The organism is Kosakonia oryzae (assembly GCF_001658025.2).
GTDB classification, from domain to species: Bacteria; Pseudomonadota; Gammaproteobacteria; order Enterobacterales; family Enterobacteriaceae; genus Kosakonia; species Kosakonia oryzae.
This window is the reverse complement of sequence record NZ_CP014007.2, coordinates 115,344-173,014: the sequence shown is the minus strand read 5'-3', so window position 1 is coordinate 173,014 and position 57,671 is coordinate 115,344. Positions and strand designations below refer to the sequence as shown.

Annotated in this window: 52 protein-coding genes (2 of these 52 cut by a window edge); 28 read left to right on the top strand and 24 right to left on the bottom strand. The window is 54.0% G+C overall.

The genetic code is table 11. The annotated features are described in order from the left end of the window. On the bottom strand, positions 1-92 hold the 5' portion of the coding sequence (locus tag AWR26_RS00820; protein WP_064562865.1) for a DUF3053 domain-containing protein. Its footprint begins 622 nt before the window's first position; the window shows 92 of its 714 coding nt (coding positions 1-92); its start codon is at positions 90-92; its stop codon lies beyond the left edge, outside the window. 392 nt (positions 93-484) lie between these two features. On the opposite strand from AWR26_RS00820, the gene AWR26_RS00815 reads away from it, so the two are divergent. Beyond that, positions 485-778 (top strand): HTH-type transcriptional regulator, encoded by a 294-nt coding sequence (locus AWR26_RS00815; protein ID WP_043956133.1) that lies wholly within the window; start codon positions 485-487, stop codon positions 776-778. A gap of 39 nt (positions 779-817) precedes the next feature. On the opposite strand, the gene AWR26_RS00810 is transcribed toward AWR26_RS00815, so the two are convergent. Both AWR26_RS00810 and AWR26_RS00805 read right to left on the bottom strand, forming a co-directional pair. Next, positions 818-1,405 carry a hypothetical protein gene (locus AWR26_RS00810; RefSeq protein WP_064562862.1) on the bottom strand — a complete coding sequence of 196 codons (588 nt, stop codon included), beginning with the start codon at positions 1,403-1,405 and terminating at the stop codon, positions 818-820. Continuing rightward, positions 1,405-2,259, bottom strand: a complete 855-nt coding sequence (locus tag AWR26_RS00805) for a hypothetical protein (RefSeq protein WP_244256223.1) — start codon at positions 2,257-2,259, stop codon at positions 1,405-1,407. Before AWR26_RS00805 ends, AWR26_RS00810 begins: the two co-directional genes overlap by 1 nt. A gap of 604 nt (positions 2,260-2,863) precedes the next feature. On the opposite strand from AWR26_RS00805, the gene AWR26_RS00800 reads away from it, so the two are divergent. The 3 genes from AWR26_RS00800 to AWR26_RS00790 are packed head-to-tail and all read left to right on the top strand — an operon-like array spanning position 2,864 to position 4,829. Beyond that, a complete protein-coding gene (locus tag AWR26_RS00800) occupies positions 2,864-3,235 on the top strand; it encodes a response regulator (protein WP_064562859.1) in 372 nt (123 codons plus the stop codon). Further along, a complete protein-coding gene (locus AWR26_RS00795) occupies positions 3,232-3,870 on the top strand; it encodes a chemotaxis protein CheC (protein ID WP_043956131.1) in 639 nt (212 codons plus the stop codon). The genes AWR26_RS00800 and AWR26_RS00795 overlap by 4 nt, the downstream gene beginning before the upstream one ends. 2 nt (positions 3,871-3,872) lie before the next feature. After that, on the top strand, positions 3,873-4,829 hold the full coding sequence (locus tag AWR26_RS00790; RefSeq protein ID WP_064562856.1) for a GGDEF domain-containing protein: 957 nt from the start codon (positions 3,873-3,875) through the stop codon (positions 4,827-4,829). Positions 4,830-5,054: 225 nt separating this feature from the next. Here the strand turns inward: AWR26_RS00790 and AWR26_RS00785 are convergent, their stop codons facing one another. Next, positions 5,055-5,765 carry a hypothetical protein gene (locus AWR26_RS00785; RefSeq protein ID WP_139227964.1) on the bottom strand — a complete coding sequence of 237 codons (711 nt, stop codon included), beginning with the start codon at positions 5,763-5,765 and terminating at the stop codon, positions 5,055-5,057. A 635-nt stretch (positions 5,766-6,400) separates the two neighbouring features. On the opposite strand from AWR26_RS00785, the gene AWR26_RS00780 reads away from it, so the two are divergent. From AWR26_RS00780 to AWR26_RS00770, 3 genes are all read left to right on the top strand, one after another. Further along, the gene (locus AWR26_RS00780; RefSeq protein WP_064562850.1) at positions 6,401-6,601 is read left to right on the top strand and encodes a hypothetical protein; all 201 of its coding nucleotides are present in this window, start codon (positions 6,401-6,403) and stop codon (positions 6,599-6,601) included. Between the two features lie 262 nt (positions 6,602-6,863). Next, the gene (locus AWR26_RS00775) at positions 6,864-8,138 is read left to right on the top strand and encodes an HlyD family secretion protein (RefSeq protein ID WP_064562847.1); all 1,275 of its coding nucleotides are present in this window, start codon (positions 6,864-6,866) and stop codon (positions 8,136-8,138) included. Continuing rightward, a complete protein-coding gene (locus AWR26_RS00770) occupies positions 8,125-10,242 on the top strand; it encodes a peptidase domain-containing ABC transporter (protein WP_407658769.1) in 2,118 nt (705 codons plus the stop codon). The genes AWR26_RS00775 and AWR26_RS00770 overlap by 14 nt, the downstream gene beginning before the upstream one ends. A gap of 69 nt (positions 10,243-10,311) precedes the next feature. Here the strand turns inward: AWR26_RS00770 and glyS are convergent, their stop codons facing one another. From glyS to AWR26_RS00755, 3 genes are all read right to left on the bottom strand, one after another. Continuing rightward, positions 10,312-12,381 (bottom strand): glycine--tRNA ligase subunit beta, encoded by a 2,070-nt coding sequence (gene glyS / locus AWR26_RS00765; protein ID WP_064562841.1) that lies wholly within the window; start codon positions 12,379-12,381, stop codon positions 10,312-10,314. 9 nt (positions 12,382-12,390) lie between these two features. Then, complete coding sequence (gene glyQ, locus AWR26_RS00760) at positions 12,391-13,302, bottom strand: glycine--tRNA ligase subunit alpha (protein ID WP_035886762.1); 912 nt, start codon at positions 13,300-13,302, stop codon at positions 12,391-12,393. Between the two features lie 136 nt (positions 13,303-13,438). Continuing rightward, positions 13,439-13,738 (bottom strand): YsaB family lipoprotein, encoded by a 300-nt coding sequence (locus AWR26_RS00755; protein WP_064562838.1) that lies wholly within the window; start codon positions 13,736-13,738, stop codon positions 13,439-13,441. A 168-nt stretch (positions 13,739-13,906) separates the two neighbouring features. Here AWR26_RS00755 and AWR26_RS00750 point away from each other — a divergent pair, with 168 nt between their 5' ends. Continuing rightward, a complete protein-coding gene (locus AWR26_RS00750; protein WP_064562836.1) occupies positions 13,907-14,902 on the top strand; it encodes an acyltransferase in 996 nt (331 codons plus the stop codon). Here AWR26_RS00750 and AWR26_RS00745 read toward each other — a convergent pair. The 4 genes from AWR26_RS00745 to xylA form a co-directional block, all read right to left on the bottom strand. Continuing rightward, a complete protein-coding gene (locus tag AWR26_RS00745) occupies positions 14,895-15,815 on the bottom strand; it encodes a GlxA family transcriptional regulator (protein WP_064562833.1) in 921 nt (306 codons plus the stop codon). The two genes, AWR26_RS00750 and AWR26_RS00745, sit on opposite strands and share 8 nt — an antisense overlap. Beyond that, on the bottom strand, positions 15,815-16,351 hold the full coding sequence (locus AWR26_RS00740; protein WP_064562830.1) for an isochorismatase family protein: 537 nt from the start codon (positions 16,349-16,351) through the stop codon (positions 15,815-15,817). Before AWR26_RS00740 ends, AWR26_RS00745 begins: the two co-directional genes overlap by 1 nt. Before the next feature lie 121 nt (positions 16,352-16,472). Next, entirely contained in the window at positions 16,473-17,927 is a 1,455-nt protein-coding gene (gene xylB / locus AWR26_RS00735) for a xylulokinase (RefSeq protein ID WP_064562827.1), read from the bottom strand. Positions 17,928-17,977: 50 nt separating this feature from the next. After that, the gene (xylA, locus tag AWR26_RS00730; protein ID WP_043956120.1) at positions 17,978-19,300 is read right to left on the bottom strand and encodes a xylose isomerase; all 1,323 of its coding nucleotides are present in this window, start codon (positions 19,298-19,300) and stop codon (positions 17,978-17,980) included. 349 nt (positions 19,301-19,649) lie between these two features. On the opposite strand from xylA, the gene xylF reads away from it, so the two are divergent. From xylF to xylR, 4 genes are all read left to right on the top strand, one after another. Further along, entirely contained in the window at positions 19,650-20,642 is a 993-nt protein-coding gene (xylF, locus tag AWR26_RS00725) for a D-xylose ABC transporter substrate-binding protein (RefSeq protein WP_064562825.1), read from the top strand. Positions 20,643-20,728: 86 nt separating this feature from the next. Next, entirely contained in the window at positions 20,729-22,270 is a 1,542-nt protein-coding gene (locus AWR26_RS00720; protein ID WP_064562822.1) for a xylose ABC transporter ATP-binding protein, read from the top strand. Further along, on the top strand, positions 22,248-23,429 hold the full coding sequence (gene xylH / locus AWR26_RS00715) for a xylose ABC transporter permease XylH (RefSeq protein WP_035886766.1): 1,182 nt from the start codon (positions 22,248-22,250) through the stop codon (positions 23,427-23,429). Before AWR26_RS00720 ends, xylH begins: the two co-directional genes overlap by 23 nt. Positions 23,430-23,531: 102 nt before the next feature. Next, a complete protein-coding gene (gene xylR, locus AWR26_RS00710) occupies positions 23,532-24,710 on the top strand; it encodes a D-xylose utilization transcriptional activator XylR (protein ID WP_064562820.1) in 1,179 nt (392 codons plus the stop codon). Positions 24,711-24,762: 52 nt separating this feature from the next. Here xylR and AWR26_RS00705 read toward each other — a convergent pair whose 3' ends face one another. Further along, complete coding sequence (locus AWR26_RS00705) at positions 24,763-25,590, bottom strand: protein bax (protein ID WP_035886767.1); 828 nt, start codon at positions 25,588-25,590, stop codon at positions 24,763-24,765. Positions 25,591-25,905: 315 nt separating this feature from the next. Here AWR26_RS00705 and AWR26_RS00700 point away from each other — a divergent pair, with 315 nt between their 5' ends. Both AWR26_RS00700 and avtA read left to right on the top strand, forming a co-directional pair. Continuing rightward, on the top strand, positions 25,906-27,942 hold the full coding sequence (locus tag AWR26_RS00700) for an alpha-amylase (protein WP_064562817.1): 2,037 nt from the start codon (positions 25,906-25,908) through the stop codon (positions 27,940-27,942). A 149-nt stretch (positions 27,943-28,091) separates the two neighbouring features. Further along, on the top strand, positions 28,092-29,348 hold the full coding sequence (gene avtA / locus AWR26_RS00695) for a valine--pyruvate transaminase (RefSeq protein WP_064562814.1): 1,257 nt from the start codon (positions 28,092-28,094) through the stop codon (positions 29,346-29,348). Positions 29,349-30,120: 772 nt separating this feature from the next. Here avtA and AWR26_RS00690 read toward each other — a convergent pair. From AWR26_RS00690 to AWR26_RS00675, 4 genes are all read right to left on the bottom strand, one after another. Next, positions 30,121-30,594 carry a 4Fe-4S dicluster domain-containing protein gene (locus AWR26_RS00690; RefSeq protein WP_064562811.1) on the bottom strand — a complete coding sequence of 158 codons (474 nt, stop codon included), beginning with the start codon at positions 30,592-30,594 and terminating at the stop codon, positions 30,121-30,123. A 126-nt stretch (positions 30,595-30,720) separates the two neighbouring features. Beyond that, the gene (selB, locus tag AWR26_RS00685; protein ID WP_064562809.1) at positions 30,721-32,565 is read right to left on the bottom strand and encodes a selenocysteine-specific translation elongation factor; all 1,845 of its coding nucleotides are present in this window, start codon (positions 32,563-32,565) and stop codon (positions 30,721-30,723) included. Then, the gene (selA, locus tag AWR26_RS00680) at positions 32,562-33,938 is read right to left on the bottom strand and encodes an L-seryl-tRNA(Sec) selenium transferase (RefSeq protein WP_064562806.1); all 1,377 of its coding nucleotides are present in this window, start codon (positions 33,936-33,938) and stop codon (positions 32,562-32,564) included. The genes selB and selA overlap by 4 nt, the downstream gene beginning before the upstream one ends. Before the next feature lie 92 nt (positions 33,939-34,030). Then, positions 34,031-34,639 (bottom strand): glutathione S-transferase, encoded by a 609-nt coding sequence (locus AWR26_RS00675; RefSeq protein ID WP_064562803.1) that lies wholly within the window; start codon positions 34,637-34,639, stop codon positions 34,031-34,033. Between the two features lie 515 nt (positions 34,640-35,154). Here AWR26_RS00675 and AWR26_RS00670 point away from each other — a divergent pair. From AWR26_RS00670 to trmL, 8 genes are all read left to right on the top strand, one after another. Next, positions 35,155-37,065 (top strand): PTS mannitol transporter subunit IICBA, encoded by a 1,911-nt coding sequence (locus tag AWR26_RS00670; protein WP_064562800.1) that lies wholly within the window; start codon positions 35,155-35,157, stop codon positions 37,063-37,065. 134 nt (positions 37,066-37,199) lie between these two features. Then, the gene (gene mtlD, locus AWR26_RS00665; RefSeq protein WP_139227963.1) at positions 37,200-38,348 is read left to right on the top strand and encodes a mannitol-1-phosphate 5-dehydrogenase; all 1,149 of its coding nucleotides are present in this window, start codon (positions 37,200-37,202) and stop codon (positions 38,346-38,348) included. Further along, on the top strand, positions 38,348-38,935 hold the full coding sequence (mtlR, locus tag AWR26_RS00660) for a mannitol operon repressor MtlR (protein WP_090397976.1): 588 nt from the start codon (positions 38,348-38,350) through the stop codon (positions 38,933-38,935). Before mtlD ends, mtlR begins: the two co-directional genes overlap by 1 nt. A gap of 53 nt (positions 38,936-38,988) precedes the next feature. Beyond that, entirely contained in the window at positions 38,989-39,351 is a 363-nt protein-coding gene (locus AWR26_RS00655) for a YibL family ribosome-associated protein (protein ID WP_064562797.1), read from the top strand. 262 nt (positions 39,352-39,613) lie between these two features. Beyond that, complete coding sequence (gene lldP / locus AWR26_RS00650) at positions 39,614-41,269, top strand: L-lactate permease (protein WP_064562794.1); 1,656 nt, start codon at positions 39,614-39,616, stop codon at positions 41,267-41,269. Continuing rightward, positions 41,266-42,042 (top strand): transcriptional regulator LldR, encoded by a 777-nt coding sequence (gene lldR, locus AWR26_RS00645; protein ID WP_064562791.1) that lies wholly within the window; start codon positions 41,266-41,268, stop codon positions 42,040-42,042. The genes lldP and lldR overlap by 4 nt, the downstream gene beginning before the upstream one ends. Then, entirely contained in the window at positions 42,039-43,226 is a 1,188-nt protein-coding gene (gene lldD, locus AWR26_RS00640) for an FMN-dependent L-lactate dehydrogenase LldD (protein WP_064562788.1), read from the top strand. The genes lldR and lldD overlap by 4 nt, the downstream gene beginning before the upstream one ends. A 36-nt stretch (positions 43,227-43,262) precedes the next feature. Beyond that, complete coding sequence (gene trmL / locus AWR26_RS00635; RefSeq protein WP_064562785.1) at positions 43,263-43,736, top strand: tRNA (uridine(34)/cytosine(34)/5-carboxymethylaminomethyluridine(34)-2'-O)-methyltransferase TrmL; 474 nt, start codon at positions 43,263-43,265, stop codon at positions 43,734-43,736. A gap of 186 nt (positions 43,737-43,922) precedes the next feature. Here trmL and cysE read toward each other — a convergent pair whose 3' ends face one another. The 5 genes from cysE to AWR26_RS00610 all read right to left on the bottom strand — a co-directional run bounded on the left by cysE (position 43,923) and on the right by AWR26_RS00610 (position 47,144). Continuing rightward, the gene (gene cysE, locus AWR26_RS00630; RefSeq protein WP_007369520.1) at positions 43,923-44,744 is read right to left on the bottom strand and encodes a serine O-acetyltransferase; all 822 of its coding nucleotides are present in this window, start codon (positions 44,742-44,744) and stop codon (positions 43,923-43,925) included. A gap of 142 nt (positions 44,745-44,886) precedes the next feature. Beyond that, positions 44,887-45,906 carry an NAD(P)H-dependent glycerol-3-phosphate dehydrogenase gene (gene gpsA / locus AWR26_RS00625; RefSeq protein ID WP_007369519.1) on the bottom strand — a complete coding sequence of 340 codons (1,020 nt, stop codon included), beginning with the start codon at positions 45,904-45,906 and terminating at the stop codon, positions 44,887-44,889. Next, complete coding sequence (secB, locus tag AWR26_RS00620; protein ID WP_007369518.1) at positions 45,906-46,373, bottom strand: protein-export chaperone SecB; 468 nt, start codon at positions 46,371-46,373, stop codon at positions 45,906-45,908. The genes gpsA and secB overlap by 1 nt, the downstream gene beginning before the upstream one ends. A 39-nt stretch (positions 46,374-46,412) precedes the next feature. Beyond that, positions 46,413-46,664 carry a glutaredoxin 3 gene (grxC, locus tag AWR26_RS00615; RefSeq protein WP_007369517.1) on the bottom strand — a complete coding sequence of 84 codons (252 nt, stop codon included), beginning with the start codon at positions 46,662-46,664 and terminating at the stop codon, positions 46,413-46,415. A gap of 48 nt (positions 46,665-46,712) precedes the next feature. Continuing rightward, positions 46,713-47,144, bottom strand: a complete 432-nt coding sequence (locus AWR26_RS00610) for a rhodanese-like domain-containing protein (RefSeq protein WP_064562782.1) — start codon at positions 47,142-47,144, stop codon at positions 46,713-46,715. Positions 47,145-47,394: 250 nt separating this feature from the next. Between AWR26_RS00610 and gpmM the strand changes: the two genes are divergently transcribed. From gpmM to AWR26_RS00585, 5 genes are all read left to right on the top strand, one after another. Then, complete coding sequence (gene gpmM / locus AWR26_RS00605) at positions 47,395-48,939, top strand: 2,3-bisphosphoglycerate-independent phosphoglycerate mutase (protein ID WP_064562779.1); 1,545 nt, start codon at positions 47,395-47,397, stop codon at positions 48,937-48,939. Between the two features lie 9 nt (positions 48,940-48,948). After that, entirely contained in the window at positions 48,949-50,214 is a 1,266-nt protein-coding gene (gene envC / locus AWR26_RS00600) for a murein hydrolase activator EnvC (protein WP_043956100.1), read from the top strand. Positions 50,215-50,217: 3 nt separating this feature from the next. Beyond that, positions 50,218-51,156: a divergent polysaccharide deacetylase family protein gene (locus AWR26_RS00595; RefSeq protein ID WP_064562776.1), complete on the top strand. Its 939-nt coding sequence runs from the start codon at positions 50,218-50,220 to the stop codon at positions 51,154-51,156. Between the two features lie 82 nt (positions 51,157-51,238). Next, a complete protein-coding gene (locus AWR26_RS00590) occupies positions 51,239-52,468 on the top strand; it encodes a glycosyltransferase (RefSeq protein ID WP_064562773.1) in 1,230 nt (409 codons plus the stop codon). Further along, positions 52,461-53,375, top strand: a complete 915-nt coding sequence (locus AWR26_RS00585) for a hypothetical protein (protein ID WP_064562770.1) — start codon at positions 52,461-52,463, stop codon at positions 53,373-53,375. Before AWR26_RS00590 ends, AWR26_RS00585 begins: the two co-directional genes overlap by 8 nt. Before the next feature lie 64 nt (positions 53,376-53,439). Here AWR26_RS00585 and AWR26_RS00580 read toward each other — a convergent pair whose 3' ends face one another. From AWR26_RS00580 to kbl, 3 genes are all read right to left on the bottom strand, one after another. Next, complete coding sequence (locus AWR26_RS00580; protein ID WP_064562767.1) at positions 53,440-54,237, bottom strand: glycosyltransferase family 2 protein; 798 nt, start codon at positions 54,235-54,237, stop codon at positions 53,440-53,442. A gap of 150 nt (positions 54,238-54,387) precedes the next feature. Next, on the bottom strand, positions 54,388-55,413 hold the full coding sequence (tdh, locus tag AWR26_RS00575; RefSeq protein ID WP_007369509.1) for an L-threonine 3-dehydrogenase: 1,026 nt from the start codon (positions 55,411-55,413) through the stop codon (positions 54,388-54,390). Between the two features lie 9 nt (positions 55,414-55,422). Next, positions 55,423-56,619, bottom strand: a complete 1,197-nt coding sequence (gene kbl / locus AWR26_RS00570; RefSeq protein ID WP_064562763.1) for a glycine C-acetyltransferase — start codon at positions 56,617-56,619, stop codon at positions 55,423-55,425. Positions 56,620-56,835: 216 nt separating this feature from the next. Here kbl and rfaD point away from each other — a divergent pair, with 216 nt between their 5' ends. Continuing rightward, positions 56,836-57,671: the 5' portion of an ADP-glyceromanno-heptose 6-epimerase gene (gene rfaD / locus AWR26_RS00565; protein ID WP_064562760.1), read on the top strand. Its footprint extends 97 nt past the window's final position; only the first 836 of its 933 coding nucleotides appear in the window; the start codon lies at positions 56,836-56,838; its stop codon lies off the right edge, out of view.

The window sequence follows — 57,671 nt, the reverse complement described above, 5'->3', positions numbered from 1 at the left end:
CCTTCTTTATCGAAACACCCACTCAGGCTAACTACCATTAATAACGCCGCAAGAGGCGCAAACCAGCGAGAGCAGGACTTTCCTGTCGCCATTTTCTTACTCCTTTCACCCATAAAAGCGCACACCGGCACACGCGTGCCTGACGGCTTACAAGGATAGTCCAGGTCCGCCTCGCAAGATACCCTTTACTTACATTCTTAATACGATGAATTTGACCTGGCATGAAAATTTCCGGGAAGGCGTGCAGATAATTCTTAATCCAAATTAAACGAAAGGTTTTACAAAAAAATACTGAGCGCCGGGAGATGCAGATTAATCAAACAATTAAGCGGTAGAAAGCCCGCTTAAGATGCATCTGAAGCGCATGAAAAGTCAGTTACCGTTTAATTAATCACAGGCAAAACCACACACCAGGAATTTTCACGACTATTCTTAATAAGCTGTATCACGATCCCGCTGTGTGATTTTTTAAGAGGAGTGCTCAATGGAATATAAAGATCCTATGTTTGAACTGCTGAGCAGTCTGGAACAGATTGTTTTGAAAAATGAAGTAACGCAGCCGGTAACTCTGAGCAAAAAGCCGAATTCCTTTAGTGACTTTGAACAATTGCGACGCGGAACCGGGCTGAAAATTGATGACTTCGCTCGTGTAATGGGAGTCTCGGTATCAATGGTGCATGAGTGGGAATCACAACGAATAAAACCCACCGCGACTGAAATGAAACTGATGCGTCTGATTCATGCTAACCCGACGCTCAGCAAACAGCTTATTGATTGAATGTTTTGCCACCAGAGCCCCCGCTGAGCCGGGGGTTTGCTATTTCTGCCTCAGCCGAATCCCCCTGGCGACTGACGTGATACGCCGCGTACGGCAATAAAGCACAAAGAGCACAAATCCCCGGCCATTCACTACGATACGCGCACCAGCCAGCAAGGCGCAGGCTAGTAGCAAAGCTCCGGACGAGCCGCCCCCGATAATCAACCCGACAATCAGTTGACCAACCGTGAGTAACAACAACGCGCCCAACAACCAGAAAAATCCCGCCAGTCCCGCATTGAAACCGCGCGCGAGCAAAAAACTGGAAACCATGAGAATCATAATCATGGCGAGGGAAGGTGCAAAGAAACTCAGCGCGTGCACAGGTGGTGCCACATTCGGCATCGATTGCAACAGCGTGAGTAAGTTGAGGGCGAAAGCCACCAGCAGCAGCAGCAACAAGATCGCTACCGGGAAAGCATTCTGTCGGGGAAGCGCTGTTGGGAGTTTATCAAAATAACGCTCTAGTTCCGGTGTTGTATGTGCCAGCAGACTCGCGTCCTTACGCGCAATCAGCCGTTCTGTTTCACGGCCGTGCTGCAACAAATCACAGAATACACGGCCAAGCAACCAACTTAAAAGTGACATCAAAACACCGCCAAAGACTGAATTGTGCCAACCAGATAGCGCCCAGTACGTGGGATATTACCTGGCGCGGCAACAACACCACTGACTGCACTACCCGCCAGTGCCGCTGCACTGGTTACCACCTGTCCGAGTTGTCGGGCCAGTTCTAACTGTACAGGCTCAATGGGAAAACGTTTCGGATAAAGACCGGCACGGATCGCGGCCTTGATTTCTTTATTACTGATACCTGGATTCTGTGCTCGAATAATCAATTCAGTGAGCCGTGTACGATCCTGTCGCGGATAGTTTCTTAGCCATTCCGTCGCTTTTAACGACGAGACGGATTTCATCGCACGCCATGTTGCCAACGCTTCTTTCAATGCCCCTCCAGCACTGGCGAGGGAAATAATATCTAGTGAGGTCGAAGTCGCTACATACCATTCTTGCGAATCCAGCCAGGCAACATTCTCCCCACCATTTTCAACCAGATCATAGATACGATAGAGACCGTTCAAGCACTGTATCCCGGTGGCCATTGTGCCTGCATAGCCGATAGCCACAAGCAGACCGCTACTTCCTGCGGTCAACGGAGTTGCAGCTGTACCCGCAATTGTGACGCCTGCTGTGATAATCATCGCGCCGCAGGAGAGCACTGTAGACGCTATTTCTGTGCCCATCGAAGTCGCTGATACTGCCTCCGTTAAGGATTTACCTGTACTGGAGATCGACGGCTGTGTTGACGCTTTTGTGACTATGACATGTGTCACAATACCACTCTGTCCGTTAGGGTGACGTTTGCCGGGTCTCACCAGGTAACGCTGCGAGCCATCAGCATAGATGATTCCAGCCTGAGAAAACTCACGCGAACAGTCCATTGAGGTCCCGAGGGCTTTAAAATCGAAATCTGATGTACCATACCGGTCATACGAGCCAGTTCGTAACCAGGCAAATTTCTTTCGGAATTCATTCCAGGCAAAGTCATGTTTTTTCCTTGTGATGGGAGCATTAGCCTAAGGATCCTAAAGAGCATAGGAACAATGGCGAAAAACCATTCACTTTTACTGACAATCACACTTAAATAAACGAGTTACAAAACCTAACGTTTTTATTTTTATAGCTCAAGCATTATCCCCCAACGGCCTCGTCATTTGAGAAAATGCTCTCCCCTAACAACCAATACCACTATTGAGGCTCCCAACAACTGTAGGCCTTACTCTCTGCTCTTCAGAACTAAATTTCACGCGATGCTGTTATTCAGCGCTAATTTTTTGCGCGCGATTGCCGATGAATATGATGACTTAACTAAAAGCAGCAGGCAGGGCGTGTAATCCAGGTACGCAATTTTACAAAGGAAACGACTACACACGGCGTTAACGCAAAGCGCAACGCTGCGGCAAGTGCAAGCAATAATCAGGGAAGGCAGTTCCACAGAGAAGCATTGTTCTGGTGTTACGGCAACGAACCACTAAAAGAGAATGAATGATGTCCCGATATATTCTGATTGTTGACGACAGCCGCCTGTCGCGCATGATTTCACGGCAGTTTGTCACAAATCTGCATAACGACTGGAAAATTGACGAGGCCGGCACGGGCGAAGAAGCGATCGCTCTGGCTGCAACAACGGCGCCGTATCTGATCTTGCTGGACGTTAATATGCCGGGCATTGGCGGGCTGGAGACGGCTTCGCGCATTCGTAAAAGCCACCCGCAAACCCACATTGTTCTGCTCACAGCCAATGTGCAGCATTCCGTGCAAGCCGTCGCCGAAGAACTTGGCCTTGGCTTCCTGCCGAAACCGCTGAAAGAGCCGCAGCTCCATGCATTGCTGAACAGCCTGGAGACGAACTCATGAACGCGCTGACGGATATCAGCGATATCGAAGCTGACAGCCTGATGGAGATCTTCAACATTGGCGTCGGCCATGCGGCCGCAGCGATGAGCAATATCGTCAATGAAGAAGTACGCATGTCGGTGCCGACCATCCGCTTTACTACCCGCTCGGAAGCCGCCGACGAGCTGGGTGCAGGCGTCTCGCTGTTTGGTATCAGCCAGTATTATGAGGGCGCGTATGCCACGGAAGCGATTCTGATGTTTCCGGAAGCCGCCAGTTTTGAAATCGTGCGCATGATGGTTGGCGATCTGATCCCCGCCCACGAACTGGGAGAGATGGAACGCGAAGCGATGAGCGAAATCGGTAATATTGTGCTCAACGCCTGTGTTGGCACGCTGGCGAACATGTTCCAGAAAGAGCTACAGGGCTCGCTGCCCGAGGTGCGCGTCGGCACCAGCAAGGAGATCCTCAATCCGGACAAAGATGAAAACGATCCGATAGTGATGATGCTGCGCATCGATTTTGCGCTGGAGCGCCAGCAAATTCAGGGGTATCTCGCGTTTATCCTTGATATGTCCGCGCTGCAAGACTTACGTGAGCAAATCCGGCTTTATATCAACCGCATTGAGTCCGGTTGTGTTCCCGACGGAATGTAATCATGAAAGATAAGTTGTTACTGGATGCATTCTCTGCGCTCAGCCTCGGCGTAATCATCGTTGATGCGCAATACCGCATTACGTTGTGGAACGCCTGGCTGGAAGCCCATACCGGTCTTGCCGCCAGCGAAACGCTGGGGGAGGATTTTTTTACTGTCTTTCCTGATTTGCTGTATCACCGCGTTGGCGATGCTATCCATCAGGCAATTGGTCACAATTTATCAGCCCTGCTGTCGCAGTCGCTGCACCGTTCTCCATTTCCGCTTTATGCCGAACCGGCGCGGCCTGCCGCCCGGTTGAGCCAGGCCGTAACGATTGTCCCGCTGGGTGATGCTGAACGGTTTTGCCTGATCCAGATTGTGGATGTTACGGCCGCAGTCCGCCGCGAATCCCTGCTGCGCGACCAGGCGCATGAGCTGTTATCACAATCGCTGTCGGACGGTCTTACCGGTGTAGGCAACCGGCGTTACTTCGATCTCTGCATTGATCGCGAATGGCGCGCCAGCAAGCGCAACAACAAATCGCTGTCGCTGCTGCTTATCGATGTCGATCACTTCAAACGCTATAACGATTGCTACGGCCACCAGCGCGGAGATGAATGTCTGCAACAGATCGCGAATGCCATGCGTAATGCGCTGGATCGCCCGAACGACATTCTGTTTCGCTATGGCGGCGAAGAGTTCTGCGCCCTGCTGCCGGAAACGCGCTCCGCCGATGCGGTGGAAATCGCCGAACGGTTACGCACCAGCGTTCAACTGCTGGATTTGCCCCATGCCAACTCGCCAGACGGCATCGTCAGCGTGAGCATTGGTGTCGCCAGCCACAACCAGCAACAGCACACAGAATACGGCCAGCTTATTCAGAGCGCTGATGATGCGCTGTACGTGGCCAAACGCGCAGGTCGCAATACGGTGCGCGTAAAATCCGCCACCCGACAACCGCGACCGGTTAAGAGCTGATGGCGTCGGGCTATAAAAAACCCGCTCCGGCAGTGGTGGTGAAACGGCGCTAAGACAATTTCTGACACAATGAACGAACGGGCATAAAGACGATCGGCTGATTTATTAGCATAACCAGTAGATCATACTTTTCTATGCCCCTCTTTTTACCCGCTTATTACCGGGGATTGCAGCGCGTAGTGAGATGAGAAATGAGAAATCGGCATTAAGCGAAATACCTTATGCTTATCGCCAGCCTTTTTGTATGTCAGCCAGGGCGGTTGGCATAACTTCAGGCATATGCATCCAGCCTTTCGTATGCATATAGTCGATGCAGCGTTCTTTCACGCCCTCCGCTGCGCCAGAATAATAGCCAAATCCGACGCCATCTGCATTTAATCCGAGATTTTGGCAAACCTTATGCATCTCTGCACTGACCGCATTATCGACAACAAATTTATCGACACCAAGGCGCAGGGCACTTTCTGCTGCCGCAAAATGTAATAAATAAATGATGCCTCTGTGCTGCATTTCTATTGGCAAAAAGATATCCGAATAGCCTAACGTCGAGGCGTTATTGTAATTGCCGTCGCGATCGGCCACGTACATACGCTGAAGATAAGACGATTCAACCCCCTTCCCTGACAAGTTTATTTTAAAGTCCAGGGTATTTTGCGTATTGCTTTTTGCCAGACGAAAAATTTCAATATTTCCATGCCGGGGATGACGAAAATGAAATGAACCGGCATATAAATTTCTTTTTTCTGCTGAAATTGCGTGAATATTTTCGCTTGCCGGTAAATCTACCGCCAGATTCTGTGATGGATTTGACACTGTCGCAGACACTTCATGTTGCGAAGCTGTTCTTACCGCCGATGTCTGTTGAAGTTCTGTGGACTCTTCCGCTGATGGGGAAATACAGCACAACTGACGCAAACCCTGGGCAATAGTATTCATAGCCGTTATCTCCGAAAAAGGGTGCTATTTATGCAGCCCCATTTAATTTTATGAGTGGGCAAAGCCATTAAAAAGTTCCAAAAAAACTTATGATTGAGCGTATTAACATTATCTTTTACACGTAATTCATACATTCCCTGAAGAATACCCCTATAAAAACCAGGAAAATAAAAAATAAAAAAGCGACCAACGCTATAAAAAACATAAAACCGATGTATTTCCAATAAATAAGAAACAGGCGAACATCTGGCAGGCCATCAACTCTTTGAATATCAAAACAATCAAATTAATTATCAAAAAAATGAACAATGTGAATTATCCTATATTTGTACTCAGACATAATGATTAATTTCAAGAAACTTTTTACGTTAACGCAGATAACGCTCTGAATGATAACTGATATATTATTAAAGACGTTATTAACCACATCCTACGAAAATATAAAAAACAATAAAAACAGACCTTTATCCTTTTGATTTTAAAATAAAACACAAATATATTAGGCATATTCTTATTCTGCCTTCTGATACCAGAAAAATAGTGTACATTTTCTTTGCGCATTGTTGAGTTATCTATTCACATCTTAATCAGCAATGCCTTCACCTTAATATGGTTAATTATCAATGAGGTCTAAAATGAATACTGTACGCGAACTGAATGCAGAAGAATTGGATATGGTTTCTGGTGCAGGTCTTGGCCCCATAGCAGGCGGTGTAATTAGTGGTATAGGGGACGCACTTGAGCCGACGGAAGGCATTCCGGTTGTTGGCGCAGTTACCGGTGCTGTTGATGACATCCTTGGTACAGTAGGCGGCATTGTCTCAACCCTGCCGTAAATAACCGACTGCCCGGCTGGTTTTCACTGGCCGGGCCAATAATTGCTGGAATAAAACACTGCAAAAATATTGCAAGGATTATTTTTGCGTACTGCATAATATTACCTTTTACACTATTACAGTCTTGTTATGTTTAATTTATCGTGAGATTAAAAATGAATATGGCACGCAAATTAAATACAAGCAGAGTCGCAAGAGAACGCTTTGCCAATATTATGCCAGCACTCTGTCAATTCAGAAATTAAGCAGGGACGTAACAGTTATGCTTTTTCGTAAAGAAGTTGCCGAAAATATCCGATCACATCAATCCGGGCAGGTATTATTATTAACCGGCTGGCCAGTCTGGTTGACGATCGCAGTGACGCTGTTATTTATCGCCGCATTATTACTGTTTTTAATTTACGGTAATTATACCAGGCAAGTTAATGTCAGCGGTGAAATCAACTCCTGGCCGCACACCACTGATTTATTCGCCCCCGAAGAAGGGGTTATTGCCCGTGTTTTTATCACACCGGGGCAAACAGTCCGCGCCGGTGCTGCTCTTTATGAACTGGATGTCAGTAAAACATCGCCTTCCGGCAACCTCAGTTCCACCACGCTGGCTGTACTGGAAAATCAATCCGTGCAGATTGATAAGGCGCTAAGAAACATCGATTACAACCAGCACGTCACACTGGAAAGCCTGCAAAAACAGCTGGATCAGCTATCGATCGAACGGCAAAAAACCGTGTCCATGGTAGACATCTCTGCTGAAGGCGTTAATGCCATGCGCTCCAGCATGAAGGACTATGAGCGATATCGCAGTCAGGGGCTGGTTACAACAGACCAGCAAAACAATCAGCGCTACCTTTTTTATCAGCAGATGAGCGTCTGGAATAGCCTCAGCTCGCAGATTGTTCAGCAGGATATGCAGATAAATTCTCTGCGCAGCGATCTGGTAACCCGCGCCGCTCAGTTTGATGAACAGAAATCGCGCTACCTTCTGCAACAGGCAGATATTAAGCGACAACTGGCTGAAGCGAACGTGAGTAAAACCCGTCTTATTACCGCGCCCGCAGCGGGCCATGTTTCGTCCTTAAATATCACGCAGGGACAAATGGTTGCCGCCGGAGATGAAGTCGTGCAGCTGGTTCCTTCCACGGGAATCCTGTTTCATCTGGTGCTGTGGCTGCCGGATGACAGCGTGCCTTATATCAAACCCGGAGAAGACATTAATATCCGTTATGCCGCCTATCCTGCGGAAAAATATGGACAATTCCCGGGGAAAATCATTTCCGTATCGTCGGCGCCGGTAACGGGATCAGAGCTGAGAAAACGCGCCAGCATACCGCAATCACCAGGCAAAATATGGTTCAAGGCCGTGGTAGCGGTGGATAAAGAAAAACTACAGTGGCGGGGAAAAAGGCTGCCGCTGGTCAGCGGAATGCAGGCGCAGGCCACCCTTTTTCTGGAAAAACGTCCGTTATATCAATGGATGTTCTATCCCTATTACACGCTGAAAAACAGCATTTCGGAGCCAGTTAGTGACAAAGCCTGAAATAAAACAACTACTTTCCCGCCTGCATTTAACGCTGCGACACCGAATGCCGGTACTGCTGCAAACGGAAACAGCAGAGTGCGGGCTTGTTTCGCTGGCAATGATTGCTGACTGGTATAACCTGCCGACGGATGTCCGTAACTTACGCCAATATGGCGGTTTTTCTATCCGTGGTGCCACTCTGCGCATGGTGATGGATACCGCTGCGTCGATTGGCATGAAATCCCGCGCCCTGCAGTTGGATATGGATAACCTCCCCGCGCTGAAACTGCCCTGCATTTTGCACTGGGATCTGAATCATTTTGTCGTGCTGGCCGCGATTCGCCGGGGAAAGGTGGTCATCCACGATCCGGCGGCCGGGCGACGGATTATGGGCATGAAAGAGGTGTCGCTGCATTTCACCGGTGTGGCTCTGGAGCTGTGGCCTGCGGGTGAGATGAAACAGGAGCAGCAACCACGCAACCGGCTCCGTCTGAGTACGCTCACCGGCCGTATTGCCGGGTTTGCTATTACACTGACCAAACTCTTCTGTTATTCAATATTGGTTGAATCTTGCGGTTTATTGTTGCCAGCAGGCATGCAGCTAATTATGGATCATGCTATTCCGGCAAACGACACAAGTTTATTGACCTTAATATGTCTGGGGCTGCTTTTTTTTGTGCTGTTCAGAACCGGCATCAGTATGCTCAGAGGCTGGACTTCTCTGGTGGCGAGCACGCTCATAGATATACAGTGGAAGGCCGGATTATTTGAGCGCATGTTATCCCTGCCATTAGCTTATTTTGAGAAACGCCGACTGGGGGATATTCAGTCGCGTTTCTCTTCGCTTGGAATATTAAGAACCACGCTCACCAACAATGTCGTCAGCGCGATTATGGACGGGATTATGCTTGTCGGGCTGATAGTGATGATGCTGTTATATGGCGGCTGGCTGCTGTGGATTGTGCTGGCTTTTTTCCTCGCATGGGGAGGGTTCCGCCTGATGACTTATCCGGCCTGGCGCCGGGCTTCAGAGGAATTAATTGTTCGCGAGGCCCGCGCTGGCTCGCATTTTATGGAAACGTTGTACAGCATTAATACCATTAAAGCGCTGGGGCTGGATAAACAACGCGCCCAGCATTGGATAAATCTCAACGTTGAAAGCGCTAATGCGACAGTACGCAAAACTCGTTATGAGATGTTATTTAGCGGAGGAAATATCCTGATCGCCGCGCTTGAGCAAATTGCTTTACTGTGGCTGGGTGCACATCAGGTAATAGACGGACAGCTAACGTTGGGTATGTTTGTGGCGTTTAATACCTATCGCGGGCAGTTTGCCGATCGCGCCAATAATTTACTGAATATGCTGCTTCAGTTACGCATGCTTTCCCTGCATAAAGAACGCGTGGCGGATATCGCCCATGCCGAAGCGGAAAGCCCCCTCAGTGAACATACCCGTCAACTGCTGGCACCAGGGGAACCCGCAACGCTAACCCTACACAATTTATCTTTTCAGTATGATCCTTTTGTTCCCCCTCTGTTTAGTGAGCTGCACATAGAAATAAACGCCGGCGAAAGCGTGGCGATTATTGGCCCCTCCGGCAGAGGAAAAACTACGTTATTGAAAATTATGGCTGGCCTTTTACAACCCACAACCGGTGAAGTACATATCAATGGCATGAACATACGAACCACAGGGCTGCGTAATTATCGCGCTTGTATTGCTTGTGTATTACAGGACGATTCGCTGCTGGCCGGTTCCGTTGCAGATAATATCAGCGCGTTTGATCCGCAGCCTGATGAAAAATGGATGCAACACTGCGCACAGCTAAGCAATATTCACGAAGATATTCTTCGCATGCCGATGGGGTATCAGACATTGATCAGCGAGCTGGGCGGCAGTTTGTCCGGCGGACAGAAACAACGGTTATTGATCGCCCGGGCATTATATCGCCGACCATCAATTTTATTTCTCGATGAAGCCACCAGCCATCTGGATACGGTAAACGAAGCGCAGATCAACACCGCCATCAAATCATTGCGCATAACGCGGGTTATTATTGCTCACCGCCCTTCCACTATTGCATCCGCAGACCGGGTAATTGATTTAGATCGGGGAAAATAAGTAGCACCAAAAAAATTGAGGATGCACCAGGCATCCTCAATGTGATCGGGCAAAAATATTACCGCGGTATTACTGCAGCAGAGAAATATCCGCTACCTGCAGGAACAGTTCACGCAGTTTCGCCAGCAGCGTCAGGCGGTTAATACGCACGTCTTTGTCGTCGGCGTTTACCATTACCTTCTCGAAGAACTCATCGACCGGCTCACGCAGTTGCGCCAGTTCGATCAGCGCTTCCTGATAGCGACCTTCTGCAAAGAACGGCTCCAGCTTATCGCGCAGCACCACCAGATTACCGGCCAGTTTGATTTCGGCCGCTTCTTTCAGCACCGAGGCATGAACGATATCGTTCAGCGTTTCATCAGACTTCGCCAGAATGTTGGAGACACGCTTGTTGGCTGCCGCCAGCGCCGCCGCTTCTTCCAGGGTACGGAAGTGCGAAACCGCCTTCATACGCGCATCGAAGTCCGCCGGTTTGGTCGGGCGGCGCGCCAGTACGGCCTGAATGGTGTCAACGCTGAAACCTTCGTCCTGATACCAGGCGCGGAAGCGACCCAGCATAAAGTCGATCACATCATCAACCACGTTAGCGTTGGTCAGCTTGTCACCGTACAGACGCACCGCTTCTTCGGTCAGCGTTTGCAGATCCAGCGCCAGGTTCTTCTCAACGATAATACGCAGCACGCCCAGCGCGGCACGGCGCAGCGCGAACGGGTCTTTATCGCCTTTTGGATGCTGGCCGATACCAAAGATACCCGCCAGCGTGTCCATCTTGTCAGCAATCGCCAGCGCACAGGCAATCGGGTTCGACGGCAGTTCATCACCGGCGAAACGCGGCTGATACTGCTCGTTAAGCGCCACGGCAACATCTTCTGCTTCGCCGTCGTGACGCGCATAGTGCATGCCCATCACGCCCTGGGTGTCGGTAAATTCAAACACCATGTTAGTCATCAGATCGCACTTGGAGAGCAAACCCGCGCGGGTGGCGTGATTGACGTCAGCGCCAATCTGCCCGGCGATCCAGCCCGCCAGCGCCTGAATGCGGTCGGTTTTGTCGCGCAGCGTGCCCAGATGCTGCTGGAACAGCACGGTTTGCAGGCGCGGCAGATGATCCTCAAGGCGTTTTTTACGGTCGGTATTAAAGAAGAACTCGGCATCCGCCAGACGCGGGCGCACCACTTTCTCGTTACCGGAGATAATCTGCTGCGGATCTTTCGATTCGATGTTGGCGACGAAGATAAAGTTCGGCAGCAGTTTGCCGTCGTTACTGTAAACCGGGAAGTACTTCTGGTCGCCTTTCATGGTGTAGACCAGCGCTTCCGCCGGAACCGCGAGGAATTTCTCTTCGAACTTCGCCGTCAGCACTACCGGCCATTCCACCAGCGAAGTGACCTCTTCCAGCAGGCTGTCGCTCAGATCGGCATTACCGCCGATTTTGCGCGCTGCATCGATGGCATCCGCTTTGATTTTGGCTTTACGCGCATCGTAATCAGCAATCACTTTGCCGCGCTCAAGCAGAATTTGCGGATACTGATCGGCATTATCGATCGTGAATTCCGGCTCGCCCATAAAGCGATGGCCACGGATCACACGATCGGAATCGATGCCCAGAATCGTCGCCGGAACAACGGTGTCACCCAGCAGCAGTGTAACGGTGTGCACCGGACGCACAAACGTCACTTCCGACGCGCCCCAGCGCATCAGTTTCGGGATCGGCAGCTTAGCAAGCGAGGTGGCAACCATGTTCGGCAGCAGCGTTTCGACGCTTTCACCTTTCACATGGGCGCGATAGAGCAGCCACTCGCCTTTGTCGGTGGTCAGACGCTCGGCCTGATCGACGGTAATACCGCAACCACGCGCCCAACCTTCTGCGGCTTTGCTTGGTTTGCCTTCGGCATCAAACGCCTGCGCAATCGCCGGGCCGCGTTTTTCAACTTCGCGATCCGGCTGCGATGCAGCAAGTTTTGCCACTTTCAGCGCCAGACGGCGCGGCGCGGCAAACCACTGTACGTCGCCGTGAGCCAGGCCCGCGGCATCCAGTTCAGCGGTAAAGTTGGCAGCGAAGGACTCGGCCAGGCTGCGCAGTGCTTTTGGTGGCAGCTCTTCGGTGCCGATTTCCACCAGGAATGTTTTCTCAGACATGGCCGCCTCTTATTTATTTCTGTTGCACATCGGGAAGCCAAGGGCTTCACGGGAAGCGTAATACGCTTCAGCGACTGCTTTGGTCAGCGTGCGGATACGCAGGATATAACGCTGGCGTTCCGTTACGGAGATGGCTTTACGCGCATCCAGCAGGTTGAAGCTATGGGCGGCTTTCAGAATACGTTCGTACGCAGGCAGCGGCAGCGGGTTTTCCAGCGCCAGCAGCTTCTGCGCTTCTTTTTCATACTGCTCGAAGCAGCTAAACAGGAAGTCGACGTCTGCGTATTCAAAGTTGTAAGTGGACTGCTCCACTTCGTTCTGATGGAAAACATCGCCGTAAGTGGTTTTACCCAGCGGGCCGTCGCTCCAGACCAGGTCGTAAACGCTGTCTACGCCCTGAATGTACATCGCCAGACGTTCCAGACCGTACGTGATCTCACCGGTAACCGGTTTGCACTCCAGACCGCCTACCTGCTGGAAGTAAGTGAACTGCGTCACTTCCATGCCGTTCAGCCACACTTCCCAGCCGAGCCCCCAGGCGCCCAGCGTCGGGTTTTCCCAGTTATCTTCCACGAAACGAATATCGTGAATCGTCGGATCCATACCCAGCTCTTTCAGTGACCCGAGGTACAGCTCCTGAATGTTATCCGGGGAAGGTTTAATCACCACCTGGAACTGGTAATAGTGCTGTAAGCGGTTCGGGTTTTCGCCATAACGGCCATCGGTCGGGCGGCGGGATGGCTGGACATAGGCCGTCGCCATCGGTTCTGGCCCCAGCGCGCGTAGACTGGTCATCGGGTGGGAGGTACCGGCGCCAACTTCCATGTCCAGAGGTTGAACGATGGTGCAGCCCTGACGGGCCCAATAATCCTGTAAGGTCAGGATCAGACCCTGAAAGGTCCTGGTATCAAACTTTTGCATATTCTTTCGTGCTGGATACGTGTGGATTTAAAGGAAGCGCCCAGTATACCCGCTGACTGCAAGATATACAGTATGAAACGGAGGTGTTTAAGGAAAATTGGGAAATTCACACGGCCGCGGGCCGCGTTCTGAACGCTTAGCGCATCGAAAGATGTAGAAACTGGCCTTCTACGTCAAAAGCACAGACAAACGCCTCGCTACGGGGTGTCATACCATGCATTTCGTAGCTGCCGCGAAACTGTTCAAAACCGGTAACGGCAATTTTTTGCGCTGCGGTATTGTAGCGATGCGCGGCGTTTTGCCGACATAACTGCTCCATATCGAGGGAGCGAACCGGATCCGGTCTGGCGTTTTGCGCGCGCTGCACGGGCGTGCCCGGCGCGGCGCTGCATCCTGCCACTAACAGCAGCAACATCGGTATGAGAGATTTCATCATTTTTATCACTGCCCTGTTCGCTGGCTGTTATTTTTAAAGGTAAGAGTACTAGTTTTGCAAATCTGTGAAAAACTGCACAAGCGGGTGCGGGAAAACTCAGAATTATCCAGAGCGTCAGGTGGATAAACGGCAGGTCAGAGGATATTTAACGTTAAAACAGAGGAACTGATGCAGTCGAAAATTTACTGGATAGATAATCTGCGAGGGATAGCCTGTTTGATGGTGGTGATGATCCATACCACCACCTGGTACATTACCAACCCGGCCAGCATTACCACTTTCGACTGGAATGTCGCGAATCTGCTGAATTCCGCCTCCCGCGTCAGCGTGCCGCTGTTTTTTATGATTTCGGGTTATCTCTTTTTTGGCGAACGCAGCGCACAGCCGCGTCATTTCCTGCGCATTGCACTGTGCCTGGTGTTTTACAGCCTTATCGCCCTGCTCTATATCGTCCTTTTTACCTCGATTAACAGCGAGTTATCTCTACGTTACCTGCTGCAAAAACCGGTGTTCTACCATCTGTGGTTTTTCTTCGCGATTATCGTTATCTACCTGGTTTCGCCGTTGATTCAGGTGAAAGCGCTCAGCGGCAAAATGCTGCTGGCGCTGGTCGTGGTCATTGGCATTGTGGCCAACCCGAATACGGTGTCGCAGAAGATCGGCCATTTCGAATGGTTGCCCATCAACCTCTACATTAACGGCGACACGTTTTACTACATCCTTTACGGCATGCTGGGTCGGGCGATCGGTATGATGGAGACGCAAAGACGGCAGTTGACGCTTTTCAGCGCGGCGATCTTTTTGCTGGCGGTCTGGGGAATTTCACGCGGGACGCTGCACGAGCTGAAGTGGCGCGGCAACTTTGCCGACACCTGGTATCTTTACTGCGGTCCGTTAGTGTTCCTCTGCGCCATCGCACTGTTCACGCTGGTTAAAAATACGCTGAACGATCGCACGCTGCCGGGCCTGACGCTGATTTCGCGCCACTCGCTGGGGATTTACGGTTTCCACGCGCTCATTATCCATGCGCTGCGCACGCGCGGCGTGGAGCTGCGCGGCTGGCCGCTACTCGATATCGTGTGGATTTTTGTCGCCACGCTGCTGGCAAGCCTGGCGCTGTCGATGCTGGTTCAGCGCCTCGACCGACGGCGTTTCGTTAGCTAGCCATTCGCGACCGCGCCCGGTGCAACTGGCGCGGCGAAGAGAACCCGGCGGCCAGCGCCGCCTGCTCCGCGCCGTGCCCCTGCAACAAGCACTGCTCAGCAATCACCAGGCGTAACTGTTCAAGGTAGTCGCGCACGCTGATGCCCAGATGTTGCTGGAACAGGCGCGTCAAATGGCGCGGGCTGACATGTGCGCATTCGGCGATATCCGCCAGTTGCCATGCTTTTTGCGGCTCGGCGGTGAGCGCATCCTGCGCCCGATGCACTGCCGGGTGAAGATGATTGCGGTAACGCAGCCACGGAGAAATCTGCGGATCGTCGCCGGAACGGCGGAACCAGACCACCATCTCACGCGCTACCGCCAGCGCCATTTCCGGCCCCCGCAGGCGGTTGATCAAATGTAAGGCCAGATCGATGCCGGAGGTGATACCTGCGCTGGTCCAGATGCCGCGATCTTCAATAAAAATACGGTTCTCTTTCACCTGCGCCGTCGGCGCTGCCGCTTTTAATCGCGCAATCACGTCATGATGCGTGGTGCACTGCACGCCACTCAACAACCCGGCTTTCGCCGCCAGCACTGCGCCCGAACAGACGCACATCAGGGTAATGCTCTGGTTGTGGATCTGCGGTTGCAGGCGCATCAGCCAGTGCAGTACGAGACTGGCCTGCGGCGTGTTGAAAAAATTCGCCGAATCGCTGACGCCGGGCAACACCAGCAAACTGCCTGCCGGCAAGGTTTCCGGTAGCGGCGAGATGTTGCCCATATTCAGGCCAATCGACGTAGGCACTTCGGCGTCTGGCCCGATGTAATGCAGGCGGAAAGCATCCTGTGCCAGCACGAATGTTTCCGCCGGGCCGGCCATATCCAGCGCCAGCACTCCCGGCAACATCACAAACCAGACATCTATCGTCATTAGCGTTCCAGAATTTCGTGGACGGTTTTAATCGTGGCGAAGCGGCCTTCCAGCACTGTTTCCGTGCGATGGCGCAACGCATCGCAATCCAGCGTAATCCCTTTATGCGTCATCGGGAAGGTCAGCGTCGCTTCGCTGACAAACGTCACACGATAACCCAAATCCGACGCCACGCGCGTTGTGGTTTCGCAGCACTGTTCAGTGCGAATACCGCAAATAATCAGATGATTTATATCACGCGCGCGCAGCCAGTGATCCAGCCCAGTATCGGTAAAGGCATTGTGCACATGCTTGTAAAAGGTGACGGCTGGTTGATGTGTCAGAAAAGGCATCGGCGCAACAAAACCGCTCTCCAGCGAGAAGGGGCCGCTGTCAGCAACGTGAAAGATATCGACAACCGGAATGCCGCGCGCTTCACAGCCGGAAATCAGAGCAGAAATGGCCTGCTGGAAAGCAGGAAAATCCTTCTCCTGCCAGTATTCACGATGAAAGAAAGATTGTTGTGTATCGATATTGATAAGGGCGGTACGTGACATTTCAGGACTCCTTGCTCAGTGGGGATAACGCTATTCTGGCAAGGAGTGTTACGTCTGCTAAGACCAAAAAAGGACAACCTCAGGGTGATTCCGGCCCACTGAAGAAAGTGAGCCGGAACGGTCAGGACATCAGCGGCAACAGCTGCTGATAGATGCGCCGGAACGTCTCGCGACGCGAAGCGTACCCATTATGACGTTCAGCGTTCGGCAGGTGTTGTTGTTCAATGGGAAGCTGCGGTAACAGCGTTGCCAGCGGAACATCCGGGTTCACCGCGACCTGCGCCAGCCGCGCCGCACCCAGCGCCGGGCCAACATCGCCACCGGTACGGTAATCGAGTTGCAGGCCGCTGATATCCGCCAGCATTTGCCGCCACCAGGCGCTGCGTGCGCCGCCGCCGATAAGCGTAATACTCTTTGGCGTCACGCCGCAGGCATGCACCACATCCATACCATCCGCCAGCGCATAACCCACGCCTTCCAGCACCGCGCGCGCCAGTTCGCCCTGCCCATGCTGATGCGTCAGGCCAAAGAAAACGCCCTTCGCCTGCGGGTTGTTGTGCGGCGTGCGTTCGCCGGAAAGATAGGGCAAAAACCAGAGATCGCCCGCCTTGTCGTCCGCCTGCTCCGCCGCATGAATCAGCGCGGGCACCGATTCCAGCCCGGTCAGCCTTGCTGCCCAGTCCAGACAGGAAGCCGCGCTAAGCATCACCGACATCAGGTGCCAGCGCCCGGGCAACGCGTGGCAAAAGCTGTGTACCGCGCTCTCCGGCTTGCTCAGAAACCCTTCGCTGACCGCGAAATAAACACCGGACGTCCCCAGCGAAAGCATTGCCTGCCCGGCATCGGCCATCCCCACGCCCACGGCACCCGCCGCATTATCACCGCCGCCCGCCACCACGGGAACAACGGGCATCGACCAGCGTCGGGCAACCTCCGGCAGCAGTTCGCCAGTTATTTCGCTACCTTCAAACAGCGCAGGCATATGTGCGCGGGTGAGCGAGCAGGCCGCCAGCATCTCATCGCTCCAGTCGCGCTTCGCGACATCCAGCCACATAGTGCCCGCCGCATCCGACATATCGCTGGCAAAAACGCCGGACATTTTCAGACGCAGATAATCTTTGGGTAGCAATACTTTCGCGACTCTGGCGAAGACATCCGGCTCGTGACGCTGAACCCACAGCAGCTTCGGCGCGGTGAAACCAGGCATCATCAGGTTGCCGGTAATAGCGCGGGAATTTTTCACCTGCGCTTCCAGCAGTTTGCACTCTTCGCCACAGCGGCCGTCATTCCACAAAATGGCCGGGCGTAGCACGCGGTTTTCGTTATCCAGCAGCGTGGCGCCGTGCATCTGCCCGGCAAGCCCGATGGCCTTCACCTGCTGTAATGAATGCGCGGCGGCCAGCGCCTGAATCGCACGATCCGTTGCCTGCCACCACTGTTCAGGATCCTGCTCGGACCATAATGGCTGCGGGCGCGATACGCTGAGTTTTTCCGTATGAGAGGCCAGCACATCCCCCTGCTCACCGAGCAGAATAGCTTTCACGCCTGAGGTGCCGAGATCGATCCCGATATACATAGTGACCACTCCTGTTGATGCGCGCCGCGTTGCCCGCGGCGCGGCACCGGTTACTTGTCGAAGAGGTAATGATTAACCAGATTTTCCAGTTGTTCCTGGTGACCGCTCTGATGGCGCGGCGCCAGGTTCTGTTGCTCAGCGTACTTCGCCAGCTCCGCCAGGCTAAGCTGTCCCTGCAAAATTTGCTGGCCCAGCTCACCATTCCAGCCGGCATAGCGCTTCGCAACGCGTTTATCCAGCTCGCCGTCTTGCACCATGCGAGCGGCCACTTTCAGCGCCAGCGCCATGGTATCCATTGCGCCGATATGTCCGTAGAAGAGGTCATATTTATCGGTGCTCTGGCGACGCACTTTGGCGTCAAAGTTCAGCCCACCGGTAGTGAAACCGCCAGCCTTGAGAATTTCATACATCACCAATGCATTCTCTTCCACGCTGTTCGGGAACTGATCGGTATCCCAGCCGAGCTGCGGGTCGCCGCGGTTCGCATCCACCGAACCGAACAGCCCCAGTGCAATGGCGGTGGCGATTTCGTGATGGAAAGAGTGGCCCGCCAGCGTGGCGTGGTTGGCTTCGATATTGAGTTTGATCTCTTTCTCCAGACCAAACTGCTTCAGGAAGCCATACACAGTGGCTGCGTCATAATCGTATTGATGTTTGGTCGGTTCCTGCGGTTTCGGTTCAATAAGCAGCGTGCCGTGAAAACCAATTTTGTGTTTGTGCTCAACCACCATATGCATAAAGCGGCCGATTTGTTCGCGCTCCTGGCGCAAATCGGTGTTCAGCAGGGTTTCATACCCTTCACGCCCGCCCCACAGCACATAGTTTTCGCCGCCGAGCTTATGGGTGGCGTTCATCGCCGTCACCACCTGCGTGGCGGCCCAACTGAAGACTTCCGGATCGGGATTGGTCGCCGCGCCTGCGCCATAGCGCGGGTTGGTAAAGCAGTTCGCCGTGCCCCACAGCAGCTTCACGCCGCTCTGCTGCTGTTTTTCAGCCAGCACATCCACCATCTGCGCAAAGTTGTTGAGGTACTCTTTCAGCGATGCGCCTTCAGGAGAGACATCGACGTCATGGAAGCAGTAAAAAGGAACGTTCAGCTTATGAAAAAACTCAAAAGCGACATCAGCTTTGCGTTTCGCCTGTTCCATGGCCTCGCCAGGATGCTGCCACGGGCGATCGAAAGAGCCCACACCGAACATATCCGCGCCATTCCAGCAGAAAGTGTGCCAGTAGCAGGCGGCAAAACGCAGGTGATCTTCCATGCGCTTACCGAGCACTAGCTCATCCGGATTGTAATGACGAAACGCTAAAGGATTCGTGGTTTTTGGGCCTTCATAACGAACCCGATCCAGCTGATCGAAATAAGCTTGCATAATGAGCTCCATTGGCGAGTGAACAATTCTGAAGTAATACTGGATTCTCTCTCTGGCTTGCTCAATTACGTTATTTCACACCGCTATTAAGAGAATGCACAAACGTGCGCTGGCTCGCAAAATAACGCCGACAATTGTTGCGTATCGCCTTCCTCTTTTTTATGCAAAATCGGTTTTGCTTTTTTTAAAATAAGATCGCGGTCATAAATCAGCAAATAAACCAAAAAACGTAATGCGTGGATAAAAATCAGTAATTGCCAACTTAACGTTCCGTGTTAAAAATTTGCTCGTCCAAAGCATTGCATGTTTCTTTTATCTCGCTCATCACCCTACGAAAGGTATTACTATTATGAAGATAAAGAACCTTTGCCTTACACTCTGCGCCTCCCTGCTCCTTGCCAGCACCGTTGGCCACGCCAAAGAAGTGAAGATTGGCATGGCGATTGACGATCTGCGCCTTGAACGCTGGCAAAAAGATCGCGATATTTTTGTTAAAAAAGCCGAATCGCTCGGCGCTGATGTGTTTGTTCAGTCCGCCAATGGCAATGAAGAAACACAAATGTCGCAAATTGAAAATATGATAAACCGTGGCGTTGATGTGCTGGTTATTATTCCCTACAACGGTCAGGTATTAAGTAACGTAATAAAAGAAGCCAAACAGGAAGGAATTAAAGTTCTGGCTTACGATCGCATGATTAATAATGCCGACATCGATTTCTACATTTCCTTCGACAATGAAAAAGTTGGGGAATTACAGGCGCAAAGCCTGGTCAAGAAAGTGCCGCAAGGGAATTACTTTTTAATGGGCGGCTCACCGGTGGATAATAACGCCAAGTTGTTCCGCGCCGGGCAGATGAAAGTTTTAAAACCGTATATCGATAGCGGAAAAATTAAAATTGTCGGCGATCAATGGGTCGATGGCTGGCTGCCGGAAAATGCGCTGAAAATAATGGAAAACGCGCTCACCGCTAACAACAACAAAATCGATGCTGTCGTCGCCTCAAATGATGCCACCGCTGGCGGCGCAATCCAGGCGCTTAGCGCCCAGGGGCTGGCAGGCAAAGTCGCTATCTCCGGCCAGGATGCGGATCTCGCCGGGGTAAAACGGCTGATTAACGGCAGCCAGACCATGACCGTCTACAAGCCGATTACGCAGCTTGCCAACACGGCGGCGGAAATTGCCGTCGAACTGGGCAACGGCCAGCAGCCGAAAGCAGATACCACGCTCAACAACGGTCTGAAGGATGTTCCGTCCCGCTTGCTGACGCCAATTGAGGTGACGAAAGACAATATCGACGCCACCGTCATCAAAGATGGTTTCCATCAGAAAAACCAGCTCTAGCACGTTCGGCGCGCCTCTCCATTGCGGGCGCGCCCTCCGCCTCCTCTTTCAGGCGTTGTCAGACCAGCACATGACGTGGAGCAGCTATGCCTTATTTACTCGAAATGAAAAACATCACCAAAGCCTTTGGTGCTGTGAAAGCCATTGATAATGTCAGCCTGCGATTGAATGCCGGCGAAGTGTTATCACTGTGCGGCGAGAATGGTTCCGGTAAATCAACACTGATGAAAGTCCTGTGCGGGATCTACCCGGCGGGCAGCTACGACGGGGAGATCGTGTTTGCCGGCGAAACCTTGCAGGCCAGCCATATCCGCGACACCGAACGTAAAGGTATCGCTATCATTCACCAGGAACTGGCGCTGGTGAAGCACCTGACGGTGCTGGAAAATATCTTCCTCGGTACAGAAATCACCCGTAACGGCGTGATGGATTACGACCTGATGACATTGCGCTGCGAAAAACTCCTTAAGCAGGTGAGCCTGGCCATTTCTCCGGACACCCGGGTGGGCGATTTAGGGCTGGGGCAGCAGCAACTGGTGGAGATTGCCAAAGCGCTGAATAAGCAGGTGCGGCTGCTTATTCTGGATGAGCCGACGGCCTCGCTTACCGAACAGGAAACCGCGGTGTTGCTGGATATCATTCGCGACCTGCGCAACCACGATATCGCCTGTATCTACATTTCCCACAAACTCAATGAAGTCAAAGCGATATCCGACGTGATTTGCGTCATTCGCGATGGCAAACATATCGGCACCCGCGATGCGACGGGCATGAGCGAAGATGACATCATCACCATGATGGTTGGTCGCGAGCTGACGGCGCTTTATCCCAGCGAGCCGCATACTACCGGCGCGGAGATTCTGCGCGTTGAACATCTGACCGCCTGGCACCCGGTTAATCGCCATATTAAACGCGTTAACGATGTCTCCTTCAGCCTGAAACGCGGCGAAATCCTCGGTATCGCCGGGTTAGTCGGCGCAGGCAGAACCGAAGCCGTACAGTGCCTGTTCGGCGTGTGGCCTGGCCGCTGGGAGGGTACGATTTACCTTAATGGCAAACAGGTGGAGATCCACAACTGCCAGCAGGCCATTGCGCATGGCATTGCGATGGTGCCGGAAGATCGCAAAAAAGATGGCATCGTGCCGGTTATGCCGGTGGGGAAAAATATTACCCTTGCGGCGCTGGATCAGTTTACCGGCGTGCTCAGCAGCCTGGACGATGCCGCAGAGCAGGCCTGCATTTTACAGTCTCTACAGCGGCTGAAAGTGAAAACCTCATCGCCAGCGCTCGCCATCGGTCGCCTCAGCGGCGGCAATCAGCAAAAAGCGATTCTGGCCCGCTGCCTGCTGCTCAACCCGCGCATTTTAATCCTCGACGAGCCAACGCGCGGTATTGATATCGGCGCGAAGTATGAAATCTACAAACTCATTAACCAACTGGTGCAGCAAGGGATTGCCGTCATCGTTATCTCATCCGAACTGCCTGAAGTACTGGGCTTAAGCGACCGGGTGTTGGTGATGCATGAAGGCAAGCTGAAAGCCGATCTTATCAATCGTAATCTGACCCAGGAGCAGGTCATGGAAGCGGCACTGAGGAGCGAACATCATGTCGAAAAGCAACCCGTCTGAAATGAAGCTATCCACGGTCTCACCGGGCGTATTTTCCGGTCTGAAATCCCTCAACTTACAGGTCTTTGTCATGATCGCTGCCATTGTGGTGATCATGCTGTTTTTCACCGGTATGACCGATGGCGCTTACCTGAGCGCGCGCAATATCTCTAACCTGCTACGCCAAACCGCCATCACCGGCATTCTGGCGGTCGGCATGGTGTTCGTCATTATTTCCGCTGAAATTGACCTCTCCGTGGGTTCAATGATGGGCCTGCTCGGCGGCGCAGCGGCGATTTTTGATGTCTGGCTTGGCTGGCCGCTGCCGCTCACAGTGGCAGTAACGCTGGTGCTCGGTCTGTTGCTGGGCGCATGGAACGGCTGGTGGGTGGCCTACCGCAAGGTGCCGTCATTCATCGTCACCCTGGCCGGTATGCTGGCATTTCGCGGCGTGTTAATCGGCATCACCAACGGCACCACGGTTTCTCCCACCAGCGCGGCGATGTCGCAAATCGGCCAGAGCTACCTGCCAGACGGCGTCGGTTTCGGCGTCGGCGTTCTGGGCATGGTGGTGTTTGTGCTCTGGCAATGGCGCGGGCGGTTGCGCCGCCAGTCGCTCGGCCTCGCAACACCCGCCTCCACCAGCGCGATTGGCCGTCAGGCGCTTATCGCAGTGATTGTGCTGGGTGCTATCTGGCTGCTCAATGATTATCGCGGCGTTCCTACACCGGTGCTGCTGCTGGCGTTTCTGCTGCTGGCCGGGATGTTTATGGCTACGCGAACCGCGTTTGGCCGCCGGATTTACGCCATCGGCGGCAACCTGGAAGCGGCCCGGCTTTCCGGTATCAACGTTGAACGTACCAAGCTGGCGGTATTCGCCATCAACGGATTAATGGTGGCAATCGCCGGGTTAATCCTCAGCTCACGCCTCGGCGCGGGTTCGCCTTCGGCCGGGAATATCGCCGAGCTGGACGCCATTGCCGCCTGTGTCATTGGCGGCACCAGCCTCGCAGGCGGGATCGGTAGCGTTGCGGGTGCCGTAATGGGGGCGTTTATTATGGCTTCGCTGGATAACGGCATGAGCATGATGGATGTGCCCACCTTCTGGCAATACATCGTCAAAGGTGCGATTTTACTGCTGGCGGTGTGGATGGATTCCGCGACCAAACGCCGGGCCTGAAAGGAGTGAATACAGGCGCGATCACACTGCCGGATCTTTTTTATCCGGCAGTGTCCTGAATATGATAATCAGAACAGGTCGAAAGCCAGGAATCATAGAGACATGTTTGAAAAACGCCATCGCATCACGCTGTTATTTAATGCGAATAAAGCCTATGACCGCCAGGTTGTCGAGGGTGTCGGCGAGTATTTGCAGGCGTCGCAATCCGAGTGGGATATCTTTATCGAGGAAGATTTCCGCGCACGCATTGAAAATATTAAAGAGTGGGTTGGCGACGGTGTAATTGCCGATTACGACGACCCGGAAATAGAACAGGTACTGGCCGATGTTGACGTCCCGATCGTCGGTGTTGGCGGCTCCTATCACACGCCGGAAAGCTACCCTGCGGTCCATTACATCGCCACCGACAATCACGCGCTGGTTGAGAGCGCATTCCTGCATTTGAAAGAGAAAGGCGTACACCGTTTTGCTTTTTACGGCCTGCCCGCTTCCAGCGGTAAGCGCTGGGCTGCGGAACGTGAATATGCTTTTTGCCGGCTTGTTGCGCAGGAGAAATACCGCGGCGTGGTCTATCAGGGGCTGACCACCGCGCCAGAAAACTGGCAGCACGCGCAGAACCGGCTCGCCGACTGGCTACAAACGCTGCCGCCGCAAACCGGCATCATTGCCGTTACCGACGCCCGCGCCCGCCACGTTCTGCAAGTGTGCGACCATCTGCATATTCCGGTGCCGGAAAAGCTGTGCGTCATTGGCATCGATAATGAAGAACTGACCCGCTACCTCTCCCGCGTCGCGCTCTCTTCCGTGGCGCAGGGTACGCGGCAGATGGGCTATCAGGCGGCGAAATTACTGCATCGTCTGCTGGATAGCGAAAACCTGCCGCTTCAGCGGCTGCTGGTGCCGCCGGTGAGGGTAGTGGAACGACGTTCGACTGATTACCGGTCGCTGAACGATCCAGCGGTTATCCAGGCGATGCACTACATCCGCAATCATGCCTGCAAGGGGATCAAGGTTGATCAGGTGCTGGATGCTGTCGGTATTTCGCGTTCCAATCTGGAGAAGCGCTTTAAAGAGGAAGTGGGGGAAACCATCCACGCGGTGATCCACGCGGAGAAACTGGAAAAAGCGCGCAGCCTGCTGATTTCAACGTCGCTCTCGATCAACGAGATTTCACAAATGTGCGGCTATCCGTCGCTGCAATATTTCTATTCTGTCTTCCGAAAAGAGTACGACAGCACGCCGAAAGACTACCGCGACCGCTACAGCGAAGTACTGATATAGCGTGCAAAGAAAAACGCCTTCCACAGGGAAGGCGTTTTAGCAGCGAAAACAGTTACATGTGCGCGGCGATTAACTGCTGATTGTCCTGATACATGGCAAACAGGTAGTTGTTATAACTCGCGCCACGGGTCGAGTAACCCTTCAGCTTATGAATCATGTTTGAAGCCGTCACTTCCTGATCGGCCTTGCGTAACTGCGCGCGGGATTTACGGAACGACGCATAAGCAGCATGCGTATTCAGATTGGTGACGTAGGCATCCACCGACTCCTGCAAGGATTCAAAGTGGGAATAGCCTTTCACCTTACCCGGGCCATTTTTACAGGCACCTTTGGCACACTTCATACCAAACAGATTGTTGTTGGTACGCGCCAGTTTGGAAGTGCCCCAGCCGCTTTCCGCCGCCGCCATGGTGGCGACCATGCTGTCAGGAATAATGTCCACGCGCTCCAGCAACGTGTTCCAGGGGATACGGCGCGTATTCCCGGACCAGCTCACTTTGTAGCGTTTGGCAATATCCTTCAGGCGCGTGCGTTCGGCAGGCGACCATTGGCTGTCGTACTGTTTCTTTTGCAGCCAGTTACGCTCGGCGGTAATCGCTGAGTTTTTACTGGTGATATAAGGCATTACTGTCCGGAGAAACGCTTTTTTCCTTGGGGTTCCGGAAGGGTATTTTCGCAAATCAGGAAGTGAACTGCTATTTACACTATTGCGAGAATACTCTTGTTTACTGCTTGCCTGCTTCTTTACGTTTGCCTTAGTGACGTGGGCTTTGTGACTCGCTGTTTCTGTGTGCGTCTTTGCCAGCACCCCACCCGAAAATATAAGGGTGAAAAACATGAGTATCGTAGCCCCAGGTCGTCGCATGGGTATCGATATCATTAGGTCTCCTGGTCGGATATGAACATTCCAACACCTTCTTTTTTGCATAAATTTGAGAGCTGAATCTCAAATCATACCAAAAATAGCTTACAAGAGCACGTACAGAAATAATCCAATTCCGAAACCATGTCACCAGGAAATTGTGTAGAAAATGGACAGAGAGTGATAAATGTGGTGGTTATCGCAAATCCGCGACGTTCTGTGTGGCTTATCACTCACCCGGTGTTCTCCTCCCTGGCGATAACGCGCACAGGAGGAGTCGGCGCTGTTTTCAGCGTGGCAAACTGAAAGAAACCGCCGTTAACGGGACATCAGATGAAACACGCCGCGCTTTCACTGCTTTTTATATCCTGCTTCGCCTTCGCCGACTGGTCCGCCAGCCATTTTCCCGCCTTAACCAACGATGGCACCGGTCTGTGGCACAGCCAGGCGACGCTGAAAAAAGGGGCTTATCCACTCACATTGCAAGAGGGCCAGCAATGCTGGCAACCGGCTGAAGGGGTGAAACTCAACCAGATGCTGTCGCTGGTTCCCTGCACCGGTAGCACGCCGCAGTGGCGTATTTTCCGCGATGGCGATTACCAGTTGCAGCTCGATACCCGTTCCGGCACGCCCACTCTGTTGCTGAGCGTGAAAAGCGAGAATGCCGACACCCGCGCGAACGTGGCGCGCCAGTGCCCGGTGCGCAGCGATAAGCCGCTGACGATAGATGTCGGCGCAACGTTCCCGGAAGGCAGCCAGGTACGCGACTTCTACAGCCAGCAAATCACCACCGTCCGCAACGGCAAAATCACCCTTCAGCCTGCGGCAGAGAGCGACGGGCTGCTGCTGTTAGAAAGCGCGGAAACTCATGGTCCTGCGCCTTTCCAATGGCATAACGCCACCGTTTATTTTGTTTTAACCGACCGTTATGTGAATGGTGACCCGTCAAACGACAACAGCTACGGGCGCCACAAAGATGGTATGCAGGAGATCGGCACCTTCCACGGCGGCGATCTGAAAGGGCTGACCAGCAAGCTCGATTATTTGCAGCAACTGGGCGTGAACGCATTATGGATAAGCTCGCCGCTGGAGCAGATCCACGGCTGGGTAGGCGGCGGCACGAAAGGCGATTTTCCCCATTACGCCTACCACGGTTACTACACGCAAGACTGGACGCGCCTGGATGCCAATATGGGCCGCGAAGAAGATTTACGCACGCTGGTCGATGAAGCGCACCGACGCGGCATCCGCGTGTTGTTTGACGTGGTGATGAACCACACCGGCTACGCCACACTTGCGGATATGCAGACGTATCAATTTGGCGCACTTTATCTGAAAGAGGATGAACGGCGAAAAATCCTCGGCGAGCACTGGACAGACTGGAAGCCCGCCGCCGGCCAGACATGGCACAGTTTCAATGATTACATCAACTTCAGCGATAAAACGGCGTGGCAAAACTGGTGGGGCAAAAAGTGGATCCGCACCGATATCGGCGATTATGACAACCCCGGTTTTGACGATCTGACCATGTCGCTGGCGTTCTTGCCGGATCTGAAAACAGAATCGACCACGCCATCCGGTTTGCCCGTTTTCTACCAACATAAACCGGACACCCACGCGCGGGAGATTGCCGGTTACACACCGCGCGATTATCTGACTCACTGGCTCAGCCAGTGGGTGCGCGATTATGGTATCGACGGTTTTCGCGTTGATACCGCCAAACACGTTGAACTGGCGGCCTGGCAGCAACTGAAAACCCAGGCAACAGAGGCACTGGCCGAGTGGAAAAAAGCCAACCCGCAGAAGAAAATTGATGATGCGCCATTCTGGATGACCGGCGAATCCTGGGGCCATGGCGTCATGCGCAGCGCCTACTACGACCACGGTTTCGACGCGATGATCAATTTTGATTATCAAGAGCAGGCCGCCAGCGCTGTGCCATGCCTGGCGAATATGGATACCGTCTGGCAGCAAATGGCGGACAAGCTGCAAAGTTTTAACGCCCTGAGTTATCTCTCCTCACACGATACCCGCCTGTTCCGCGAAGGCGGCCAGCAATCGGCAGAACTGTTGTTGCTTGCGCCAGGCGCGGTGCAGATCTTTTACGGTGACGAATCCGCACGTCCGTTTGGCCCCACAGGATCCGATCCGCTGCAAGGCACGCGATCGGACATGAACTGGCAGGATCTTGACGGCAAAGCCGCGCAAAGCCTGCGCCACTGGCAAACGCTGGGCCAGTTCCGCGCACGCCATCCGGCACTGGGCGCGGGAAAACAAACCACACTGACATTGCCGCAGGGATATGGGTTCGTTCGCGAGCAAGGAGAAGACAAAGTCATGGTTGTCTGGGCAGGTGCGGTCCCGCGCTGAGTCATAAGGCAAATATCAGCATATTATGCTGACAAAAAATACAGAGTTAGTATAAACAGCTAAAATCGTCACGGCGCGGCAATTTGCACACTGCTCTGCGGAGCGTTATGGTTAGCCACTTTGAACAGTAGCCCGACAGAGCAGTAGCGATGACATTTTCACTTTTCGGCGACAAATTTACCCGCCATGCAGGCATTACGCGCCTGATGGAGGATCTCAACGACGGTTTACGCACCCCTGGCGCCATCATGCTCGGCGGCGGTAACCCGGCACAAATCCCGGCCATGACCGATTACTTCCATAACCTGCTTGCAGAGATGGTGGAAAACGGCAAAGCGACTGATGCGCTTTGCAATTATGACGGTCCACAAGGCAAAACCGAGCTGCTGACCGCGCTGGCCGGCATGCTGCGCGAAGAGCTAGGTTGGGATATTGAACCGCAGAATATTGCACTGACAAATGGCAGCCAGAGCGCGTTTTTCTACTTGTTCAATCTGTTCGCAGGCCGTCGTGCCGATGGAAGCACCAGAAAAGTATTATTTCCGCTAGCGCCGGAGTACATCGGCTACGCGGATTCCGGGCTGGAAGAGGAGATGTTTGTCTCGGCGCGGCCCAATATTGAACTGCTGCCTGATGGCCAGTTTAAATACCATGTCGATTTCGAACATCTGCATATCGGCGAAGAGACCGGGATGATTTGCGTCTCGCGGCCAACCAACCCTACCGGCAACGTGATCACCGACGAAGAGTTAATGAAACTCGATGTGCTGGCGAATCAGCACAACATTCCGCTGGTGATCGATAACGCTTACGGCGTACCTTTCCCGGGCATCATCTTTAGCGAAGCGCGTCCGCTGTGGAACCCGAATATTATTCTATGCATGAGCCTGTCGAAACTGGGCCTGCCGGGCAGCCGCTGCGGAATTATCATTGCCAACGACAAAATTATCTCGGCCATTCGCAACATGAACGGCATCATCAGCCTTGCGCCTGGCGGTATCGGCCCGGCAATGATGTGCGAGATGATTAAGCGCCAGGATCTGCTGCGCCTCTCCGAAGAGGTGATTAAACCGTTCTATTATCAGCGGGTTCAGGAAACCCTCGCTATTCTGCGCCGCTACCTGCCGGAAGAGCGCTGCCTGATCCATAAACCGGAAGGGGCGATTTTCCTCTGGCTGTGGTTCAAGGATCTGCCCATCAGCACCGAATTACTTTATCAGCGCCTGAAAAAACGCGGCGTGCTGATGGTACCGGGCGATTATTTCTTCCCGGGGCTGGATAAACCCTGGCCGCACACGCATCAGTGCATGCGCATGAACTATGTACCGGAACCGGCGCTTATCGAAGCCGGGGTAAAAATTCTCGCCGAAGAGGTTGAAAAAGCCTGGCAAGAAAACGAGGCCTGAAAAGAGTTTAAAAAAAGCCATCGTCCTGATGGCTTTTTTATGCCTGCCAGATAACCACACAAAGATTAATTTTAATTAAACAGCGAGCTGTTTTTACATGGATATATTTCATAAATAAAAGTGAAACTTCTTTTCTATTAATTAAAATCACAGTCAAGGATATATCCCTGCTTAATAAAACCTAAAAAAAGAAATCTTTATTAAGCGTGGCTTAAAGGACGCCATCACTCATAACTTATTGATTTTGAATCAAATACATAATAAAAATGCTGTCACTTTAGGAATATTCATATTTTTCATTATTTTGCAAAATATTAACGCGCCAGCATTGCCGGTCTATAAATGCGATTTACACTTAATCCATACGCCGTCCGGCGTTTTAATTGAGCGGAGTATCAATATGGCAACGAATAACCTTAGCCACCTCAGCACGATTGCGGCGGCGGTGTTTCTGCCGATGCTTGCGGGCTACTGGCGAAGGTAATACCGCCCTGAATGCGGCCATTAACCACCAACAATTCCTCCAACACCAGTGGAAGCACCACCACGAAGCCTCTCAGCGGTGTCGTCGGCGGCATATAAAAACCAACCCAGCAGTAAACCTTTTTGTGCCCCCGTAAGGGGGCACGTCTTCGCTGCAACACGTGTCATCACCATTCAACACACTGCCTGAAAAAGGATTGCGTGATGAAACACTGATTGTGCCGCAGCCCGCTGCGCACAACTCCACTGGCGAACGCGCACCGGCACGCTGACGTGAAACTTTAACGGCTTACGCTAGCTGGCTTCGCAGACGACGCTCACGCAGCTGCGATGGGTTCACACAGCTAAGAGCGCTGGTTGGGCAGGCTTCCACGCAGGCGGGTCCGGTTTCGCGATGCTGGCACAAATCGCACTTCAGCGCCTGTACCCGCGCGTCAACCCGCGTCACCTGCATCGCGCCAAACGGGCAGGCGATCTCGCAGCTTTTACAGCCAATGCAGCGGGATTGTTCCACTAATACCGCACCGTCGGCGCGATGAATCGCGCCAACCGGGCAGACATTCGCACAGGGCGCATCTTCACAGTGATGGCAGGTCACTGCCGTGGAAAATGTACCGGTTTTAACCACCCGAATGCGGGCAGAAAAGGTGGCGGCCGAGAGGGTTGAGCAGTCCTGATTATCCTGGTGCGACACCACGCAGGCCACTTCGCAGGTGCGACAGCCAATGCATTTTGCCGAATCGGCGATAATAAAACGGTTCATTCTCCACTCCAGCAGGCGTTAAAAAAGCCAAGAGTGCCGAAAGCGTCGCTGCCGCGCTTTGATCGCAGAGGGGAAAGGCGCCAGATTTGTCATTTGCATGAACATTTCTGGCGCTCTGCCTGGAGCTTATTCCTTCAGGAAAAGGGCCTTGTCGCGCAGGATATGGTCATTACCGCGTCGGCGGGTAAAACCAATGCGGTCAAAATATTCCAGAATCTGAATCGCCAGTTTGCGTCCCACGTTCAGCGTATCGCGAAAATCGGCGGCGCTGGTGGAACCGCGCGCCTGATCCAGATCGCGGATCATGCTGGCGAAAGTAACAATCCGATCGTTACGGTAATAACGATCTTTCACGATCGCCGTAATGAGCCCCTGCTGAGCCGCCTGTCGCAACACGCCGCGCATCACCTGTTCGTCGCTTGCGGTTTCGCGTGCCAGATCGCGCACCCACCACGGTTCGTCACCAAACAGCGGCGCCACTTTTTGCCACAGATGCGCCTGTTCATCACTGAAGCCGGTTTTGTGATCCGGCAGATGCAGCCAGCCATGATGGCTGTGAATGTCGCCCGCCTCGCGCATCCGTTCGATAAGCGTGAGCACCAGCGCTTCATCTTCCATCGGCAACGCCATGCGCCGCAGACGCTCGCGCCCAGGGCCAGGCTCTTCGCGGTGCTGCTCATGGTAGATCGCCAGCGTCTCCAGCAGCTTACGCTGCCAGCGCGCGGCCACTGGCGCATTCAACAAGTTATTACCGGCACGAATAAAACCGGGGCTATCCAGCAGCGCTTCCAGCCCGCGCGCGCTGAGCTGCCGCGCCCAGCCAAATGCCGTCAGATCAACGGCACCGCGCGATAAATGCGCCAGCAGCGCCTGCGCATCATCGCCCGCCTGCGCCAGCTCCGCGATCCATTGCAGATACTCGGGTTTACGTTTGCCGCGGCGCGGTGAGTTGAGCGTGACCACGCGCGCGCCGGCCAGCGTACTGCGTGCAGAGATATCGCGCAGCACCAGCCGATCGTTATCGGCCAGCCACAGCGGCGTATCCAGCACCAGCTCGGCGAGACCATTTTCCAGCAGCGAAACGCGGCCGGTAACATGGCTGGCGGCATGATGGATATGCACCGGCTGCCACTGGCTCAGCGACGTGTGCGTTTGCAGCGCGACAATCACCCGCTCCGTTGGCTCCGGGGGTTGCTGGGACAGCAACCAGTCACCGCGGCTGAGCGCCTCTTTTTCCGCGTCCCCGGCAATATTGAGCGCAATGCGCTGCCCGGCATGAGCATGATCAACCGGCTGGTTCTGCGCATGCAGGCCGCGTACGCGCATCGGTGTATTTACCCCGGTCAGCCACAACGTATCACCCACGCGCACATCGCCAGAGAGCGCCGTACCGGTCACCACCAGGCCGGCGCCTTTGACGGTAAACGCGCGATCCAGCGCCAGGCGAAAACGTTGATTTTCCGGGTGCGTGCGCTCCGGCAACTGCAACAGATGCGCACGTAATTCAGCGATGCCACGCATCTCTGTTGCGGCGGTGACAAACAGGGTCGCCTGCGGATAACCAAAGGTTTTCAGCGTCTCCTGTACTTCTGCGCGCACCTGCTCAATGCGCGCGTCATCCACGCGATCGGCCTTCGTTAGCGCCACGGTCAGCGCTGGATTACCGGTGAGCTGCAAAATGGCCAGATGCTCGCGGGTTTGCGCCATCACACCATCATCACAGGCGACTACCAGCAGCGCATGGTCGATACCGCCGACGCCCGCCAGCATATTCGAGAGGAATTTTTCGTGCCCCGGCACATCAATAAACCCCGGTACGCGCCCGTCCGGCTGCGGCCAGTAGGCGTAGCCCAGATCGATGGTCATACCGCGTTTTTTCTCTTCCGGCAAACGATCGGCATTCACGCCGGTTAGCGCCTCAATCAGGGTCGTTTTGCCGTGGTCAACATGCCCGGCAGTGGCAATAATCATTTCAGCAACATCTCCAGCAAGCGGGATTCATCATCAAGACAGCGGCAGTCCAGCCACAGGCGACCATCGTAAATACGGCCAATCACCGGCTGCGGCAACGCCCGCCACTGCGCTGCCAGCGCTTCCAGCCGCCGCCCACTGCCGTCGCGCGGCGTAAAGGTTACGGCCGCGCCGGGCAGGCGATCGACCGGCAAAGAGCCGCTACCAATCTGTGACAAACAGGCTTCGACACGCAGGTCGAACTCGCTATAGCGCGCATTCAGCGCCGCGCACAGCCGCAACGCCTGCTCGCGGATCTCCGGCTCCGGACGCGTCAGATAACGCAGCGTCGGCAGGCTCTGCGGTAACTTTTCCGGGTGCAGATAGAGACGCAGCGTAGCTTCCAGCGCCGCCAGCGTCATTTTGTCGGCCCGCAGCGCCCGTTTCAGCGGGTGCTGCTGCAACTGCGCAATCAGCGCTTTTTTACCAACGATAATGCCCGCCTGCGGGCCACCAAGCAGCTTATCACCGGAGAAGCTCACCAGGCTGACGCCTGCAGCGATCAGCGCCTGCGGCATCGGCTCTTTTGGCAGGCCGTAGCGGCTTAAATCCACCAGCGAGCCGCTACCCAGATCGACAATCACCGGCAGACCGGCCGCTTCGGCAAGCGTCACCAGCTCCTCTTCGTCCACCGCGGCGGTAAAACCATCAATATGATAATTGCTGGTATGCACTTTCATCAGCAGCGCCGTGTTGTCGTTGATCGCCTGACGGTAATCTTTAGCATGCGTGCGGTTAGTGGTTCCCACTTCATGCAGCACGCAGCCCGCCTGGCGCATCACATCAGGAATGCGGAACGCACCGCCAATCTCCACCAGCTCACCGCGCGACACCACCACTTCACGCCCTGCCGCCGTGGCTGCCAGCATCAGCAACACGGCGGCAGCGTTGTTATTGACGATGCAGGCATCTTCCGCGCCGGTTAGCTGGCAGAGTAAATCCGCCAGTGCGCGATCGCGGTGACCACGTCCGGCGCCGTCGAGATCGTATTCCAGCGTCACTGCAGAACCCATGACCGCCGCAACGGCATCGACCGCTGCCTGCGGCTGCACCGCGCGGCCTAAGTTGGTATGCAGTACGGTGCCGCTCAGATTAAACACCGGGCGTAGTGCGCTGGCGCTGCTCTGTTCCAGCCGCTTTTGCGTTTCACTGGCCCAGGCATCGCACCAGTCGGGTAATGTCTGCTGCTGACGGATTTGCTCACGCGCTTCATCCTGTAGCTGGTGCAGCATCTGCGTTACGCGGCTGTGGCCGAAAAGGGTTAATAAAGTGGCGAACGCCTCGTCACGTAACAGGCGATCGGTCGATGGGATCTGGCTGTAAAGAGTTGTCATGAAAAGGCCTGGCTATGAGTTGCCCCCTCCCGTCAGGGGGATTGACGTGAGGGGATTGTACAGCGACTTTGCTCAGGCCGACACCATGCTTATCAGGCCCTTGGCGGCTCCGTACGGGCGAAACTCTCGCGCTGGAAAAGGTTCTCGACCAGCTTCACCAGCAGCGGGCGATTCACGCACCAGCCCGGCGAGACGTGGCGGAAGTTGAGGTAGCCAATCGCGCAGGCGATAGCAATGGTCGCCAGATTCAGCGTATCCACGCTGAGCGTTCCCTCTTGCAGGTAGCGTTCCAGCGTATCCAGACCCTGCGAAACTTTCTCCCGTTGGCGCAGCAGCTCGCTTTCCGATTGCTGCTCAACCGGGCGCGCCAGTTCACGCACCGAGACCAGCGCAGCATCCATAATGCCGTCGGCCAGCGCTTCCAGCTGGCGGATTTTCAGCGCAGCCACAGGCTCCGTCGGCAATAACGCCGGTGCGATAGCCAGTAACTCAATGTATTGCGCGATGATCGGCGAGTCGAACCAGACTTCACCCTCATCCGTAATCAGCGCGGGAACCTTACCGAGCGGGTTGTATTGCGCCACGCCGTTGATCGCGTTGTAGGGCTGCTCGTTGATAAATTCAAAGGTGATCCCCTTTTCCAGCAGCATCACGGAGATTTTGCGGACAAAAGGGCTGGTGTAGCTGCCGATAAGTTTCATTTTTGGGTCCTTTTTTGCCAACAAAAAGTTAATTATGTACTAGTCGTCGTAAATTGTTTCATCAATATGAAAACTTCCGATACTAGATTAAGCCTCGTCAGACTACGTGAAAGGAAGTTACAGGTTGTCCTGAGTGTAAAAAATACAGTTTGCTGGCGATCACACTCGGAAAACTCCTGGCACAAATATCTTGTGATTTGGATCACAAATAAATAACAAAGTCGCGCCAACCTTTTGTGAATTCGATCACATTTAATCCCCTTCAGCGTTCAGTTTTTATCCTTTGTTCTTTTTTTACACTAATTTTTTGTGATCAGAATCACGCTAATTGGCGGGGTATCCCCCTCATTAGTGTGATCAATATCACGTTAAAGGCCATCGTCTGGACAGTTACGCAATTCGGTGCGAGATTTCGCCTCACAGATAACCCAGGTCCGGCTACCTCTGCCGCCACGTTAACAACAAAACCTCGGGCTTCCGGCCTGTGCGATAGTAAACATAAGAAGGGGTGTTTTATGTCATCCGATATCAAGATCAAGGTGCAAAGCTTTGGTCGCTTTCTCAGCAATATGGTGATGCCCAACATCGGCGCGTTTATCGCGTGGGGTATCATTACCGCATTGTTTATTCCTACAGGGTGGTTACCAAACGAGACGCTGGCGAAACTCGTCGGCCCTATGATTACGTATTTGCTGCCGCTGCTCATCGGTTTCACCGGTGGTCGTCTGGTTGGCGGCGATCGCGGCGGCGTGGTGGGTGCTATCACCACAATGGGGGTTATCGTCGGTGCGGATATGCCGATGTTCCTCGGCGCGATGATTGCCGGCCCGCTGGGCGGCTACTGCATCAAGAAATTTGACGCCGCTGTAGACGGCAAGATCAAATCCGGTTTCGAAATGCTGGTGAATAACTTCTCCGCTGGCATCATCGGTATGATCCTCGCCATTCTGGCGTTCCTGGGCATCGGCCCGGCCGTTGAAGTGCTGTCCAAAGCGTTGGCTGCGGGCGTTAACTTCATGGTTGTGCATGACATGCTGCCGCTGGCGTCTATCTTTGTTGAACCGGCGAAAATCCTGTTCCTCAACAACGCCATCAACCACGGTATCTTCTCACCGCTGGGTATTCAGCAGTCTCATGAACTCGGCAAGTCCATCTTCTTCCTGATCGAAGCAAACCCGGGTCCGGGGATGGGCGTACTGCTGGCGTATATGTTCTTCGGTCGCGGCAGCGCGAAACAGTCTGCGGGCGGCGCGGCAATCATCCACTTCCTGGGTGGTATCCACGAAATTTACTTCCCGTATGTGCTGATGAACCCACGCCTGCTGCTGGCGGTGATCCTCGGCGGTATGACTGGCGTGTTTACGCTGAGCGTGCTGAACGGCGGTCTGGTTTCTCCGGCTTCTCCGGGTTCCATCCTGGCAGTGCTGGCGATGACGCCGAAAGGCGCCTACTTCGCTAACATCACGGCGATTCTGGCTGCGCTGGTTGTCTCCTTCGTTATCTCTTCTATCCTGCTGAAAACCAGCAAAGTGAAAGAAGAAGATGAAGATATTGAAGCCGCTACCCGTCGCGTACAGGACATGAAAGCTGAGTCCAAAGGCGCAACGCCGCTGTCGGCTGGCGATGTCACCAACGACCTGAGCCACGTACGTAAAATCATCGTAGCCTGTGATGCCGGTATGGGCTCCAGCGCCATGGGCGCAGGCGTACTGCGTAAGAAAGTCCAGGATGCTGGCCTGACCAACATCTCAGTGACCAACAGCGCAATTAACAGCCTGCCGCCGGATGTCGACCTGGTGATCACGCACCGCGATCTGACCGAGCGTGCTATGCGCCAGGTACCGCAGGCGCAGCATATTTCGCTGACCAACTTCCTGGACAGCGGCCTGTACACCAGCCTGACTGAACGTCTGGTTGCCGCGCAGCGCCACACGGACAACGAAGTAAAGGTGACGACCAGCCTGAAAGACAGCTTTGATGAGACCAACAGCAATCTGTTCAAGCTGGGCGCAGAGAACATCTTCCTTGGTCTCAGCGCGAATACCAAAGAAGAAGCGATTCGTTTTGCCGGTGAGCAACTGGTGAAAGGCGGCTATGTTGAGCCGGAATACGTGCAAGCGATGCTGGATCGTGAAAAACTGACCCCGACCTATCTGGGTGAGTCGATCGCCGTTCCGCATGGTACGGTGGAAGCCAAAGACCGCGTACTGAAAACCGGCGTGGTGTTCTGCCAGTATCCGCAAGGTGTACGCTTCGGCGAAGAAGAAGGTGACATTGCCCGTCTGGTCATCGGTATCGCCGCGCGTAACAACGAGCATATCCAGGTGATCACCAGCCTGACCAATGCCCTGGATGATGAGACGGTCATTGAACGTCTGGCTCAGACTTCCAGCGTTGAAGAAGTGCTGGCGTTGCTGAACAAGTAATCCCCGAAGCCCGGTGGCAAAATGCTTACCGGGCTTTTGTTCTCTCCCTTCGGGGAGAGGGTCAGGGTGAGGAGAACAGTATGTGGTTCTTCACCCAGGCCCTCTCGGGTAAAACATTTATGAAGGTTAATTCTATGAAAGCATTACATTTTGGCGCAGGTAATATCGGACGTGGCTTCATCGGCAAACTGCTTGCCGACGCGGGGATTGAACTGACATTCGCCGATGTGAATCAGGTGGTGCTCGACGCCCTGAATGCCCGTCATAGCTATCAGGTTCACGTTGTGGGAGAAAAACAGCAGATTGATACCGTTTCCGGCGTCAACGCTGTCAGCAGCATCGGTGATGAAGTAATTGACCTGATAGCGCACGTCGATCTGGTTACCACTGCCGTGGGACCGGTTGTGCTGGAGCGTATCGCTCCGGCGATCGCCAAAGGTCTGGCGAAGCGCAAAGCGCAGGGCGTCAACACACCGCTAAACATTATTGCCTGTGAAAACATGGTACGCGGCACCACCCAACTGAAAGGCCATGTGATCGCCGCGCTGGCCGATGCCGATCAAGCGTGGGTAGAAGAGCATGTCGGCTTTGTCGATTCGGCCGTTGACCGCATCGTTCCACCAGCGGAATCCGCAACCAACGACCCGCTGGAAGTGACCGTGGAAACCTTCAGCGAGTGGATTGTTGATAAAACCCAGTTCAAAGGCGCGCTGCCAGCCATTGCAGGCATGGAGTTAACCGATAACCTGATGGCATTTGTTGAGCGTAAGCTCTTCACGCTGAATACCGGGCATGCTATAACCGCGTACCTTGGAAAACAGACCGGCCATCAGACCATTCGCGATGCCATCCTCGACGACGCTATCCGCGCCGTGGTGAAAGGCGCAATGGAAGAGAGCGGCGCGGTACTGATCAAGCGTTATGGCTTCGATCCCGAAAAGCACGCTGCGTACATTCAGAAAATCCTCGGCCGTTTTGAAAACCCGTGGCTGAAAGACGATGTGGAACGCGTTGGCCGTCAGCCGCTGCGTAAACTGAGCGCCGGCGACCGTCTGATTAAACCGCTGCTCGGCACGCTGGAGTACAACCTGCCCCACGCAAACCTGGTGAAAGGTATCGCCGCCGCGATGCACTACCGCAGCGAGCAGGATCCGCAGGCGCAGGAGCTGGCCCAGCTTATCGCAGAGAAAGGCCCGCAGGCTGCGCTGGCGCAAATTTCCGGCCTGGATGCCAACAGCCCGGTCGTTACCGAAGCCATCGACGCATATAACGCAAAGGCATGATGCCGGTTTTGGCGCGGGAATCCCCGCGCCAGTTAACGAAATTGTCAGATATGCAGGCAATAATGGAACAAACGCAGGCTTTCGAAAACCGTGTACTCGAGCGTCTGAATGCGGGCAAAACCGTACGAAGCTTTTTGATTGCTGCCGTTGAACTGCTCAATGAAGCCATCAATATTCTGGTGTTGCAGGTATTTCGCAAAGACGACTACGCGGTGAAATATGCTGTAGAGCCGCTGCTTGACGGAGATGGACCGCTGGGCAATTTATCCGTGCGGCTGAAGCTGATTTACGGCTTGGGCGTGATTTCCCGTGCGGAGTATGAAGACGCGGAGCTCCTGATGGCGCTGCGTGAAGAGCTGAATCACGACGGTACGGAATATGCCTTTACCGACGATGAAATTCTCGGTCCGTTCGGTGAACTACATTGTGTAGCCGCCCTGCCGCCAACCCCGCAATTTGATACCAGCGATGCCGATCTGTTCGCCATGCAGAAGCAGCGCTACCAGCAAGTGGTGCGTTCCACCATGGTGCTTTCATTGACTGAGCTCATCTCCCGCATCAGCTTAAAAAAGGCATTCCATAAGTAAGCGCCGCCGCAAATGTTGTATCCTTGCATTTTCCCCCAACAAAACTGAGCACCATGAAAGACGTTGAAAAGAACGAAATCAAGCGCCTGAGCGACCGCCTCGATGCGATTCACCACCAGCAGGCTGACCTCTCTTTAGTCGATGCGGCAGAAAAATACGCTGAACTGGAAAAAGAGAAAACCACGCTGGAGACGGAAATTGCCCGCCTGCGCGAACAACACAACCAGAAGCTAAGCAAAGAAGCGCAAAAACTGCAGAAAATGCCGTTCAGCCGCGCCATCAGCAAAAAAGAGCAGGCCGATCTCGGAAAGCTGAAAAAAAGCGTTCGCGGGCTGGTGGTTGTGCACCCAATGACGGCGCTGGGCCGCGAAATGGGTCTCGACGTAATGACTGGCTTTGCCAAAAGCGAATTCTAATCGGAATCGCCCTCGTCGCGTGCTGAGCGCGAGGGCGATCTGAATTGGCCCTACCAATTCCACTTTGATTCTCTCCCTGCTTCACAATTCCATTAAATCCCGTCACATACCCATTGCTCAAATGCAACATCTGGATAACCATTCGTTATCACCAACCCTACACCATCGCATTGGCAGGACCACTTTTACAAAACGTGTGACGCAGAATTAAGCACAGACTTACCGCGTACCGGCTTTGTTGTGGTTCTCTGGAGACACCTGCATGAGCCTCTGGCAACAGAATTACGACCCGGCCGGGAACCTCTGGCTATCGAGTCTGATCGCATCGCTACCGATCCTGTTTTTCTTTTTTGCTCTGATAAAACTCAAGCTTAAAGGCTATGTAGCCGCGAGCTGGACGGTCGCCATCGCCCTTGCGGTGGCGCTGCTGTTTTACCATATGCCCGTGGATCACGCCCTTGCCTCGGTGGTTTACGGCTTCTTCTATGGTCTGTGGCCGATCGCGTGGATCATCGTGGCGGCGGTATTTGTCTACAAAATCTCGGTGAAAACCGGACAGTTCGACATTATCCGCTCATCAATCCTCTCGATTACGCCCGACCAGCGTCTGCAAATGTTGATTGTTGGCTTCTCGTTTGGCGCGTTTCTCGAAGGGGCGGCCGGGTTCGGCGCGCCGGTGGCAATCACCGCCGCATTGCTGGTCGGGCTGGGCTTTAATCCGCTGTATGCCGCCGGTTTATGCCTGATTGTGAATACCGCGCCCGTGGCGTTTGGCGCGATGGGTATTCCGATTCTGGTCGCAGGCCAGGTCACCGGGCTGGAGAGCTTTGAGATTGGCCAGATGGTAGGCCGCCAGTTGCCATTCCTGACCATTATCGTGCTGTTCTGGATCATGGCGATTATGGATGGTTGGCGCGGCGTGAAAGAGACCTGGCCTGCGGTGCTGGTGGCGGGCGGTTCGTTTGCTGTGGCCCAATATCTGAGCTCCAACTTTATCGGCCCGGAACTGCCGGATATCATTTCGTCGCTGGTTTCGCTGGTGTGCCTGACGCTGTTCCTGAAACGCTGGCGGCCGGTGCGCATCTTCCGCTTTGGCGATATGGGCGCAGCGCAGGTCGATCTCGATTTAAAACGCACGCACTACAGTGCCGGGCAGGTTCTGCGCGCCTGGTCGCCGTTCCTGTTCCTGACAGCAACCGTCACGCTGTGGAGCGTACCGCCGTTCAAAGCGCTGTTTGCGCCAGGCGGCGCGCTGTATGACTGGGTCTTCAATATTTCCGTGCCGCATCTCGACAAGCTGGTTGCCCGCATGCCGCCGGTTGTCAGTGCCGCTACGCCCTATGCCGCGGTGTATAAATTCGACTGGTTCTCCGCTACCGGCACCGCCATTTTGTTCGCAGCGATCCTGTCGATTGTCTGGCTGCGCATGAAACCAAAAGAGGCGGTCAGCACCTTTGTCAGTACGCTGAAAGATCTGGCGCTGCCGATTTACTCGATCGGTATGGTGCTGGCCTTCGCCTTTATCTCGAACTATTCCGGGCTGTCGTCGACGCTGGCGCTCGCGCTGGCACATACCGGCAGCGCCTTCACCTTCTTCTCGCCGTTCCTCGGCTGGCTGGGGGTGTTTCTCACCGGTTCCGACACGTCATCGAATGCGCTGTTTGCCGCGCTGCAAGCGACCGCCGCTCAGCAGATCGGCGTCTCGGATGTGCTGATGGTCGCAGCCAACACCACCGGCGGCGTCACCGGCAAAATGATCTCGCCGCAGTCGATCGCCATTGCTTGTGCGGCGGTCGGACTGGTTGGCAAAGAGTCGGACCTGTTCCGCTTTACCGTTAAACACAGCCTGATTTTCACCTGCCTGGTGGGTGTGATTACCACACTTCAGGCTTATGTACTGACCTGGATGATCCCATGACGGTTTTACCCCGACGCCTGGCTGACGAGGTTGCAGACCGCGTTCGGGCGCTGATTGCTGAACAACAACTGGAAGCGGGCATGAAACTGCCCGCCGAACGCCAGCTGGCCGCACAGCTTGGAGTTTCACGCAATTCGTTGCGTGAAGCCCTTGCGAAACTGGTCAGCGAAGGCGTGCTGCTGAGCCGTCGCGGCGGCGGTACTTTTGTACGCTGGCAGCATGATACCTGGTCAGAACAGAATATTGTTCAGCCGCTGAAAACGCTGCTCAGCGATGACCCCGATTACAGCTTTGATATCCTCGAAGCCCGTCACGCCATTGAAGCCAGCACCGCATGGCATGCCGCCATGCGCGCCACCGAAGCGGATAAAGAGAAGATTGCCCTGTGCTTTGACGCCTCGCAGTCGGATGACCCCGATCTCGCGTCGCAGGCGGATGTGCGTTTCCATCTCGCCATTGCAGAAGCCTCGCATAACGTGGTGCTGCTGCAAACCATGCGCGGCTTCTTCGACCTGCTGCAATCCTCAGTCAAGCAGAGCCGCCAGCGCATGTATCTTGTGCCGCCCGTTTTTGCCCGTCTGACCGAACAGCACCGCGCGGTGATGGACGCCATTTTCGCGGGCGATGCTGATGGCGCGCGTCAGGCGATGATGGCGCACCTCGGTTTTGTGCATACCACTATTCGACAATTTGATGAAGATCAGGCCCGCCAGGCGCGCATCACCCGCCTGCCAGACGAGCAGCATTCGTATTCAAGGGAGAAAAAAGCATGATTATTTCCGCAGCCAGCGACTATCGCGCAGCGGCAAAACGCATTTTGCCGCCGTTCCTGTTTCACTATATCGACGGTGGCGCGTATGCCGAATATACCCTGCGCCGCAACGTGGAAGATTTGTCACAGGTGGCGCTGCGCCAGCGGGTGTTGAAGGATATGTCCACGCTCAGCCTCGACACCACACTGTTCAATGAGAAGCTCAGTATGCCGGTGGCACTGGGGCCGGTCGGGCTGTGCGGTATGTATGCCCGTCGTGGCGAAGTGCAGGCCGCAGGCGCTGCAGATGCGAAAGGCATCCCATTTACGCTCTCCACCGTTTCGGTGTGCCCGATTGAAGAAGTGGCTCCTACCATTAAACGCCCGATGTGGTTCCAGCTTTATGTGCTGCGCGATCGCGGTTTTATGCGTAACGCGCTGGAGCGGGCAAAAGCCGCAGGCTGCTCGACGCTGGTTTTCACCGTGGATATGCCGACGCCCGGCGCACGCTACCGCGATGCCCATTCCGGAATGAGCGGCCCCAATGCCGCCCTGCGCCGCTATGTGCAATCGGTATTGCATCCACAGTGGGCGTGGGATGTGGGGGTAAATGGCCGTCCGCATGATTTGGGCAATATTTCCGCCTATCTCGGTAAACCGACCGGGCTGGAAGACTATATTGGCTGGCTGGCGAAGAACTTCGATCCCTCCATTTCCTGGAAAGACCTGGAGTGGATCCGCGAATTCTGGGACGGCCCGATGGTGATCAAAGGGATCCTCGATCCGGAAGATGCCCGCGATGCGGTGCGTTTCGGCGCTGATGGCATTGTGGTTTCCAACCACGGTGGCCGCCAGCTGGATGGCGTGCTCTCTTCCGCCCGTGCATTACCGGCGATTGCCGATGCGGTAAAAGGCGACATCACCATTCTGGCTGACAGCGGTATTCGCAACGGTCTCGATGTGGTGCGTATGATTGCGCTCGGTGCCGATTCCGTGCTGCTGGGCCGCGCGTATCTGTATGCGCTGGCAACGCATGGCCGCAAGGGGGTGGCGAACTTGCTGGATCTGATCGAGAAAGAGATGAAAGTGGCAATGACGCTGACCGGCGCGAAATCGATTCGCGAAATCAGCAAAGAATCGCTGGTGCAAACGCTCCAGCAGCTACCCGCCGCGCTGGCGCCGCTGACGCATGGCGATGCGGCTTAGAGAGTGCTATCCTGCCCCCGCTATTAAGGGGGCAGTATGTTAAACATCGTATTATTTGAACCTGAAATCCCGCCCAATACCGGGAACATTATTCGCCTGTGCGCCAATACCGGTTTCAACCTGCACATTATCGAACCGATGGGTTTTACTTGGGACGATAAACGCCTGCGCCGCGCAGGGCTGGATTATCATGAGTTCGCTGCCGTGAAGCGCCACGCGGATTACGCTGCGTTTGTCGAAGCTCAGCAGCCGCAGCGCCTGTTTGCGCTCACCACTAAAGGCACCCCTGCACACAGCGCGGTCAGTTTTCAGGACGGAGATTATCTGATGTTTGGCCCGGAAACGCGCGGCCTGCCCGCCACGATCCTTGATGTGCTGCCGCCAGAGCAAAAAATCCGTATTCCGATGATGCCGGACAGCCGCAGCATGAATCTGTCAAATGCTGTATCCGTGGTGGTGTATGAAGCCTGGCGCCAGTTAGGCTATCCCGGCGCGGTGCTGCGGAGTTAACGGATTGTCGGATAGCGGCAATGCCTTATCCGACCTGGAAGTTGGTGTTAACGCGTCAATTTTTCTGGCGTTATTGGCAATGCCGGATTGAACACGGACAGCGCGGAAAAATCGCAGCGTACACAATGTACGTGAGGATTTTGAGCACTGCCCTGGTTCAAACTGGCGAGTAAAATAGCCGGAAAATTAGATCCCGTCGCCGTACTCAAACCCGTGGTTAATCCCATTAAAGTGCTGATCCATATCCATCGACGGTTTATCGCTTTCGGGTTTGCCCACGATGCGCGCCGGGACACCGGCCGCAGTGGTGTGCGGCGGCACGGGTTGTAGCACTACCGAACCGGCACCGATTTTCGCACCGCGCCCGACTTCAATATTGCCGAGAATTTTCGCTCCGGCACCAATCATCACCCCTTCACGGATCTTCGGATGGCGATCGCCGCTGGTTTTCCCGGTACCGCCGAGAGTAACCGACTGGAGAATCGAGACGTCGTCTTCAATGACGGCGGTTTCACCAACCACAATCCCGGTGGCGTGATCGAGCATAATACCGCGGCCGATTTTCGCCGCCGGGTGGATATCCACCTGGAAGCTCACCGACACCTGATTTTGCAGGAAAATTGCCAGCGCCTGGCGGCCCTGGGACCATAGCCAGTGACCAATGCGATAGGCTTGTAAGGCGTGAAAACCTTTCAGATAGAGCAGCGGCGTGGAGTATTTATCCACCGCCGGGTCGCGCGTGCGCACGGCCTGAATATCGCAGGCGGCGGAGGCGATCATTTCCGGATCGGCAGCGTAGGCTTCTTCCACCACTTCGCGGATGGCAATGGCCGGCATAATCGGCGACGCCAGTTTGTTCGCCAGCATATAACTCAGGGCGCTGCCCAGATTCTCGTGCTTGAGTAGCGTTGCATGATAAAAACTGGCCAGCATCGGCTCACACTCCGCCAGCGCCCGGGCTTCGGCTTTGATATTATTCCAGACCAGATCCAGTTCTTCACACGGCATTGCTTACTCCAGGAATATCTGCGTTTCAATAAACAAAAGTATTCAGGATGCGTCGAAGCAGCAAGCCCGTGCGCCCTGGCGCTTATACAAGCAACCGGGGGCACAGGCTCAGCCAACAAAGAGGCAACAAGAAGAAGTGTATTTAGTGATTGCTGCGTTCGTCTTTGCGAGCACGACCCAATAGCGTCAATGCTGCCTCGCGTGCATTCTTTCCGCAATACAATACCTGATAAATTTCCTCGGTTATTGGCATTTCAACGCCAAACCGGTGCGCCAGCGCGCGAACTTCTTTGGTATTGCGATAACCTTCCACCACCTGGCCAATTTTGTCCTGTGCGCTTTGCACATCCATTCCCTGGCCAAGCATCATGCCGAAGCGACGGTTACGCGACTGGTTGTCGGTACAGGTCAGCACCAGATCGCCTAACCCCGCCATGCCCATAAAGGTGGACGGATCGGCTCCCAGCGCCGCGCCAAGACGCGACATTTCCGTCAGACCGCGAGTGATCAGCGCCGTACGGGCATTCGCGCCAAAACCAATGCCATCAGACATTCCCGCGCCGATCGCAATCACGTTTTTCACCGCACCGCCAAGCTGCACGCCGATGAAATCCGGGTTGCTATAAACACGGAAGCTTTTGCCGCAGTGGAGAAGTTGCTGAAGATCTTCAGAAAATTGCGGATCGGTAGAAGCCAGCGAGATAGCCGTCGGCAAACCAGCCGCCAGTTCTTTGGCAAATGTCGGACCGGAGATCACCGCCAGCGGGATCGCCGAACCTAAAACTTCACGCGCCACGTCCTGTAGCAGTCGTCCGGTTTCCGCTTCCAGACCTTTCGTCGCCCACACAATACGTGCATCATCGCGCATCAGCGGCTTTATCTGTGACAGCACATCGCCAAAAACATGGCTGGGTACGACCACCAGAATATTGCGGCTGGCGGCCAGCGCTCGCGCGAGGTCGCTTTCTAATTGCAGCGAATCAGGAAAAGGCACATCGGGAAGAAACGCGGCATTGCAACGATCGTGTTGCAGGGTCGCGATATGTTTCGGGTCATGACCCCACAGCACAACCTGGTGGCCATTTCTTGCCAGCGTGATGGCAAGAGCGGTGCCGTAAGAGCCGGCACCGATCACAGTCATTGCAGCATTAAGTGCGTTCATCAGGCATCCTGATGTTGTTCAGCACCTTCGCCAGTCTGCTGTTGCAGGTAGTTCATGAACAGCGCATCAAAGTTAACCGGCGCAAGGTTCAGTTGCGGGAATGTACCGCGGGATACCAGGCTGGTGATGCATTCGCGGGCATACGGGAACAGAATGTTCGGGCAGTATGCACCCAGGCAATGCGCCATCTGCGTTCCTTCGATACCGTCGATAGAGAAGATACCGCCCTGCTGCACTTCGCACAGGAAGCCGGTTTCTTCACCGAGGGAAGCCGTTACAGTAACGCGCAATACGACTTCATAAACGCCTTCAGCCAGCTGCGTGGAGGCTGTGTCGAGATCCAGTTTCACTTCCGGCTGCCACTCTTTCTGGAAGACGTGCGGTGCATTCGGCGCTTCGAAAGAGATATCTTTCGTATAAATACGCTGAATCTGGAAAGTCATTTCGGTGTTGTTTTGTTCAGACATGAGTGAATAACCCTTAAGTGTTGTAGTGCTTTAAAAGCATTAACGTAAAAGCGGATCCAGCCCGCCACGCGCATCCAGCGCATATAAATCGTCACAGCCGCCAATGTGCTGTGCATCAATAAAAATCTGCGGAACCGTTGTACGGCCACTACGTTGAATCATCTCTTCACGTTTTACCATGTCGCCATCGATAGGCAGCTCAGCAAAAGCGACGCCTTTGCTGCTGAGCAGCGCTTTTGCACGATGGCAGAACGGACAGGTTGCTTTCGTGTAGATCTCAATATTGGCCATGACTTTAGTCTCCTGATGTCCCCTGCGAGCCGTAGCTCGCCGGAGCAATTATTTACCGCGAACCAGTGGCAGATTCTCACCGACCCAGCCTGAGATACCCTCTTTCAGCACAAAGACTTTCTCGAAGCCTGCTTTCACCAGCTCATTTGCCGGTGCCTGCGCCTGCATGCCAGTACCGTCAACAACGATAATTGGCGCGCTTTTGTGTTTCTCAAGCTCACCTACATTATTGGCTTTGATTTCGTTTGGCAGCAAATTAACTGAGCCTGCAATGTGCCCTTTTCGGAAATCATCACGCTGACGCAAATCCACAACAACAGCCTCTTCTTTGTTGATCAGGCGTGTGGCTTCGCCGCGAGAAATCACTTTTACTTTCGACGCCAGGCCTTTGAAAGTAGTGAATAATACAGCCCCGAATAACGCAATCCAGGCGATACACAGTATGGGGTTGCGGCTAATAAATTGCATAATTTCTTGCATCTGGGGTAACAGCTCCCGACTTAGTGATTAAAAAACCAGGAAAGGAGTATACCTGCGCAGTGTGGCAAATACAGCCAGCGAGCGCGATGGAATACATTTTCTGCGGAGTGTTACGAAAAAAAGAAAGAAACACCCGTAAATCAGCCTGCCAGGCAGCCGCTTTCTTTGATCTTCTGCGGCTATTTTATCGATTCAGCTGTAGTAAAATTACGCAAAATTTTTTTTGTCTTCTGAGCAAGAGGGTGTCGCAATGTCGGTTTCTAAAAAACCTATGGTACTGGTGATTCTGGATGGCTACGGCTACCGCGAAGACCAGCAGGATAACGCTATTTTCAACGCAAAGACCCCGGTAATGGACCAGCTGTGGGCAAAACGTCCGCACACCCTGATTGATGCGTCAGGCCTTGAAGTCGGCCTGCCGGATCGCCAGATGGGGAACTCCGAAGTCGGCCACGTCAACCTCGGCGCCGGTCGCATTGTTTATCAGGATCTGACCCGTCTGGACGTTGAAATTAAAGAACGTACCTTCTTCAGCAACCCGGTGCTGAGCGGCGCGGTGGATAAAGCCGTGGCAGCCGGTAAAGCCGTGCACATCATGGGCCTGCTTTCTGCAGGCGGCGTGCACAGCCACGAAGACCATATTATGGCGATGGTAGAACTGGCCGCAGAGCGCGGTGCTGACAAAATCTACCTGCATGCGTTCCTCGACGGTCGCGATACGCCGCCGCGCAGCGCTGAATCTTCACTGAAAAAATTCGAAGACAAGTTTGCCGCGCTGGGTAAAGGCCGCGTCGCTTCAATCATCGGCCGTTACTACGCTATGGATCGCGACAATCGCTGGGATCGCGTAGAACAGGCATATGATCTGATGACGCAAGCGAAAGGCGAGTTTACAGTCGACAGCGCTGTGGCAGGCCTGCAAGCGGCTTACGCTCGCGATGAAAACGATGAATTCGTCAAAGCAACCGTGATCCGTGCTGCAGGTCAGGCTGATGCCGCGATGCAGGATGGCGATGCGCTGATTTTCATGAACTTCCGTGCTGACCGCGCACGTGAAATTACCCGCGCTTTCGTTAATGCGGATTTCGATGGTTTTGCGCGTAAGAAAGTGGTTAACGTGAATTTCGTGATGCTGACGGAATATGCCGCCGACATCAAAACCGCTGTGGCGTATCCGCCAGCCTCTCTCGCTAACACGCTTGGCGAGTGGATGGCGAAGCACAACAAAACGCAGCTGCGCATCTCTGAAACAGAAAAATATGCGCATGTGACCTTCTTCTTTAACGGCGGTGTTGAAGAGCCGTTCCCGGGCGAAGACCGTATTCTGATCAACTCGCCAAAAGTGGCAACTTACGATTTGCAGCCGGAAATGAGCTCCGCCGAGCTGACCGAAAAATTGGTTGCGGCGATCAACAGCGGCAAATACGACACCATCATCTGTAACTACCCGAACGGCGATATGGTCGGTCATACCGGCGTATTCGATGCGGCAGTTGCCGCGGTTGAAGCGCTGGATCACTGCGTGGCAGAAGTGACCAAAGCGGTCGAAGCTGTGGGCGGTCAATTGCTGATCACCGCCGATCACGGTAACGCAGAGCAGATGCGCGACCCGGCTACCGGCCAGGCGCATACCGCACACACTAACCTGCCGGTGCCGCTGATCTATGTTGGCGATAAATCAGTGAAGGCTGTTGCAGGCGGAAAACTTTCCGATATCGCACCGACCATGCTGACGCTGATGGGCATGGAAATCCCGCAAGAGATGACTGGTAAGCCGCTGTTCATCGTGGAATAATCGCTCCCCATGAGGGGAAAGGCGATTTTTTCAATTACATGGGGCAGGTTCCGGCCCCTTCTCTGCGCCAGCGCACTCAGCGCTGGCGCATTGCTGTGCGCCGTTTCCGCCCATGCGGATGACCGCGACCAGCTCAAATCCATTCAGGCTGATATCGCCGAGAAAGAGCGCGCGGTACGCCAGCAACAGCAACAACGCTCCGGCCTTCTTGCCCAGCTTAAAGCGCAGGAACAGGCTATTTCCGCCGCCGCCCGCCAGCTGCGGGAAACCCAGAACACACTTGCGCAACTCAACCGCCAAATCGATGAGATGAATGCCTCGATCGCCAAACTGGAACGCCAGCGCGCGACGCAGGAACGCAACCTGGCAGCGCAACTTGATGCCGCGTTCCGCCAGGGGCCGCACACGGGCATTCAGTTGATTTTAAGCGGTGAAGAGAGCCAGCGCGGCCAGCGTTTACAGGCTTACTTCGGCTATCTCAACCAGGCACGCCAGGAAACGATCGCCCAGTTGAAGCAGACGCGTGAAGAAGTGGCAACGCAGAAAACCGAGCTGGAAGAGAAACAGAGCCAGCAACAAACCCTGCTTTACGAGCAAAAAGCGCAGCAGGCCAAGCTTGAGCAAGCCCGTAATGAGCGGCAGAAAACCCTTTCCGGGCTGGAATCCTCCATCCAGGAGGGGCAACAGCAGCTCAGCGAGATGCGCGCCAACGAATCCCGCTTGCGTGACCGCTTAGCCCGTGCGGAAGCGGCAGCCAAAGCGCGCGCCGATCGCGAAGCGCGTGAAGCGCAGGCCGTGCGCGATCGCCAGAAAGAAGCCAGCAGCAAAGGCACCACCTACAAACCTACTGAAAGCGAGCGTTCGCTGATGTCCCGTACCGGCGGGTTAGGCTCGCCTTCGGGCCAGGCAATCTGGCCAGTTCGCGGTCCGTTATTGCATCGTTATGGCGAACAGTTGCAGGGTGAGCTACGGTGGAAAGGGATTGTTATCGGTGCGTCTGAAGGCAGCGAAGTTAAAGCGATCGCCGATGGACGCGTGATCCTGGCCGACTGGCTACAGGGTTACGGCCTGGTGGTTGTGGTTGAACATGGTAAAGGCGATATGAGCCTTTACGGTTATAACCAGAGTGCCCTGGTCAGCGTCGGCACGCAGGTGCGCGCAGGCCAACCGATAGCCCTCGTAGGCAGCAGTGGCGGTCAGGGCCGGCCCTCACTCTATTTCGAAATTCGCCGTCAGGGTCAGGCGGTCAATCCACAGCCGTGGTTGGGAAGATAAGTTTTGCTTCAGTTTCGTCATCTTGTGCTTTCTCTCGCCGGTGCGCTGGCTTTCTCCGCGCCGGTTCTCGCCGGAAAACTGGCTATCGTTATCGACGACTTTGGTTACCGTCCTCAGACTGAAAATCAGGTGCTGGCGATGCCGCAGGCGGTTTCCGTTGCAGTGTTGCCCAACGCCACACATGCGCGGGAAATGGCGACCAAAGCCCACAACAGCGGCCATGAAGTGCTGATTCACCTGCCGATGGCACCGCTCAGCAAACAGCCGCTGGAAAAAGACACGCTGCGTCCGGAAATGAGCAGCGCGGAGATTGAACGTATTATCAGCGATGCCGTCAGCAAAGTGCCCTACGCCGTGGGGCTGAATAACCACATGGGCAGCGCCATGACGTCGAGCCTGTTCGGCATGCAGAAAGTGATGCAGGCACTGGAGCGCTATAACCTCTACTTTCTCGACAGCATGACTATCGGCAACAGCCAGGCGATGCGTGCAGCGACGGGAACCGGCGTAAAAGTGTTGAAGCGCAAAGTGTTTCTCGACGATACGCAAAACGAAGGCGATATTCGTCGTCAGTTTAACCGCGCCGTTGAACTGGCTCGCCGCAACGGTTCCGCGATTGCTATCGGTCATCCGCATCCGGCGACCGTCCGCGTTCTGCAACAGGTGCTATCCAGCCTGCCTGCGGATATCACGCTGGTGCGCCCGAGCAGCCTGCTGAATGAACCGCAGATCGATACATCAACGCCAAATACCACCGCGCCCGGCAGCATTACTCCGCCACCGCGTAACCCGTTCCGCGGTGTTAAACAGTGTAAAACGAAGCAAAAACCGCAGCCAGTTTATGCCAGCCGCTTCTTTAGCGTGGTGGGCGAAAGCATTAGCGACAGTTCGCTGGTTCACTATATGCAAAACCAGTGGCGCGGCTGGGGCAAAAAAGACTAATTTCTCTCGCTGGTTAACTGAGATTCAGCACAGGTGCCTGTTCGTTTTAAGCATCTCTATTGTGCAAGCAAAAGGTTAAGAAATGCCGCAACGACATAAGATTCTCCTGCTTGATACCGGTAAAGAGTGGGGTGGTGGTACAAACAGCATGCTTGAACTTCTGAAGCGTATCGATCGCCAGAAGTTCGATATCACATGCTGTTTTTACACTAATTACAGCCGCGCCCAGGAGCAAACTATCGAGCAGGTTTTACACAGCATCGGCATTCCGCTTATTGTCATCCCGCAGCGCAAGCAGCCCTGGTGGGCAAAACTCGCTAAAGAAACGGGCCGCGGGTTACTCTTTTTTTCCAGAGCTGCGCGTAAATCTTATACCCGTTATATCGACCGGCTGTGGCGCATTCAGCCGAATGTACACAGTATTGAGAGCTTATTGAAACAAGGTGGCTACGATACGCTGTACATGAACAACCAGCCAGGTTCCAACGAAGAAGGCTACCTTGCAGCGGCGAGGTTGCCAGTGCGCCTGATTCAACACTGCCGTATCGAGCCCGTGCTGAATGAACCTTTGGTGGCACTGGTGAACCGCTATGCCACGCAGATCATTGCCGTATCCCACGGCGTTGAACGCGTTTTGCTTCAGCATGGCGTTAAGCCGGAGCTCTGTACGACGGTAAATAACGCTATTGATATCCATCAGAAAATGCCGGACCGCCGCGCAATGCGCCAACAGTTGGGGCTGGATGATGAAACGTTTATTTTTGGCAGTATCGGCTCGCTGATCCCGCGCAAAGCGAACCATCATACTCTCAGCGCATTAAGTGCATTTAGCCAGCGCCACCCGCAGGCTAAATGGAAGATGATCATTGTTGGCGAAGGCGTGGAACGCGCCGCGCTGCTTAATCAGGCAAAATCACTGGGAATGGCGGATCGGGTCGTGTTTACCGGCTTTCAGAACCAGCCTTTTGACTACCTTTCCACTTTCGATGCCTTTATTCTGGCATCGCAAAGCGAAGGTCTACCGCGCGTTGTGCTGGAAGCCATGCTGTTAAAAATTCCCGTAATTGGATCCGCCGTGACCGGTACGGCCGAGCTTATCGAAGATCAGGTAACAGGATTATTGTTTCCGTGGAGTGATGTCGCTCAGCTTTCATCACATCTGGAGCAGGTATGGGCAAGCGAAACGCTGCGCTCGCAGCTGGTCACCAGAGCCTACGAAAATGTATGCCGTCATTACGCTATTGAGCATTACGTGGCTGGCGTTGAAGCCGTGCTAGCAACCCCTTCTTCAGAACGAGAGCGTCATGTTTAAATTTCTCAACTCCCGATACCGCCATATTACCGGCCGCCACAATATTCCTTACACGACGCTTTCTCCGAACGAGAAACGTGTTGCGGTGGATTCCGTCGTCATTCCCTGCACAGGCGCGGATTACGTTGAGGAAGCGCTGTTATCGGCAACCTTTGCCGAACGTTATGCGCAAGAGATAACGGAAATTGTCATTGTCAGCGACCAGCCAGCATCCGCATTTGGTCAGTTGCCCGCTAAAACGCGCATCGTGACGCTCGATCTGCCGAAACGTGAAGAGCATTATCGCTACAAACAAATTTACCTGAGCCGCCTGATTAAGCTGAATGCGCCTTTGCAGGCCAGGGGAGAAGGTATTTTGATGATCGATTCCGATCTGAATTTACTCAAAATGCCTGAAATCCGTATGACAGATATGCATATATATTCCAGCTTCCGCCAGGGGAAAATGATTGCCAAGCTGGACGGCGCGCCCGCAGAAAAGGTTCCTGCTTACTATAAAGAGACTGTGCGCCCGTATTTAGTGGATCACGTTAACGGCGCTTTTCTTGCGGCAACAAAAAAAACCTGGCGGCGTATTTGTCCGCTTTGGCTGACGTTGTTCCAGGATACCTGGGAACTGATGGACGATAGCCAGCCGCCAACCGATCAGCTGCCGCTCGCAGCGTTACTGGATTTGCTGGACCTAAAGACGATTAATTTGGGTGACTGGATGAACTGGCCGGTTTCCAAAAAAATCGGTGGTCAGGAAGCGGTTATTCCCAAAGAGGTTATTGGCGCCCATGGCGGTTTTCCGCTCTCCGAATGGCAAAAATATCTCGACTCGACAGATAATAAATTGCTTTTCAAAGGTCAGGACTATACGCGTAAAGTGCGTTATCTGACCGATCAAGAGAAGTTACAGAAATGACAAAGGGGCCGCGGCCCCTTTTATTGTTGAAATGTGCTGCACGGCTCTGGGCGGAGTGGCTGCCTTAAGTTGTTCTTTTCTCATGATCTTCCGTCGTTGCAGAGAATTTCTCTTCCTTGTGGGCATACCAGGCTTTGAAATATTTCATAAAGCTGTAGAGCGTGGCATACAGCCCGGTGGCAGCGCCCACTTTCCCTTCACGCCATGCGCCGCTAAACAGATACCATTTAAAAAAAGCCCCGATAGCGCTAATAATTCCCCGCAAAACAGAAGGCCGAATATCACGATATTTAACCAACCGCGAGGTGTAGCTATTTAGCTTATTAAACATCTCGTGCAGTGTATGAAACGTATCATGACGTACCCGGCCTGGTATTTTTTCGCAGGTCATCTCTCCGATGACCTGATCGTCAACCGGACGATCGTTAAAGCGTGCACACTGACGGTTAAATAAACGTACCGGAAAATCCGGTGAAGAAATGGGATAGAGCGTACGCACTTCTTTTCCCAGCACATACCAGTAACGGGGAAGTTGCCACGCCCGCTCAGGCGAGGGTTCCTCACCCGCTTTTAATTTAAGAATAGAGTTAATGACCTGCTCATCGAGTATTTCATCGCTATCCATGCACAGAACCCAGTCGTGAGCAGCAATACTAATGGCATAGTTCATTTGCCGTCCGTGCATATCGAAAGGACGATGATGAACATTTATTCCGTATTCCCGGCATATTTCCAGCGTTGCATCCGTACTACCGGAATCCACAACAACGAAATCATCTGCAATGACAATGAGCGGCGGCAGGACTTCCCGTAACAGGCGCGCCGAATTAAATGTCAGCAAACAGACCGATATTTTGAACATATCGCTCACCCGCAATGAAAGTTAAACCAATCATCAACAGCGTAGCCGAATTAATATTATCGGCCAGGTGAAATATTGCAGTTACACAGAATTGCGCGTCAGGAAGGTGAATTTTGTTGTAAAAAAGACGCCCGCAGGCGTCTTTTTTATTTATTCCCAGCTCAGAATCACCTTGCCGGATTGACCCGAGCGCATGGCATCGAAGCCCTGTTGGAAGTCGTCAACGCCGAAACGGTGAGTGATAATCGGTGAAAGATCCAGACCAGACTGAATCAACGCCGCCATCTTGTACCAGGTCTCAAACATTTCACGGCCGTAAATCCCTTTGATAAACAGTCCTTTGAAGATGACTTTGTTCCAGTCGATCGACATATCCGAAGGCGGAATACCGAGCATTGCGATGCGCCCGCCGTGGTTCATGGTATCGAGCATCGTACGGAATGCCGGTGGCGCGCCGGACATCTCGAGGCCCACATCGAACCCTTCGGTCATGCCCAGCTCTGCCATCACATCGGCCAGGCTCTCTTTGGCTACGTTCACGGCGCGGGTAACGCCCATTTTGCGAGCCAGTTCCAGGCGATACTCATTCACATCGGTGATCACCACATGACGGGCGCCGACATGCTTCGCCACGGCCGCCGCCATGATGCCAATCGGACCAGCGCCGGAGACCAGCACATCTTCCCCCACCAGATCGAAAGAGAGCGCGGTATGCACGGCGTTGCCAAACGGATCAAAAATAGAGGCCAGATCGTCAGAGATATTGTCCGGAATTTTAAATGCGTTAAACGCCGGGATCACCAGATACTCAGCAAAACAACCCGGACGATTTACGCCGACGCCAATGGTGTTGCGGCACAGATGCGTACGCCCGGCGCGGCAGTTACGGCAGTGGCCGCAGGTAATATGACCTTCACCGGAGACGCGATCGCCAATCTTGAAGCCTTTCACTTCCTGACCGATCCCCACCACTTCGCCGACATATTCGTGGCCCACCACCATCGGCACGGGAATGGTTTTTTTCGACCAGTCATCCCAGTTGTAAATATGCACGTCAGTACCGCAAATCGCGGTTTTACGAATTTTAATCAGCAGATCATTATGGCCGACTTCCGGTTCCGGGACGTCGGTCATCCAGAGGCCTTCTTCCGCTTTCAGTTTGGATAACGCTTTCATGTCAGGCCCTCAGGCAATCACACCCAGTTGTTTACCAATGCGGATAAACGCCGCCACCGCTCGTTCAATTTGCTCAGTGCTATGCGCCGCAGACATCTGCGTGCGGATACGCGCCTGGCCTTTTGGCACCACCGGGTAGAAGAAACCGGTGACGTAAATACCCTCTTTTTGCAGCTCGCGGGCAAAGTTTTGCGCCACGACCGCATCACCCAACATCACCGGGATAATGGCGTGATCGGCGCCTGCCAGCGTAAAGCCTGCGGCGGTCATTTTTTCGCGGAACAAGCGAGCGTTGGCCCACAGACGGTCACGCAACTCCGCGCCGGATGCCAGCATCTCCAGCACTTTAATGGAGGCGGCAACAATCGCCGGTGCCAGCGAGTTAGAGAACAGATAAGGGCGGGAACGCTGACGCAGCCACTCCACTACCTCTTTGCGCGCGGCGGTGTAACCGCCTGATGCGCCACCCAGCGCTTTGCCGAGCGTACCGGTGATGATGTCCACGCGCCCCATAACTTCGCAATACTCATGCGTACCGCGACCGTTCGCGCCGACAAAACCAACCGCGTGAGAGTCGTCCACCATCACCAGCGCGTCATATTTATCCGCCAGATCGCAAACGCCTTTCAGATTCGCAATCACGCCATCCATTGAGAACACGCCGTCGGTGGCAATCAGCACGTGACGAGCGCCCGCTTCACGCGCCTCTTTCAGGCGAGCTTCCAGCTCCTGCATATCGTTATTGGCATAGCGATAGCGCTTCGCTTTACACAAACGCACACCGTCGATGATCGACGCGTGGTTCAGCGCATCGGAAATAATGGCATCTTCCGCGCCGAGCAGCGTTTCAAACAGCCCGCCGTTGGCGTCGAAGCAGGAGGAGTAGAGAATGGAATCTTCCATGTCGAGAAACTCGGCCAGCTTCTGCTCCAGCACTTTGTGGCTGTCCTGAGTACCGCAAATAAAGCGCACCGACGCCATGCCGAAACCATGGCTGTCCATTCCCGCTTTCGCGGCGGCAATCAGTTCGGGGTGGTTGGCCAGGCCGAGGTAGTTATTGGCGCAGAAGTTAATGACGTGGCTACCATTCGCCACGGTGATATCAGCCTGTTGAGCCGACGTGATAATGCGTTCTTCTTTAAACAACCCTTCCGCCCGGGCGGTTTCCAGGTCATTCGTTAACTGTTGATAAAAATCCCCACGCATCGCAATTCTCCAGACTGGGCAAATTTCGGCACATCTTACCGAAAGCTATGCGGTGATACGAGATGACGCATCACCCATTATGTAATTTGTAGCATAAATCACGCATCGCTAAGCCCTTCTCTGGGGGAATGGCTGAAGGGGCAGCAATGTGATGGTATGATAAGAATTATTAGTGTCTGAGATTGTCTCAACGCTCCACTTTTCAAAGGTACAGTTATGATCATCGTTACCGGCGGCGCGGGTTTTATCGGCAGTAACATCGTTAAAGCCCTGAATGATAAAGGCATCACTGATATTCTGGTGGTGGACAACCTGAAAGACGGCACCAAGTTTGTCAATCTGGTTGACCTGCATATCGCCGACTACATGGATAAAGAAGACTTCCTGATCCAGATTATGGCCGGGGAAGAGTTCGGCGACATTGACGCGGTGTTCCACGAAGGCGCGTGCTCCTCCACGACAGAGTGGGACGGCAAGTACATGATGGATAACAACTATCAGTACTCTAAAGAACTGCTGCATTACTGCCTGGAACGTGAAATTCCCTTCCTGTACGCCTCTTCCGCAGCCACATACGGCGGTCGTACTTCCGACTTTATTGAATCCCGCGAGTATGAAAAACCGCTGAACGTTTACGGCTACTCAAAAATGCTGTTTGACGAATATGTGCGCAGCATTTTGCCGGAAGCGAATTCACCGGTGGTCGGTTTCCGCTACTTCAACGTTTATGGTCCGCGTGAAGGCCACAAAGGCAGCATGGCGAGCGTAGCTTTCCATCTCAATACCCAACTGAACAATGGTGAAAGCCCGAAACTGTTCGAAGGTAGCGATAACTTTAAGCGCGACTTCGTCTACGTTGGCGATGTGGCCGCCGTGAATCTGTGGTTCTGGGAAAACGGCGTTTCCGGCATTTATAACCTCGGCACTGGCCGCGCGGAATCTTTCCAGGCCGTTGCGGACGCGACGCTGGCTTACCATAAGAAAGGTTCTATTGAGTACATTCCGTTCCCGGAGAAACTGAAAGGCCGCTACCAGGCGTTTACTCAGGCGGA

Coding starts and splice junctions, on each gene's coding strand:
- AWR26_RS00810 (WP_064562862.1), bottom strand. CDS start 1,405: ATGTCACTTTTAAGTTGGTTGCTTGGCCGTGTATTCTGTGATTTGTTG.
- xylF (WP_064562825.1), top strand. CDS start 19,650: ATGAAGATAAAGAACCTTTGCCTTACACTCTGCGCCTCCCTGCTCCTT.
- AWR26_RS00755 (WP_064562838.1), bottom strand. CDS start 13,738: ATGATGAAATCTCTCATACCGATGTTGCTGCTGTTAGTGGCAGGATGC.
- AWR26_RS00780 (WP_064562850.1), top strand. CDS start 6,401: ATGAATACTGTACGCGAACTGAATGCAGAAGAATTGGATATGGTTTCT.
- AWR26_RS00785 (WP_139227964.1), bottom strand. CDS start 5,765: ATGAATACTATTGCCCAGGGTTTGCGTCAGTTGTGCTGTATTTCCCCA.
- AWR26_RS00590 (WP_064562773.1), top strand. CDS start 51,239: ATGCCGCAACGACATAAGATTCTCCTGCTTGATACCGGTAAAGAGTGG.
- AWR26_RS00800 (WP_064562859.1), top strand. CDS start 2,864: ATGATGTCCCGATATATTCTGATTGTTGACGACAGCCGCCTGTCGCGC.
- AWR26_RS00750 (WP_064562836.1), top strand. CDS start 13,907: ATGCAGTCGAAAATTTACTGGATAGATAATCTGCGAGGGATAGCCTGT.
- secB (WP_007369518.1), bottom strand. CDS start 46,373: ATGTCTGAACAAAACAACACCGAAATGACTTTCCAGATTCAGCGTATT.
- AWR26_RS00795 (WP_043956131.1), top strand. CDS start 3,232: ATGAACGCGCTGACGGATATCAGCGATATCGAAGCTGACAGCCTGATG.
- mtlR (WP_090397976.1), top strand. CDS start 38,348: ATGCCGGTTTTGGCGCGGGAATCCCCGCGCCAGTTAACGAAATTGTCA.
- kbl (WP_064562763.1), bottom strand. CDS start 56,619: ATGCGTGGGGATTTTTATCAACAGTTAACGAATGACCTGGAAACCGCC.
- avtA (WP_064562814.1), top strand. CDS start 28,092: ATGACATTTTCACTTTTCGGCGACAAATTTACCCGCCATGCAGGCATT.
- AWR26_RS00690 (WP_064562811.1), bottom strand. CDS start 30,594: ATGAACCGTTTTATTATCGCCGATTCGGCAAAATGCATTGGCTGTCGC.
- AWR26_RS00705 (WP_035886767.1), bottom strand. CDS start 25,590: ATGATATCGATACCCATGCGACGACCTGGGGCTACGATACTCATGTTT.
- AWR26_RS00585 (WP_064562770.1), top strand. CDS start 52,461: ATGTTTAAATTTCTCAACTCCCGATACCGCCATATTACCGGCCGCCAC.
- AWR26_RS00740 (WP_064562830.1), bottom strand. CDS start 16,351: ATGTCACGTACCGCCCTTATCAATATCGATACACAACAATCTTTCTTT.
- lldP (WP_064562794.1), top strand. CDS start 39,614: ATGAGCCTCTGGCAACAGAATTACGACCCGGCCGGGAACCTCTGGCTA.
- AWR26_RS00775 (WP_064562847.1), top strand. CDS start 6,864: ATGCTTTTTCGTAAAGAAGTTGCCGAAAATATCCGATCACATCAATCC.
- AWR26_RS00670 (WP_064562800.1), top strand. CDS start 35,155: ATGTCATCCGATATCAAGATCAAGGTGCAAAGCTTTGGTCGCTTTCTC.
- trmL (WP_064562785.1), top strand. CDS start 43,263: ATGTTAAACATCGTATTATTTGAACCTGAAATCCCGCCCAATACCGGG.
- glyQ (WP_035886762.1), bottom strand. CDS start 13,302: ATGCAAAAGTTTGATACCAGGACCTTTCAGGGTCTGATCCTGACCTTA.
- AWR26_RS00675 (WP_064562803.1), bottom strand. CDS start 34,639: ATGAAACTTATCGGCAGCTACACCAGCCCTTTTGTCCGCAAAATCTCC.
- AWR26_RS00815 (WP_043956133.1), top strand. CDS start 485: ATGGAATATAAAGATCCTATGTTTGAACTGCTGAGCAGTCTGGAACAG.
- xylR (WP_064562820.1), top strand. CDS start 23,532: ATGTTTGAAAAACGCCATCGCATCACGCTGTTATTTAATGCGAATAAA.
- AWR26_RS00790 (WP_064562856.1), top strand. CDS start 3,873: ATGAAAGATAAGTTGTTACTGGATGCATTCTCTGCGCTCAGCCTCGGC.
- AWR26_RS00720 (WP_064562822.1), top strand. CDS start 20,729: ATGCCTTATTTACTCGAAATGAAAAACATCACCAAAGCCTTTGGTGCT.
- AWR26_RS00655 (WP_064562797.1), top strand. CDS start 38,989: ATGAAAGACGTTGAAAAGAACGAAATCAAGCGCCTGAGCGACCGCCTC.
- glyS (WP_064562841.1), bottom strand. CDS start 12,381: ATGTCTGAGAAAACATTCCTGGTGGAAATCGGCACCGAAGAGCTGCCA.
- mtlD (WP_139227963.1), top strand. CDS start 37,200: ATGAAAGCATTACATTTTGGCGCAGGTAATATCGGACGTGGCTTCATC.
- xylH (WP_035886766.1), top strand. CDS start 22,248: ATGTCGAAAAGCAACCCGTCTGAAATGAAGCTATCCACGGTCTCACCG.
- AWR26_RS00580 (WP_064562767.1), bottom strand. CDS start 54,237: ATGTTCAAAATATCGGTCTGTTTGCTGACATTTAATTCGGCGCGCCTG.
- tdh (WP_007369509.1), bottom strand. CDS start 55,413: ATGAAAGCGTTATCCAAACTGAAAGCGGAAGAAGGCCTCTGGATGACC.
- xylB (WP_064562827.1), bottom strand. CDS start 17,927: ATGTATATCGGGATCGATCTCGGCACCTCAGGCGTGAAAGCTATTCTG.
- AWR26_RS00700 (WP_064562817.1), top strand. CDS start 25,906: ATGAAACACGCCGCGCTTTCACTGCTTTTTATATCCTGCTTCGCCTTC.
- envC (WP_043956100.1), top strand. CDS start 48,949: ATGAGGGGAAAGGCGATTTTTTCAATTACATGGGGCAGGTTCCGGCCC.
- grxC (WP_007369517.1), bottom strand. CDS start 46,664: ATGGCCAATATTGAGATCTACACGAAAGCAACCTGTCCGTTCTGCCAT.
- cysE (WP_007369520.1), bottom strand. CDS start 44,744: ATGCCGTGTGAAGAACTGGATCTGGTCTGGAATAATATCAAAGCCGAA.
- selA (WP_064562806.1), bottom strand. CDS start 33,938: ATGACAACTCTTTACAGCCAGATCCCATCGACCGATCGCCTGTTACGT.
- AWR26_RS00745 (WP_064562833.1), bottom strand. CDS start 15,815: ATGACGATAGATGTCTGGTTTGTGATGTTGCCGGGAGTGCTGGCGCTG.
- AWR26_RS00610 (WP_064562782.1), bottom strand. CDS start 47,144: ATGCAAGAAATTATGCAATTTATTAGCCGCAACCCCATACTGTGTATC.
- lldR (WP_064562791.1), top strand. CDS start 41,266: ATGACGGTTTTACCCCGACGCCTGGCTGACGAGGTTGCAGACCGCGTT.
- AWR26_RS00805 (WP_244256223.1), bottom strand. CDS start 2,259: ATGGACTGTTCGCGTGAGTTTTCTCAGGCTGGAATCATCTATGCTGAT.
- selB (WP_064562809.1), bottom strand. CDS start 32,565: ATGATTATTGCCACTGCCGGGCATGTTGACCACGGCAAAACGACCCTG.
- gpsA (WP_007369519.1), bottom strand. CDS start 45,906: ATGAACGCACTTAATGCTGCAATGACTGTGATCGGTGCCGGCTCTTAC.
- gpmM (WP_064562779.1), top strand. CDS start 47,395: ATGTCGGTTTCTAAAAAACCTATGGTACTGGTGATTCTGGATGGCTAC.
- lldD (WP_064562788.1), top strand. CDS start 42,039: ATGATTATTTCCGCAGCCAGCGACTATCGCGCAGCGGCAAAACGCATT.
- xylA (WP_043956120.1), bottom strand. CDS start 19,300: ATGCAAGCTTATTTCGATCAGCTGGATCGGGTTCGTTATGAAGGCCCA.